Raw genomic sequence first — 57,671 nt, 5'->3', positions numbered from 1 at the left:
GCAGTTGGAAGAGTATGGCAAGCAACGCTTGACTATATTCAAGGGAAAGAGTGTTGCGATGTAGAAATAGAGTTAAGGCAAGAAAGGCTTTTAGGACATTTAAAGATAAAAGATAACAACTCCATAATAAAAAAACCATTGTATAGAGTAATATTCGAAAGATCTAAATTAGTATTAATAGAAAGCTCAGCTATTTGTGAAATAACAGCTGATGCCTATAAAGTTTGGTTGTCTATTGATAATTCTAAAGATATAGACAAAGTTATATCTGACTTAAGTGAAAATGACATTGATTCTAATACAACAAAATTTTATATCGATGAGTTTTCTAAAATAGGTGCAATATTAAGGTAGCAACTATCATGAGGGGTATATGAATAAAATTAAAATAATAAGCCGTAATCATTGTTGGCGAACATTAGAAGGGGTAAAAACAAATGACTATAAAGAATATATTGATTTAGTGGATAATGGATGTCAATTACAAAGCGTTAATTTTATTTTACGTAATGCTGAAGAAATGATCATTGATTTAAGTAATTTATCAGAACATTACTCTTCTCTTTCTAGCGACGATATTATAAATTGCTGGGAAAGTATTCATTCATCTTTGGAAAGTGACACGAAAAGAGAGGGAATTATAAAGGGATATGCCATTGATCCTGAATTGGCTATTTCCGGAGTAAAAAAGAGTGATATTGTAGCGATAAAGTCAAAAATATTAGGTGAGTCATTAATAGAAACGCTTAACCACTATCATGATGCATATAATGCCAGAGGATTAAGCAAAACATATCCACTTGCAGATGCTCCTAAAGAAACAATAGAATTATATTCTGATTTTAGATATTTTTATAGTAAGAAAATTTATTTATCCTCCCTCGAATTATGTCCAACACTGAATATAGAAAAAATATATCAGGATCATATAATCTGAAAGTCAATAAACACTATAGCAAAAAACAAACTCTTTATAGTTTCTGGTGGTGTGCCAATAGCATTGGCATACCATGCAGCAACTAAAGATTCTAATATTTTTTTCTGTGAAGTGCATAGAGAAAATGATAGTGGTCTTCTATATAAAACAAAGTCTTTTGATGATATTTACCCGGAAATCAGAAAAAACAAGAGTGAAACTTGGGCTGTTATAGATAAAGCTTATACCGGAGGAAGTATTCAATTAGCATATAATAAACTTGCCAACATAATAGGACATAATACAAAAATACATAAAGTGTCTCTTTTCCCCAAAACACTGGAAGCATTTTCATCTTCCGATTATTCAATTTATGCAGGGCGTTTTTTCAATGTAAGAAAAACAATTCCTTTTCTTAATTCTAAAGAGTGGCATAAACAGCTAGTTTACATGGGAGATTGTCAAGATGAAGTTTATTTTTAAAAAAGAACTCCCTAATTACTTGGAGTTTTTATTTAGTGGATTAAGAGAAGATATAAGAAAAGCGTGGTTAGCTAAAATTTCTTTATGGCATTTAGATTATCAGGAACAATACAAAGGAGGTCAAACATCTGTAGACATATTTATAGATACACTAATCAAAGAATATTTTGATAATAAAGGATGCGATTGTTTTGTTTTATCAGAGGAAAACCCCAATTGTGAAGTTGATTATAAAAAATTAATTTTTATCATAGATCCAATAGATGGGACTCATAATTTAATAATGGGATATCATTCATTTACAACATCAATAGCAGTATATTACAACAATAAATACATTATGGGATGGGTGTATGATATTTCTAGAGATCTAATATATAAAGCAGCTATAGGCGAAGGTGCTTACATACAAAATATTTATGAAAGTAGAAAGATAAAAACGCAAGATAGAAAAAAACTATCTGATATGAGAGTATCGTTTCACCGAGCTAAAGATGATAGGTTAATAACACTACAAAGAGCTATTGTAGAATCAGCAGGAAAGATTCGAGTCTCATCATGCTCTAGTTTAGATATATGTTTGGTTGCAAGCGGTGTATTACACGCTTTTATCGATCTCTCAATTCATGGGCATGAAAGAGGAATTGACGTTGCTGCCGCAAAAATAATTTTGATAGAGGCTGGTGGTGAGATGATGTATTCAACAGGGACAACGTACGAATTACAGTTCCCAAGTGAAACCCTTATTAAAAAACATGTATCAATAATTGCTTCATCCGGTAAAAATACAAAGCAAGAAATATTGCGTTTATATAATGAGGTAGATATATGAAATCAACAGTATTGAAATTAAAAATTCTTAGCGAAGGGGTTAATTATGACTCTGAATTTTTACATGAATATAATAGAAAAGGTTCTTTCATCCCTAAGCGAAGGGCATATGGGACTGGGGATAGCTCTTTGGATTTTGCTGAGAAAAATACACCGCAAGAAATATTTTTAAACGACAGAACCATCATTGCATGTAATTATAATAAAAATTCAAAATATAGAATTTTCTTTGATTTTGATAAAAATGAGTTTTTTATATCGATTGATGGCCATTTGCAAGAAATAACATTCCCTGATAAACCGGATATATATGGCATCTTACTTAAGGATGGCAGTAGAGTGGAAGAATATGCTACTGTTTATGGTAACTCAACATTGGGATTTTTCTCGCCTGGACATTGTTATTATTTTAATAGTGATAGAGAATGTAAATTTTGCTCATTAGGAGAAGCTAGGAATTCAGTTTCCGATCATAAAACCTCTATACGGCCAGAAAAAGCAATGGAAGTAATGGATTTGCTAGAACTGCACAATATAGCTAGAATAAAGCGTATTCTTGTTAATGGAGGAACAACACGCAATTATGATGTTGGTTTTGAAATGCATAAAGAATTGTTATTAAAATTAAAACCACATTGTCTTCGAAATAATATTAATAGTCATTTGATATCTCTGCCACCAATGAATCTCGAAAAAATAAATGGAATAAAAAATTATGTAAATTCATGGGCAATAAGCATTGAAATATTTAACCCTAAAAAATTTAGTGAAATATGTCCAGGAAAATCTGAAGATTATGGCAGGGATAAATTGCTAGATGCATATAGTGCAGCTGTTCTCGAGCTAGGAAAAGGTAATGTTTATGCTGGTTTTGTTGCGGGACTGGAACCATTAGATGATCTCATTCAAGGGATTAATTTCTTCGCAGAAATGGGCGTTGTTCCAGCCGTTGCCGTATTCCATCCAGATCATGGTTCTAAATACGCCAATTATCCAAGACCATCTTTCGATTATATATATAGCGTATGTTTAGAAATGAGTCATCTCTATAAAAAATATGGTTTCAAACCTTTCATAGAAGGAAGCGGGCGAAACTCTTTAGACACAGAAGCATTTAAAGGAGAATTAATAAATGAATAATAAAGGTTTTTTTATAGCATTTGAGGGTAATGATGGCGCTGGTAAATCGACAGTGTCAAGAGATATTTATGATTCAATTGTTACAATATATCCTAATACTACATTCTTAGACAAAAATCACCCAGTCCTCGAGTCAGGATATGGAATGTACCATATGGGAAAGATACGTGAAATCCTTTGGGATTACGATATATCGGCTCCATTAGATGAGTTAGGAGATAGTCATTGGCTATTATTACTATCATCATGGTTTGCAGCTCTAGATTATGGCATAATAAAACCAGCCTTAAACGAAGGAAAGATAATTATTAGTGATGGATGGTTCTATAAATATATAGCACGTTTTTCATTGAAAAATGACATTATGAGAAATATTGCCAATGAAGTGTTTAATTTAAGTACAGAGCCAGATCTAACTATATACTTAGATGTTACCCCGCGAGTTGCTGCAACAAGGAAAGAAACATTGAAGCCAAGCGAATCAGGTATGCTTGAAAATGATAAAAATTTAAATTTTTCTTCTTATCAACAATTAGTGAGAGAACAATATTCTAAATTTTTTAATGATAAATGGATACATATGAACACCACTGATCTATCTCCAGAGTATTTGAAAGTGCATATAATAGAAATCATAAAATCAAATCTGGAAAAGCAAAAATAGTAACAAAATATTGGAGAGCTATTTTTATGGAGGCAATAAATTCTACACCACGGTTGATATGCGCATCCTTTGGGAACACGTTGTCATTGTATCTTGAATTAACGATATCATTTACATTAATCACATTCTTATGGAATGGTACTGCTTTACATTTAGCTCTGTACACATCATTTTATGCATTTTCAATACTTTTCTTAGGGCCAATAGTTTCTTCCTGGATTGATAAAAACCCAAAACCAAAATTATATTTATCTATATCTTCTATTGTGTGCTTTTTCCTTACATTATTACAATACGTGTATCCTGATATTTTATTCTATCTTTTAATTGTGATTATAAAAAACTGTTTCAGACTTACGATTGACCCTTCAAATATGATTCTCCTAAAGAATAGTTCAGTGAATTTAAGAAAAAACTTGAGCTACTTTCAAATGGTTGCTCAAATATGTAAAATGTCATCACCTCTTCTGATCGGATTTTATGTAATACACCATGATCCATTAAATATCTTGATTTTTATATCAATATCCTATCTGGTTTCATTTTTATCATATTTGATATTTATTAATGAGTTAGTATGTCAGCCTAAAGTGAATAATAACTCAAGAACTAATTATTTTAATGAATATCGGGGGATTATTATGGATAAAAATATTTCCCCTGCATTTATACTGGCATTGATTTCATCTGTATTTTTCTATTTATCAGATAGCCAGATAATACTAAAATTCTATGAAATGGGATTGACAAAATCTGATTATGGATATGCCATGAGTTTGTCGGGCTTATCGGGTGTCGTTGCCGGTTTTTTTATAAGCAAATCAGTTTTAAATGCAAACATAAAAAACATATTGTCATGCTTGATTTTCAGAGGTTTGGGATATTTTCTTATCCCTGCATCCTCTTATGCTGAGGATATATTTCATATCCCGAGGGAATATATAATGTATTTCGCCATGATAGTGATGGGGGGGGCGGTTTCAATAAACAGTATTCTACTGTCTACTTACGTTCAATATTTTTCATCAAAAGATAATACAGCAAAATCAACAAGTATGATTTCTTCATCGATAGGTTTTGCAATGTTTTCAGCTCCGCCTGTAGGTTCATTTATTACATATTACTTAGGGTTGAATGCATGCTTTTTAGCAACCAGTGCGGGTATCTTATTTATGGTCGTGATTTTTTTAATAAAGAAAAAAGATAAAGTAGAACGAGTTTTAATTTAATCATCCTACAAAATGATCTCCCGACAGGAGGTTATCACAGATAATCTATATTGATATTTATTTGTTTACAACGTCCATCAAGTCATATCTGAGTCGTTGAACCCATGACCGCAGGTTTTAATTACCCGGTCGTTATTACTATGAATGTGGCTTTGTTAAATTAAATCGAATTCTGGGCGAGAGTTTCTACAGAAGGCTCATTATCAGGCAATACGTACACTTTCTGGCATGACCTGTTCCCGGTTGATTAACACATTGTGATATCAGAAAAGTCCACTCCTGGCACAAAACCACCAGTCAGTTTAGGCCACTTTGTTGTGCCGTAAGAGCGCCAGATCCAGATCAGGTCTGAGTTAATACACTGATGAACACGGTTTTCTGAATACAGGGTTCTGAACATCCCCTGCGTACTTCACGTTGCCGGTGCGTTGGCCATGTGGCTCGACACGCGGGCCTGTCGCCCTGCAACTCAGCTTACTGGGGTAGGAGGAAAGGACGTCAATTTAACCTATCCGGCAGCCGCATAACGCGATTGAACCGGATAGGTTGAAGGGAAAAGCGGGGGAATGGATGATGCTGCCCCGCGTGCCGCGCCGGGCAGCGAAAGATCACGCATTCAGCGCGTCAAAGGCGCGGCGAATATCCTCTTCCGGCAGCCGGATGCCGATAAATACCATCACGCTCTCGCGCGGTTCATCCTCACGCCAATCGCGATCCCAGTCGGCGCTGTACAGCCGCTGCACCCCTTGAAACAACAGGCGCCGGTCGTCGCCGGCAATCGACAGTACGCCTTTGTAACGCAGCAAGTTGTCGGCGCAGTTCACCAGCAGTTGCTCCATCACCGTCGATACCGCCGCGATATCGAGCGGATGTGCCAGGCGCACCACCAGCGAGGCAATGGCGTTATCCGGCTCAATCAGCGGTCGGAAACGCGGCGGGGAGACCGGCAGCCGGTCGTTGAGCATAAAACCGTCCACCCCGAAGATAGCCCGGTGGTCAATCAGGCCGTTGACCACCCGATGGAGCGTGGCGCGTGCGTTGATGCGCGCCAGCCTCGCTTCCAGCGCCTGCGTATCCCCGGCCAGATCGGTCTTGGTTAATAACAGACGGTCGGCATAGCCCACCTGAGCCTGCGCCACGGTATGTCGGCTCAGCTGTTCGTCGGCATGTACCGCGTCCACCAGCGTGATGACGCCGTCCAGCAAAAAGCGCTGGCTTAAACGTTCGTCGGAAAAAAAGGTCTGAATCACCGGGCCCGGATCGGCCATGCCGGTGCACTCGATCACCAGCCGGTCAAACGTCAGTTCACCGCGATCGATACCGTCCAGCAGGTCGTGCAAGGCATCCGATAGCTCATTGGCGCTGCTGCAACAAATGCAACCGTTGCTGAGGGTAGTAATGCGGGTCGCCCGATCGCCCAGCAAGCCGTCGTCGATGGCGACCGCGCCGAATTCGTTTTCAATCACCGCAATCTTTTCACCGTGGTCGGCATACAACAGATGCCGCAGCAGCGTGGTTTTTCCGGCGCCGAGAAAACCGGTGAGGATGGTCGCGGGCAAGGGTCTGGTCATGGGAAAAACTCCTTTACGCTCAATGCAGTCTTAGCAGCGACATCGCCACTGCCAGGGCCGACGGATAAAAAAATACCGCCCGAAACGGGCGGACACTACAGGATGGCGATAACACGACCGCGGTCACGCCTCAGGATGGGCCGGGCCGTCAGGCATCACATCAGCAGCAACGGAAACCGCCTTTGCCGCTGCCGCCGTAGCGCGCTTGCTGGCGTTCCCGGAAAAACGCCTCATAGGTCATCACATCCTGATCCGGGTGGTTGGTTTTCATATGCTGCACGTAGTTGTCGTAATCCGGGATGCCCACCAGCATTCTGGCGGCCTGCCCCAGATATTTTCCCGCCTGCCCAAGATTTCCGAACATATCGCCCTCTCTTTGCATCAACGCCGGCAGGCCCTTACAGGTGCCTGCCGGCGACATGATCATCCCACGGCCATCAATGATGGGACGACATCTTCACACCACCTTCCGGCACCGGTACATAGGGTGTTTCCCGGTCGGAGCGATCAGACTGGCTGCGCCCCTGCAACGCGGTACGGATACCATAGAAGATTATGCTATAGACCACTACCAGGAACAAAACGCTCAACACGGCATTAGTATAGTTGTTGACGACGATGTGCTGCATATTGGCAATCTGCTGCGCGCTCAGGTCGGTGCCTTCGGCAATACGCTGTTTATAGGCGCGCGCCAGATACAGGAAACCTTCCAGCTGCGGGTCGTTGCTGAACAGCTTCAGCCCCAACGCCCAGGTGGTGCAGATCAGCAGCCATACCGCCGGCAGCATCGTCACCCAAATGTAGCGCGTGCGCTTCATCTTGATCAGCACCACGGTGCCCAGCACCAGCGCCACCGCCGCCAGCATCTGGTTGGAGATACCGAACAGCGGCCACAGGCTCTTGACGCCGCCCAGCGGATCCACCACCCCTTGATACAGCAGGTAGCCCCACAGGCCGACGCAACCGGCAGTGCCGACGATACCGGCGACCAACGAATCGGTTTTCTTGAGGAACGGGACGAAGTTGCCCAACAAATCCTGCAGCATAAAGCGGCCGGAACGGGTGCCTGCGTCCAGCGCGGTCAGGATGAACAGCGCCTCGAACAGAATACCGAAGTGATACCAGAAGCCCATGTTGGCGCTCGGGATGATTTGGTGGAATACATGAGCGATCCCCACCGCCAGCGTCGGTGCGCCACCGGCACGGTTAAGAACCGACGGCTCGCCGATGTCCTTCGCGGTTTGCAGGATTTGATCCGGCGAAATCACAAAGCCCCAGGAGCTGATGGTGGCGGCGGCGTGCGTCGTCACATCCTGCAATTGAGCCATGATAGCCGGCGCGTTGGCGCCGCCCAGCTCGTGCAGGTTAGGCATGGTGATGCCGAGCCCCACCGGCGGGGTGTTCATGGCGAAGTACAGGCCCGGTTCGATGATCGACGCGGCGACCAGCGCCATGATGGCGACAAAGGATTCCATCAGCATCGCGCCGTAGCCGATAAAGCGGGCGTCGGTTTCGTTCGCCAGCAGCTTCGGCGTGGTGCCGGAGGCGATCAGCGCGTGGAAGCCGGATACCGCGCCGCAGGCGATGGTAATAAACAGGTAGGGAAACAGCGCGCCTTTCCACACCGGCCCGGTGCCATTAATGAACTGTGTCATGGACGGCATTTTCAGTTCCGGGTTGATGATCACGATGCCGATCGCCAGGCCGACAATCACCCCGATTTTCAGGAACGTCGCCAGATAATCACGCGGCGCCAGAATCAGCCACACCGGCAGCAGCGCGGAAATAAACGCATAGCCAATCAGCGCAAAGGTGATGGTGGTGTCTTTGAAGGTCAGCGCCGGGCCCCAGTACGGGTCGTGGGCGATGACGCCGCCGAACCAGATCGCCAGCAGCAGCAGCACGATGCCGATCACCGACACTTCCCCCACCCGTCCCGGACGCAAGAAGCGCATATAGATGCCCATAAACAGCGCAATCGGCACGGTGGAGCAGACGGTGAACACGCCCCACGGGCTTTCCGCCAGCGCTTTCACCACAATCAACGCCAGCACCGCCAGGATGATGATCATGATCAGGAAGCAGCCGAACAGTGCAATGGTGCCGGGCACCGGCCCCATTTCCTCTTTGATCATTTCACCGAGCGACACACCGTTGCGACGGGTGGACATGAACAGCACCATAAAGTCCTGCACCGCGCCGGCCAATACCACCCCGGCCAGCAGCCACAGCGTGCCGGGCAGGTAGCCCATCTGGGCCGCCAGCACCGGCCCGACCAACGGCCCCGCGCCGGCGATAGCGGCAAAGTGGTGGCCGAACAACACATTGCGGTTGGTCGGCACATAGTTGAGCCCATCGTTATTGACCACCGCCGGCGTGGCGCGGTTGGCGTCAAGCTGCATCACCTGGCGGGCGATATACAGGCTGTAATAACGGTAAGCGACCAGATAGACGGCCACGGAAGCCACGACGATCCACATCGCGCTGACGTGTTCGCCGCGACGCAGCGCGACAACGCCAAGGCAGCAGGCTCCAATGAAGCCCAACAGTGCCCAGGGGAGATGCTTGAGAAGTTTATCTTTCATCATCTTTCACTCTTTTTATTAGTAACCTGTCGCGACAATAATCAGCCTGACAGTCAGGTAACAGCGGAATTTGGTTTAGCGGTCGGATAGGCCGACGACCGGTCGCATACCGAAATGAGTGGCGATGATAGGGAGGGCAATTGACGAGAAATGTCCGGCGCCCCGCAAGACTGCTGATGGCGCCGCAGGAGAAAAACCGGCCGCCGGGACGGGCCACCGCGGCAGCGGCGCGCATCACGGTGGAACTACGCCGGGGCGTTACCCTTTCAGGCCCAGCAACTGTTTGAGGGTTTTCAGATAGCGACGGCTGACCGGCAGCATCTGCCCGCCCTTCAGCACGATTTCGGCCTGGCCGCTCTCTTCCAGCCGGATTTCACGCAGAAAATCCATATTCACCAGATACTGCCGGTGGCAACGCACCAGCGGCGTGCGGCTTTCCAACGTTTTCAGGGTCAGCTCGGTAAAGCACTCTTCCCCCTGCAAGCCGGTGACGTAAACCCCGCTCTGCCGTGAACTGGCGAACTGCACTTCGCTGGCTTTCATCAGGTAGATACGGCTGTGCCCGGTACAGGGTATGTAATCGAGGTGGCACTGATGCCCGGCCAGTTGGTCAATATTCTGCGTCGGGCGTTCCCGGTGCAGGTTGTTCAGGGTCTTGGCCAGGCGCGGCGGATCGATCGGTTTGAGCAGATAGTCGAACGCCTGCTCCTCAAACGCCTTGATGGCGTACTCGTCATACGCGGTAATAAACACGATATAGGGCATGTTGGCCGGGTCGATCATGCCGACCATCTCCAGCCCGCTGATGCGCGGCATCTGAATATCCAGGAACACCACATCGGGATGCAGCCGGTGGATGGCGCCGATGGCCTCCACCGCGTTGGCGCACTCGCCCACCAGTTCAAGCTCGCTGTCCTGCTCCAGCAAACAGCGCAGGTTATCTCGCGCCAGCGGCTCATCATCCACAATCAGTACACTCAACATGATGGGCTTTCCTTACCAGGCAGGGTCAGATGGATGCGGGTGTAACAGTCGGGCTCGCACTCCACGCTCAGGCCATACTCATTGCCGTAGCGGCTGCGGATGCGTTTATCCACCAGATTCATCCCCAAACCGGTGCAGTTGGTACGCGGCTGATACAGACCGGCATTATCCTCAATGCTCAACAACAGACGATCCCCCTGCTGACTGGCGCTGATGGTGATGATACCCGTGCCCAGCAAATGCGCAGTACCGTGCTTGATGGCGTTTTCCACCAGCGGTTGCAGCGAAAACGCCGGCAACCGCATGCTCATCAGCGCCGATGGCACATCAAAACGAATCTGCAACCGCTCCTGAAAACGCGCCTTTTCAATCTGCAAATAAGCATTCACATGTTCGAGTTCGTCAGCCAGCGTCACCACCTCTGCGGAACGTTTGAGGTTCTTGCGAAAAAAAGTCGAGAGCGACTGCACCAACTGGCCGGCCTGGTCGCTGTCGCGGCGGATCACCGCCAGCAGAGTGTTGAGCGCATTAAACAGGAAATGCGGGTTGACCTGGGCGTGCAGCAGTTTGATTTCGGACTGCGTCAGCAACTGTTTGCTGCGCTCGTACTGCCCCGCCAGAATCTGCGCCGCCAGCAGCCGGGCAATCCCTTCCCCCAGAGTACGGTTGATGGAGCTGAACAGGCGGTTTTTGGCTTCGTACAATTTGATGGTGCCAATCACCTGATGATTCTCGCCGCACAGCGGGATCACCAGCGTCGACCCCAGACGACAGGTCGGCTGCAACGAACACTGATACGGGGTTTCATTACCGTCGGCGTACACCACTTCGTTATTTTCGATGGCGCGCCGGGTATGGTTGGAGGCGATCGGCGTACCCGGCAGATGGTGGTCGTCGCCGATGCCGATAAACGCCAGCAGCTTCTCGCGATCGGTAATCGCCACCGCGCCGATATCCATCTCCTGATAGATCACCTGCGCCACCCGCATACTGTTTTCTTCGTTGAACCCCTGATGCAGGATCCCCTCGGTACAGGCGGCAATTTTCAGCGCCCGGGCGGAAAACGCCGAGGTGTATTTCTCAAACATGGCGCGCCGATCCAACAGGATGCGCATAAACATGGCGGCGCCGATGCTGTTGGTGACGATCATCGGCGCGGCGATATCCTTCACCAGCTTCAACGCGTCATCGTAGGGGCGCGCCAGCGCCAGAATGATCGCCATTTGCAGTATTTCGGCGATGAAGGTCACGCCGGCCACGGTGAACGGGTTAAACAGCCGGTCGATCCGCCCCCGCCGCATCAGTTGGCGGTGCATCATACCGCCCAGCAACCCTTCGACGATGGTCGACACCATGCAACTGAATGCGGTCATCCCGCCTAACGAATAGCGATGCAGCCCGCCGGTCAACCCCACCAGCGCCCCCACGCCCGGCCCGCCGAGCAAGCCGCCCAGTACCGCGCCGATGGCGCGCGTGTTGGCAATAGAGTCTTGAATATGCAGGCCGAAATAGGTGCCCATGATGCAGAACATGGAGAACATCGCATAACACAGCAGCTTGTGCGGCAACCGCACCGTGACCTGCATCAGCGGGATAAACAGCGGGGTTTTACTGAGCAGATAGGCGATAACCAGATAAACGCACATCTGCTGAAGCAACAGTAAAACCAGCTTGAATTCATACATGATAAAAAACCTGGACGGGGCAGCAATCAGGACGCTGAGAATACCTTGGGAACCTACCCTAACACAAAGGGGATGCGTTGCTTTGCGCGGCATCGCGTAATTCACATCGCGGTGTTCCCGTCGGCGCCGGCCGAGTACGCCCGGTCACGATGTTTCACCACTGCTCGGCGTGCCGGGCCGTCATGCGGCAATGCCGCCCTGCTCAATCAGCACCGGCGGAGCACGCGCAACCATCAGGCCATCCGGTATCAACCTTCTCCGCCTAACCCGCTTCACCAAACAGGATGCGGGTTATACCGAAACACCGGCTGGCGCGGCGATCAGCGGATTTCATTGACGTACATGAAGTTCCCGGTAGTGAAACGGTGATGGGCCAGGATCACCGGCATCGCGCTCTGATCGAACGAGATTTCGTCAATCACCATAATCGCCTGCGGCGCTTGCAATTCCAGCAACCGGCAGTCCTCTTCGCTGGCCAGCTCGGCGGTAATCTGCTCTCGCACCGCCGCCACCCGAATGTCGTAGCGATCCATCAAAAAGCGGTACAGCAACGGCGGCACCGCATCCTGCGCCGGGAAATCCGGCAGGCGGGCTTCCGGCAGCACCATGGTTTCATGCATCACGGGCGCGCCGTCGATCTTGCGTAACCGCTTGAGGTAAATCACGCTGTCGCCCGGCTGCAACTTCAGCTTTTCCACTTCCTGCTCGGTTGCCAGCGCCCGGTGATAATCCAGCAGGAAGGTGTGCGAATTGAGCAACCGGCCATCCTTGCCGTGCAGGCGAAAATAGCGGAAGAAATGGCTCAGGTTATGCAGCGGCGCCCACCCAGTCACGACCGTGCCGGTTTTACGGCGGCGCATCAACATCCCTTCGGTGGTCAACGCCGCCAGCGCTTTGCGCACCGTGCCCACCGACACGCCGAAATCGGCCGCCAGCGCGTTCTCGCTGGGCAACACCGTACCGGCGGCCAGTTCGCCCACCAGAATCGATTCGCTGATGTAGCGCTTCACCACCTCATAACGCGGGGCGCCCTCAAACTCCTCAAGACGCCCAAAACTCACGGCATCCTGCTCGTCAGATCGTTTCATTATCATGAATGATTACCTATTGACCGGCTCGCTAACCTGCATTATCTATAAACTATATAGAAATACAACAGAGTGAGCACGACATGAGTGTGACCGCCCCCTTTCAGCAGGCGCTGAGCGCGATTGCTGATGATGCAGCCGCCATTTTACAGGATATGAGCAGCATGCTGGCGGTGGATACCAGCTTCCCGCCCGGCCTGGGCTATGGCGCGTTCGCCGAGTTGATGGAATCGCTGCTGGCGCCGATGGGGTTCCGCTTTCAGCGGGTGTCGGTGCCCGAAGCGCTGTGGCGTTCGCCGGACGGCAGCGCACGCGGCGAGCGCGTCAACCTGCTGGCGACGCTGCCCGGCGACGCAGCGGAAAACTGCAACCTCTATTTTCACGTCGATACCGTGCCGCCGGGTGATGGCTGGCATTATCCGCCGCTGGCGCTGAGCCAGGACGGCGAACGGCTGATCGGCCGCGGCAGCGCCGATATGAAAGGAACGATTGTCGCCACATTGGCCGCGCTGCGTGCAGCGCAAACGTTCGGCCTCAAACTGCGTTTCAACCCGGTGCTGCTGCTGTGCACCGATGAAGAGGGCGGCCTGTATCCCGGCATTCGCTATCTGGCGGAACAGCAGTTGTTTCAAGGCCATATGCTGAGTTTCAACGGCGGCGCCGCGCCGCGCATTTGGGCCGGTTGTTTCGGCAGCCTGGACGTGGTGATCCGCGTGACGGGGCGCTCGGCGCATTCCGGCGACCCGGTGGGCGGCATCAACGCCATTGAGGAAAGCCTGCCGTTGATGAACGCGCTGATGGCGCTGAAACAGCAGGTTGAACAGCGCGCCTCCGCCATGCCGTCGCCGCCGCATTTTGCCGGCAAACCGTTGACCTCCCGTCTGACGCTGGCGGTGGCGCACGGCGGCAGCAAAGGCTCTACCCTGCCGGAGCGTTTTGAATTGCTGGTCAACCGTCGCTACGCCCCCGAAGAGCCGTTCGACGCCGTCTGGCAGGAATTGACTGACTGCATCACGCAATCGATGTCGTCCTCCGCCGCGCTGAGTACGGAATACCATCTGATCGGCCATCTGGCGCCGGTCAGCGACCCGACCGGGCCGCACTGGCCGCGCTGGCAGCACGCGCTCGGCCTGGGGTTCGGTTTCCGCGCCGAGGAATTCGCCGCCTGGGGCTCCTCCACCAGTTCCGATATGGGATGGGTACAACAGGCGGGCATTCAGGAAATTCTTTTAGGGGGTCTGGCGCGGCCGGACAACCACATTCACGCCGCCAATGAGTACACCACCATACCGGACGTCGTCGCCTTATCCCAATCCATTCTGGCCTATCTGGCCGAGGATTTTTCGCCAACCCAGGGTAATTAAGTAACAGAAAACCAACAACAATTGACAGACAACAGACAGAGGAAACCGCGATGTGTGCAATGAAAGGAATAAACCGACGGCAGTTTATTACCAACACCACGCTGATGACCGGCGCAGCCATGCTGCCGTGGTCATTCCATGCCAGCGCGGCCGATGCCAGCGTCATGACGGCGGGAGGCACGCCGCAGAAAGGCGGCATTCTGCGCATCAGCGTCGATCAGGCCATCAATATGCTCAACCCGCAGCAGGCGCGCGTGAACCCCGAATATCTGCTGGCTGAACTGCTCTACAGCGGCCTGACCCGGCTGACGCAAGAGATGAAGGCCGAACCGGATTTGGCCGCCAGCTGGCAGCCCAATGCCGACCTGACGCAGTGGACGTTTACGCTGCGCCCCAACCTGAAATTCAGCGACGGCACGCCGTTGACCGCCGACGACGTCGTCGCCAGCCTTTCCGCTATTCTGGATCCGAAAAACGCCTCGCCGGGGATGCGTAACATCGGCCCGATCAAGGAGCTGCATGCCGACGGCGCCGATAAGGTGGTGATTGTCACCCAAGCGCCTTATGCCGACCTGCCGGTCATGCTGGCCTACCCGGACGCCAAAATCGTCCCCGCCGCCATCGCACAGGGGCAACTGGCCCGGCTGTCCAAAGAAGCGCTGGGCGCCGGCCCGTTCATGTTGGCGTCGTATGAGCCCGAGCGCAAAATCGTGGTAAAACGCAATCCTCATTACTACGACCCGAACCGCCCGTATCTGGATGGCATAGAGATCGTGGTCTACCCCGACGCCATCGCTGAAAGTTCCGCGCTGATCGCCGGCGATACCGACTTGATGATGGCGGCGCAGCCGAGCGAGTTCAAACGCCTGTCCGCCGCCGCCGGCATCCAGCCGCTGCGCGTGCCGTCGGGCCAGTTCCTCAATATCAATATGGGCTGCGACCAGAAACCCTTTAACGACGTGCGGGTACGTCAGGCGCTGGCGCTGTGTATCGACCGCAAAGCGATGGTCGATTTCGTCGCCGACAGCTACGGCACCCCCGGCAACGATACCCCGATCAACGCCTCGTACCCCTGGTATCGCAATATGCCGCTGCGCCAACCTGACTATGCCAAGGCCAAAGCGCTGCTGGCGGAAGCCGGGTACCCGGACGGGCTGGATATCACATTGATCGCCTCCGACAAACCCGCCTCCCGCACCCAGTTGGGGATCGCGGTACGTGAAATGGCGAAGCCCGCCGGTTTTCGCATCAACGTGCAGACCATGGCCCACAGCACCTATCTCGATCAGGTGTGGAAGAAGGGCAACTTTTACGTCGGTTTCTACAACATGCAGCCTTCGCCGGACGCGGTGTTCTCGTTGCTCTATACCTCCGATGCCGCCTGGAACGAAACCCGCTGGAACAATGCCGATTTTGACGCCGCCGTCGCCGGCGCGCGCGGCACCACCGACGACGTCAAGCGCCGGGAGTTCTACGGTAAAGCGCAACAACTGATGCACGAACAGGTACCGTCGGTCATCCCGGCCTTCTTCAACCTGCTCTCCGCCGGCCGTGATTATGTGCACGGTTATGCCCTGCATCCGCGCGCCGCCGTGTTCCGTCTCGACCATGTTTGGTTGACGGCGCAGGCGCCGGTTCGCCGAAGCTAAGCTGAGGAGCCGCCGTGAGCGCGAGTTATCTGTTAAAACGCCTGCTGTTGGTGATCTACACCCTGTTGGTGGTGTCCGTGCTGGTGTTCGGCATTACCCAGTTGCTGCCTGCCGATGCGGCGGTCACGCTGCTCGGCCAGCACGCCACCCCCGAGGCGCTGGCGGCAGTCAGGGAACGCCTCGGGCTGGACGCGCCCGCCTGGGTGCAATACGGGCACTGGCTGGCGGCGGCGTTGCACGGCGATTTCGGTGTCTCCATGCGCACCAATTTGCCGGTCGCGCCCACGTTGCTCACGGCGTTGTCCCGTTCGCTGCTGCTGGCGGCGTGCGCCCTGTCGCTGATGCTGCTGGTGGCGCTGCCGCTCGGCGTCTGGGCGGCGGTCAGAAAAGGCAAACTGGCGGATGTGTTGGTCAGCGTGCTGTCCTACATCGGTATTTCCTTTCCCGAGTTCGTCACCGCCACGCTGATGTTGCTGCTGTTCGCCGATATCTGGCAGTTGTTGCCGGCGACCGGTTACGTCCCGCTCAGCGAGAGCCTGATTGACGGCGTGCGCCATCTGGTGCTGCCGTCGGCGACGGTAGCGATGATTCTGGTGGCGCATGTCTCACGCATGGTGCGCTCGGAAATGGTGGACGTGCTGCATACTGACTATATCCGGGCGGCCTGGCTGAAAGGGCTGTCGCGGCGGCGCATCCTGTGGCGGCACGCGCTGCGCAACGGCCTGTTGCCGGCCATCACCATCGTGGCGCTGGACGTCGGTTATCTGCTGGGCGGCATCGTGGTGGTGGAAGAGATTTTCGCCATTCCCGGCATCGGCCGAGAGCTTATCGTCGCGGTGCAGGCGCGTGACCTGCCCACCCTTCAGGGCGGCGTCATGATCCTGGCCTCCACCTATGCGGTCGTTAATTTTCTGGCCGACCTCGCCTACGCCATGCTAGACAAGCGGATTCACTATGTTTGACGTACTCAAAAAACTGCTGCATACCCCGCAGGGCATCGCCGGGGTCAGCGTCCTGCTGCTGGCGCTGCTTGTCGTTTGTGCCGGCGCTCATCTGGCGCCAGCCGACCCGGAGGCGATCTCGATTCTGGCGCGCTATAAGGCGCCCAACGCCGCGCACTGGTTCGGCACCGATCAGCTTGGGCGCGATATTTTCAGCCGGGTGCTGGTCGGCGCCCGCACCACCATTCTTTATTCGCTGCTCGCCACCACGCTGGCGATGGTAGTCGGCTCGGTCATCGGCACCGCCAGCGCCTATCTGGGCGGCCGGATGGACGAAGGCATCATGCGCACCATGGATGCCGTGATGTCGATCCCCAGCCTGCTGTTCGCGCTGTTGATCGTCAGCACGCTGGGGCAAAGCAGCCTGAATGCGGTGCTGGCCATTACCATCGCCTTTGTGCCGGGCATGGTGCGCATCGCCCGCAGCGTGGCGTTGGCCGTGCGCCAACAGGATTACGTCAATGCCGCCATCGCCCGCGGCGAATCCGCCGGCTATATCATCCTGCGGGAGATGCTGCCCAATATCGTGGCGCCGATCATCGTGGAATCCACCATTCGCGTCTCCTTCGCCATCATGCTGTTCGCCACCCTGAGCTTTCTGGGTCTGGGGGCGCAACCGCCGCAGCCGGAATGGGGGCTGATGGTGTCCGAAGCCCGCGCCTACTTCTTCAACGCACCCTGGATGATGCTGATCCCTGGGCTGGCGATCGCCATCGTGGCGATCGGTTTCAACCTGCTCGGCGACGGGCTGCGCGACGTTCTGAATCCGAGGAGCCACTGATGCACAAGCACGACGCAGCGATACCCGCTGACGCAACGGCGCCGACGAAAACCGCCGCACCGGTGCTGGCGGTCAGGGATTACAGCCTGGACTACACACTGCCGGACGGCTCGCATCTGCCGGTGCTGCGGGATATCACCCTGCATGTGAACCGCGGCGAAGTGATGGGGTTGGTGGGGGAATCCGGCTCCGGCAAAACCACGCTCGGCTGGGCGATTATGCGCTGGCTCGCCGGTAACGCGGTGGAGCGCACCGGCGAGATTCACCTCGGCGCGTTGAACCTGCGCACCCTGGCGATGGACAAACTGCACGCGCTGCGCGGCGGAAAACTGGGGATGATTTTTCAGGATCCCAGCGCCTCGCTCAACCCCACCCTAACGCTGGGGGAACAAGTCACCGAGGTGCTACGCCGCCACCGCCGCCTGAACGCCAGAGAAGCGCAGCAATATGCCGAAACCCTATTACGCGATGTTGACCTAAAACATCCGGCGCAGATGATGCAACGCTACCCACATCAGGTCTCCGGCGGCGAAAAACAGCGCATCCTGATCGCCACCGCCTTCGCCTGCCAGCCCGACTGCCTGATCTTCGACGAGCCCACCACCGCGCTGGACGTGATCAGCTCAGCGCAGATCCTGGCGCTGTTTGAACGGCTGCGGGAAGAAACCGGCGTGGCGGCGTTGTACATTTCCCACGATCTGGCGCTGGTCTCGCGCGTCACCGACCGCATCTGCGTGCTGGAAAAAGGTCGCATCGTTGAGCGGGCGCAATCCGGCCAACTGTTTAGCGCGCCACAACACCAGTACACCCGTCGGCTGATCGCCGCGGTGCCTAATCCGTCGTTACGTTTGTTGGACGAAACCGCGCCCTCGCCGCACCCGCTACTCACCCTGAGCGACATCACTATTCAGTACGGCCATCACCGGCTGCTGGATAAGTTGCTCAGGCGGCAACCGAACCACACCCGGGCCGCCAATGCGGTATCGCTGACCGTACACGAAGGCGAGATTTTGGGGATCGTCGGCGAGTCCGGTTCCGGCAAATCGACGCTGGCCAAAGCCGTCACCGGCCTGGTGCCCTTTACCGGCGAGCTGGATTTTCGCGGTTATAGTCTGTTCGGCCGGGCGCAGATGGATAAAGACTACCGCCGCCGGGTGCAGATGATCTTCCAGCACCCGGACGCCTCGCTCAATCCGCGCAGGCGTATCGGCGACATCATCGCCCGTCCGCTGCGGTTGTACGGCCTGCCCAACGGCGAAACCGAAGCGCAGGCGGTCGCCCGGCTGCTGGAGGAAGTCCGCCTGCCGGCGTCGATGGCGTCGCGCTATCCCCACGAACTGTCCGGCGGCCAAAAACAGCGGGTGGCGATCGCCCGCGCCTTCGCCCATCCGCCGGAGCTGGTGATTTGCGACGAGATCACCGCCGCGCTGGATGTCTCGGTGCAAGCCACCGTGATTGAGCTGTTGCTGGAACTGCGACGCCGCTACGGCACCGCCTACCTGTTCATCACCCACGATCTTAACCTGATCCAGCAACTCGCCCACCGCATCGCGGTGATGTATCGCGGCGATCTGCTGGAAGTTCTGCCGGGCCATGCCATGACAGAGCAGGCGCAGCACCCTTACACCCGTGCGTTACTGTCCGCCATTCCGACGCCCGATGCCTTATCACCGGCTTCACCCTCATACACTGAATGAAACCATCATGACGAAAGAACAGTTACTACAGAGCATCGATACCGAATTTTGTCTGCGTTTTCTGGCAAATATGGTGCAACACAAAAGCTACAGCGCCACCGACGGTGAACGTCAACTGGCGGAATTTATGGCCGAACGGATGCGCGAGCTCGGGCTGGAGACCCAACTCACGCCGGTGCCGGGCGGCCGACTCAACGCTATCGGCACCCTGCGCGGCACCGGCGGCGGCCACAGTTTGCTGTTCAACGGCCATTTGGACACCAACCCGGTGACGGAAGGCTGGACGGTGGATCCCTGGGAAGGAAAAATCGACGACGAATTCATCTATGGCATCGGCGTATCCAATATGAAATCCGGCGATGCCGCCTATTTCTGCGCGCTGAAGACGCTGATCGACGCCGGCATCAAGCTGAAAGGCGACGTGGTGCTGACTTACGTGGTCGGCGAGTTGCAGGGCGGCATCGGCTCCATCGCGGCGATTGAGCAAGGTATCCGCGCCGACTATTTCATCAACGCCGAACCGACCGATATCCAGGCGTTAACCATGCACGCCGGTTCACTGATGTTCACCATCGAACTGACCGGTGATACCCGCCACCTCTCCAAACGCGAACAGGCGGTGGACGCCATCGCCGCCGCCGTAGCGCTGATCCCGCAGTTGAACGCCATGACCTTCAGCGGCGCGCAGAGCGATGAACACCGCAGCATCAACCGTTGCCATGTCGGCACCGTACACGGCGCGCTGGGGCGCGAGCTTGAAGAGTGGCGGCCGCCGCAGGTGGCGGATTTCGCCCGCCTCAAGGGCTCCGCCCGCTTTGCACCGGGACAGACCGTCGCCGGCGTGCTGGCGGATATTCAGGCATTGCTGGATGCGCTTTGCGCCCGCCACCCCGGCCTGAAAGCGGAGCTGTTCGACGACGGCGAACGGGATAAACCCACCATGCTGCCGTTCGAAGTGTCCCGCGCATCGGCGATTGTGCAGGCGGTTAACCGCGCCTATCAGCAGGTGCGCGGCGAGCCGCAGCCCAGCGGCGCCATCACGCCGCCCGCGTTTTACGGCACCGACGCCGCCCACTTTTACCAATTGGCCGGTATGGAAGGCATCGTGTGCGGCCCCGGCGGCAAGTTCAACACCATGCCGGATGAGCGCGTCCACATCAGCGATTTTCTCGACGCGGTGCGTATTTATCTGCTGGCGATATTGGAGATCTGCCAACCGGAGGACAGGCTGTCATGACCGCGCATGCGCCACTCGCGCTGGCGCGCACCCGTGCCGCCATGCAACAGGCGGACGTCGAACTGTTGTTGATCGACCACGGCGAACTGCTGGCCTGGCTGACCGGCTACACGGTATCGGAAACCTGTTACCGCGCCTGTCTGGTGCCGCTGGAGGGCGAACCGTGGATGGTGCTGCGCCAGTTGGACGAAGCGCCCTGCCGCGCATTGAGCAGCCTCAACGCTATTGTGGTCTATGACGACCATCAGGATCCGTTTCAGGCCGTCGCCGACAGCCTGCTGGCGCGCGGTTTCGGCCATGCCCGGCTCGGCGTCGATTTCAACTCCTACGGCATGACGGTGTATAACTGGCGGCAACTGTGCCATCGCCTGCCTGCGGTTCAGTGGCAGGCGATGGATGGGCTGAGCGACCGGCTGCGCAGCGTTAAGTTCGCCGATGAACTGGCGGCGCTGCGTCAGGCGGCGCGCATCGCCGACGATGCCATGCGTGCTATCGCAGACGAAGTCACTACCGGCTGGCGAGTGCGCGATGTGGCCGCGTTGGCGGCGCATACCTTTCTGCGCAACGGCGCCGATAGCGGCGAAACCGGGCCGATCGTCTGCGCCAACGGCGATAACGGGTTTCTGCATGCCAGCAGTCACGATCATCGTCTGAGCGCCGGCGATATGCTGCATGTGGAGTTGATCCCGAAGGTAAACCATTACAGCGCACGGCTGATGCGCCCTTTTCTGATCGGTACGCCAAGCGCCGAGCAGCAACAGATCGCCACGCAGCTGATCCGGTTTCAGGATGCGCAAATCGCCGCCATGAAACCTGGCGTCAACGCCAGCGACGTGGACGCGCTACTGCGCCAGGCGGTGCTGGATGCCGGCCTGCGCGAGCATTACGGCAACGTCACCGGCTACGCGCTTGGCCTCTATACGCGGACACCTCGCCCCAGCGATTTCTCCTGCTGCTTTACCCCCGCAGCCGACTGGCGGCTGGAAGAAAATATGGTGTTTCACATGTACGCATCCGCCCGTTCGTTGGCGTTCAGTGAAAGCGTGGTGGTCACACCGCAAGGCGGGCGGCGGATGAGTTCACTGCCGCGCGCCCTGTCGTCGTTATAGGCTCGCCGCACCGGGATACGTTCACCGGGGGACGCTCACCGCCGTGTTCTCCCACCGTCGTGTTCTGGCCGGGCCGCGGGTTTATAACCCGTCGATCCTGAGACAGGAATCGCGAGACAGGCGAAGGCCCATCCATGGGCCTTTCATCCTCCATCACACCGCACGATCAGGGGCGGGATGCCGTGCCGTCAGGCGTTCTCGCCATCGTCCAGGAAGGAATGCCGCCGTCACAGGGGTATTTCTCCGCCAGGGTTTCATTGATATCAATGCCTAAGCCCGGTTTGTCGTTAACGTAGGCATAGCCTTGATCGATCTCCGGACACCCCGGGAAGACTTCGCGCAGTGCGTCATTCATCGGCGTATATTCCTGAATGCCGAAGTTAGGCGAGCTCATATCCAGGTGCATGTTGGCGCATACGCCCACCGGTGAAATATCGCCCGGGCCGTGCCACGCGGTGCGGACGCCGTTCAGCTCGCTGTACACCGCCAGCTTTTTCGCCGGCGTAATGCCGCCAATCGTGCTGACGTGGCAGCGGATGTAGTCAATCAGCTTGTTATCAATCAATGGCTTCCATTCATTGATATTGACGAAGAGTTCCCCCATGGAAATGGGTGTGGAAGACTGCTGACGCAGCATTCTCAGCCAGTCGATATTTTCCGGTGCGACGGGGTCTTCCAGATAGAAGAGCTGGTAAGGTTCCAGCGTTTTCGCCAATTGGATGGCGGTGACGGGCGTGACGCGCTCGTGGACGTCATGGATAAATTCGATGCCGAAGCCCAGTTTATTGCGCAGATGCTCAAACAGGCGTGGAACGCTCTTCGCATAGGCTTCCGGGTCAAAGTAAATCCCCGGCGTTTTGCTTCTCGGCGAGCGTTTCGGTTGAATATTCTTCGCTCTGGCCAGTTGGGTGGCGATGAGTTTTAAATCATCGGTACCAGCCCCGCCGTACATCCCCATCTGGCAGCGAACGTACTGATACCCTTCCTCCATGCGGGCACGAATATTGTCTTCCACCTCGACCTCGTCGCCGCCATCCGTGTGGCAGTAAAGGGGGATCCCGTCCCGACATTTTCCGCCCAACAGTTCATAAACCGGCATACCGGCCAGCTTCCCTTTGATATCCCACAGCGCCATATCAACGCCGGAAAGGGCATTGTTCATGATCGGGCCATTACGCCAGTAGCCGCTGACCGCAGCAGACTGCCAGATATCTTCGATACGAGTGGGATCCTTTCCGATCAGAAACGGCGCCATGTATTCATCAATCGCGCTTTTGACCGCAAAAATGCGCTGGGTGAACGTTGCGCATCCCAGGCCATACAATCCGGGCTCGTTGGTTTCCACCTTAACCACGGCCAAATCAATACCGCCGGGGGCGGTAAGAATGGTTTTCACATTCGTTATCTTGAGTTTGCTCACGTTAACTCCTTAATTCAGTAAGTTAGCCAGTTCCCGGCCATCCCGACGTAACAGAAATACCGAAAATTTGTAAGTTGTCCTACAACTAAGCTTGTTATATCACGACCAATGATGACGGGAATATCATGCTTAATATTTTGTGATCACCATCACTATTACACACAAAAAATCAATAATTAATTGATAAATAACAATAAAAACCCTGGTTGCTATTTTTTAACACAGGGAAGTGTGATCGTTATTACAAAAATAATTATCACTTATTGCTTTTAAACGCGAGTCGAACCACTCTCCTAAAACGATAGTCGTCATACAAATTAATAAATCAAGGGGGACAACATGACAGCTTTATTCGACTTGACCGGGAAAACCGCGCTGATCACCGGCTCCGCACGGGGTTTGGGGTTTGCCTACGCAGAGGGATTGGCCGCCGAAGGCGCCAGCGTCATTCTCAATGATATCCGCGACACCTTGCTGCAAGAATCCGTCGGCAAGCTGCGTAATAAAGGGTACAACGCACAGGGCATCGCCTTTGACGTCACCGATGAAGACGCCGTGGAGCAAGCCTTCGCCGCGCTGGATGCACAAGGCGTGCAGGTTGATATCGTCATCAACAATGCGGGGATCCAGTATCGTAAACCCATGGTGGAACTGGAGTTGGAAAACTGGCAGAAGGTTATCGACACCAACCTGACCAGCGCCTTCATCGTGTCCCGTACTGCGGCCAGGCGCATGATTGCCCGCGGAACCGGGGGCAAGATCATCAATATCGGTTCACTGACCAGCCAGGCGGCAAGACCCACCGTCGCCCCCTACACGGCGGCCAAAGGCGGAATTAAGATGCTGACCTGCTCTATGGCGGCAGAATGGGCGGCTTTCAATATCCAGACCAACGCGATTGGCCCCGGCTATATTCTGACGGATATGAATACCGCCCTGATTGAAGACGAAAAATTCGATAGCTGGGTTAAAAGCAGTAACCCGTCGCAACGCTGGGGCCACCCGGAAGAATTAATTGGTACGGCGGTATTTTTGTCATCAAAAGCCTCCGATTATATAAACGGCCAGATTATTTATGTCGATGGCGGCTGGCTGGCCGTGTTGTAAATATCCGAACCCAAATACTCTACACCTTGCCTTTAACATGCATGTATATCTGCCGTCGAATGACGACGACAGATATACCCTATACAACACAGGTACAAACATGAAGGCTACAAAAAATCGCTTCTTTATTTTATCGCTGCTTTTTATTGTGACCGCGATAAATTATATGGATCGCGCCAATCTGGCGGTGGCAGGCTCAAATATTCAGAATGATTTTAGTCTGACTCCGACGCAACTGGGTTTGCTGTTCTCTATGTTTACATGGGCATATGCCGCAAGCCAGATCCCTGTCGGCTATGTACTGGATCGTATCGGTTCGCGTATTTTATATGGCGGCGCGATTATTCTATGGAGCGTCTTTACTTTCCTGATGGGGTTTGCTTCTCATCATCTTTTCGCCACGGTAACAGCCTCTTTTATTATGCTGTTGGTGTGTCGCGCACTGATTGGCGTTGCGGAAGCACCTTCATTTCCATCCAATACCAAGATTATTGCTACCTGGTTCCCCGACCATGAACGCGCACGCGCAACGGCAATCTATTCCAGCGCGCAATATATCGGGCTGGCGTTGCTGACCCCGGCGCTCTCTTTTATTGTGGCGCAATATGGCTGGGAAATGTCGTTCTATTTATCCGGCGCCGCCGGGATCCTGTTTGGCATCTACTGGCTGATCTACTATCGCGACCCGCAACACAGCAAGAACATTAACCAGGCCGAACTCGACTATATCAAAGCTGGCGGCGGTTACGGCTCCGTTAATCAATCGACGGTGAGCGAAAAAATCAGCTGGCGGGATATTAAATATTTTTTGAAACGTAAAACCATTTGGGGCCTTTTTATTACCCAATTCGCCTGTTCGTCAACGCTGTATTTTTTCCTGACCTGGTTTATCGTCTATCTGGAAAAAGGGCTGCACCTTTCTATTTCCAAGGCCGGTATGGGAGCCATGCTTCCCTATATTATGGCGATGTTCGGCGTATTATGTGGCGGCACGTTAAGCGACATGTTGCTGAAAAAAGGAAAATCACGAACTCTGGCCAGAAAATTACCCGTACTGATGGGGCTGTGTCTGACATTAATTATTGCCACGGTCAACTTCTTTGAAGATCAACCTATTATTGCCATCATCATTCTGTCCATCGCCTTTTTTGCCAATGCTTTTTCAAATCTGGGCTGGGTGGTATGGAGTGATGTTATTCCCCGTAATTACCTCGGCACCATGGGCGGTTTTTTGAATATCTGCGGCAACCTTTCCGGCATTGTCAGCCCGATAGTCATCGGTGTAATTCTCGAACGTACCCATAATTTTCAATATGCCATGTGGTATATCGCAGGCGTCGCCGGGATGGGAATTTTAGCCTACGTATTCCTGGTTGGAAAAATTGAAGTCATTTTGCCGGAAAAAGATAACACCCCGGCATCAGATGAAAAAATACTGAATACCGCACCGGTTAATAAATAATGAGGTTGATATGAAAAGCACTGAAAAAATTAAATGCAGCGCCTGTTTCGCTCATGGTGAAAAAGATGTCCGTGTAGAACAGCGTGAAATTGAATACAGCGACAGCGATGTGCTGGTGAAAGTGGCCTGTGGCGGGATATGTGGTTCCGATATTCATTACTACCAACACGGCCGCGCAGGAATGTCGATTCTGAAACACCCGATGGTAGTCGGCCATGAGTTTGTGGGCGTAGTGAAAAAAGCGCCGGAGAACAGCGGGTTGCAGGTAGGTCAGGCCGTTGCGGTTAATCCCTCTCAACCCTGTAATCACTGCGATATGTGCCTGTCGGGGCGCCAGAATCACTGCGCCACCATGCGGTTTATGGGCAGCGCGCAATTTAACCCGCATGTGAATGGCGGCTTCTCCGAGTATGTGGCCGTTAAACCGGAACAATGCATTCCTTACGATAAGGGCGTACCGGCTAACGTGATGGCCTTTTCAGAACCGCTTGCGGTTTCAATCCACGCCGTAAAAATGGCCGGGCAATTGACCGGTAAGAAAATCCTGGTGATCGGCGCCGGCCCCATCGGTTGTTTGATTCTGGCGGCGGCCAGAAGCGCGGGAGCCACCGAGCTGGTAGCCTCCGACCTCAGCCCCCGCTGCCGGGAATTGGCGTTGCAGATGGGGGCGACAGCGGTTATTGACCCACAGGATGATGCCGTAATTGCCGCGTACCAGCAGCATAAAGGCTATTTCGACGTCGTGTTTGAAGCCTCCGGCGCACCGGCTGCGATTGCTTCAACCGTCGGCTTCACCCGCCCTTGCGGCACCATTGTGCAGGTTGGCATGGGAACCAGCCCGGTATCCTGGCCGGTCTCAGCCATGCTGGTGAAGGAAATCAACTGGGTTGGCTCATTCCGCTTTATCGACGAGTTCGCCACTGCGGTCAAATGGCTGGAAGACGGGCGCGTCGATCCACGTCCGTTAATCAGCGGCGAATACCCACCTGCCGATATCGAGCAGGCATTGATTACGGCTGCGGATAAAAATGTATCGGCAAAAGTGCTGATCCGGTTTGAGTGATCACTACGATGACAAGCCACCTGCACGCAGGTGGCGTTAACCCGCCCATGCCTTCGCGAGCGCTTTAATCCGGCAAAGTTAAGTGATATATAATGAATTATTGTAGGACATCATATGAAGTGTCGCGGTGAACATTAAATCCATACAAAAACAAAACGTTGTCAATGCGGTTTTCGACCAGATAAAAGAAAAATTGCTTGATGGCAGTTGGACGCCGGGCAGCCGTCTTCCGTCGGAGGCAGAGCTAACGGCCTCCTTCAATGTCAGCCGGGTCAGCGTGCGCAGCGCAGTCCAACGGTTGCGGGATTTGGGGATCGTGGTTACACGTCAGGGCAGCGGCAGCTACGTCAGCGAAAATTTTAATCCGCAGATGCTCAGCCATGAACCCAAACCCATCATGCACCTCAGCCGTGAAGAATTTCACGATATGATGATTTTTCGCCAGACGGTTGAGTTCAAGTGTGTCGAATTGGCCGTCGCCAATGCGACCGAGGAAGATATCCAGTCCCTCGAACAGGCACTGCACAGAATGCTGATAAATAAAGGAGATTATAAAAAATATTCTGAAGCCGATTATGATTTTCACCTCGCCATTGTTAAAGCGTCGCATAACAGCATCTTTTTTAACGTCATGAGCTCAATTAAAGACAGCTATTATTACTATCTTGAAGAGTTGAATCGGGCGTTGGGAATTACGCTTGAAAGCGTTGAGGCGCATATCAAAGTCTATATGTCGATAAAGAAAAGAGATGCGCATACCGCGGTGGAAGTATTGAACGAGGCGATGTCAGACAATGTCTACGCTATTGAAAAACTTAAACAATCTGAGTCCGATGATAACGGCGAACACCCATAACGTTGTTCGGACGCACGCCAACCACGGATCGTCCGGCCTCCTCGCACCGCCGTCAGGCTTGGCGTCCCTCCCCGATTGCAGTATTCCCGCTTGAAGAAACGCCCTCTGCCGGGCCCCATAAATCGGGTTTTGCCTCCCCACACCATCCGGTAGCCTGCCTGACCCTCGAGCCGTTCACGTAACCGCCATCTGAGCCGCCGACCCGCAATCTGTTATGGTACGAAGGCATGTTAATGATGCAGACAACCCTGTGCCGTTTGGTACAGGTCGTTAATGACTATTGGTATTGGGGATAGTGATGATGTCTGAAAATCCAACCGTCGCCCTCGTGGGCCCGGGCGCTATCGGCACGACCATCGCCGCAGCGCTGCATGAGGTTGGCCGCACGCCAACAGTATGTGGCCGTACCGCGCATGATCATCTGGAGCTTCGCTTCGACGGCGGTCAGGTGGTGGTACCTGGGCCCGTACACACGGATCCGGCCGGGATAAAGAGAATGTTCGATCTGGTTTTTATTGCGGTCAAGTCGACGCAGATCGCCGCTGTGGCGCCATGGTTGTCTGCATTATGCAGCGCAAAGACCGTCGTTTGCGTACTGCAAAACGGCGTAGAGCAAAAAGCGCTCTTCGCGCCGTATTTATCCGCAAGTTTGGTTCTGCCCTCCGTGGTGTGGTTCCCTGCCCAACGCGAGCCGGACGCCTCAGTCTGGCTACGCGAAAACGCACGGCTCACGTTACCGGACACGCCGGAAGCCCGTATCGTGCAGACGGCGCTGCACGGCACGCGGTGCGCGGTCGACGTGGCGGCGGATTTCACCACCGTCGCATGGCGAAAACTGCTGCAAAACGCGGTTGGGGGGCTAATGGTTTTGGCCGGTCGCCGCGCCGGCATGTTCTCCCGTGCTGACATCACCGGGCTAGCGCTGAGCTATCTACAGGAATGTCTTGCCGTAGCGCGTGCCGAGGGCGCGGCGCTTAGCGACGATGTGCCGCGGGAAATCGTCGATAGATTTCATCGCGCCCCGGCCGACTTGAGCACATCGATCCTCGCCGACCGACAGGCCGGCCACCCACTCGAATGGGATTGTCGCAACGGGGTGGTTCAAAGATACGGACGCGCTCATGGGATCCCAACGCCGATCAGCGATCTGATCGTACCGCTGCTGGCCGCCGCCAGCGATGGCCCCGGTTGATACTCGTGCCGACGCCCCCCAGACGAACGGTGTAACGAAAGCAGCCACCCCGTGATTCCGTCAGGTTTGTCGCGTACTGACCATGCATAAAAAACGCCCCCGCATGACGACATGCAGGGGCGTTTACGGGTGAGCTGCGGTTCGCCGGTTAGCTGCGATTCTCTTCGATGTAGCGAGCCAGATCCGCCGGAGTCTTCAATACGTTAGCGACTTCAGTCGGCGGGATCATGCAACCGTAAACGTCCTGCACTTCCAGCACCAGATCCACCGCCAGAATAGAATCGAGGATATCGGACTCGATCAACTCATCGTTAAAACCCACTTTGCGGGATAAGACCTTTTCAAACAGGGCGAGTATTTCTTGTTCCATCATTTTTTCCTGGCGTAATTAATTGGTACGAGCATGTGTATCTAATAGTTTACGATCGATTTTGCCGTTAGGATTCAGCGGCAACGCATCTTTGACAATAATTTGGGAAGGCACCATGTAGTGCGGGATCACCTTCGAAAGCGACGTCTTGATCACCTCCGGGGCTAAGTCCGTCACGCAGAAAGCCGCAATACGCAGCACTCCGCCGCCCGATTTCATCAACGGCAGAACCACCGCTTCGCTGATATCCGGCATCGCCAGCAGGCGATTCTCAATCTCGTTGATTTCAATACGATAGCCATTCAGTTTGATCTGGCTGTCATTGCGCCCCTGACAATACAGGATCCCGTCTTCTTCGTACCCCAGATCGCCGGTTTTGTACCCCCGGAACGCTTCACTCTCCCGATGCAGCAATTTTTCCGCGTTCTCCTGCGGCAGCCCAAGGTAGCCGCGCATCACATTTTTGCCCCAGATAATCAACTCGCCCTCAGCCGTAACCTCCATGTGAGAGTCCGGCATCATCGTACCTACCGGCAACAGATCGTTTTCGCTGTGCAGGATATCGTCGGTAATTTCGATGACCGTGGTCGCGATAGTCGCTTCCGTCGGGCCGTAAGAGTTGAGGATTTTGGCGTGCGGGAAGCGGCGGCGTAGCTGTTTTACCAGCGCTTTGTTTAACACTTCGCCAATGAATACGAAAACGCCGAGATCGGGTAAATAGTCACTATTGAATTGCAAAGAGAGCAGTCGCTGGTAGGCAAAAGACGGTGTTGAAACCCATACGGAAACACCGTTGTTTTTCAGGCGTTCAAGCCAGTTTTCTGCGGCGATATCTTCTTTGGCATTCAGGACGATATGCCCTCCGGTTGCCAGATTAGCCAACAAGGGGATCAAGGAGAGATCGAAGCTGAATACCGCATGGTTCATCAGCACCGGCGTTTCCGGCAGCGAAAAGTCCTGACGCACCCATTTCATAAAATGCCACAGGCTTTCACGTCCGATCTGTACCCCTTTCGGCTTACCGGTGCTTCCAGAGGTGAACATGATATACGCGAGATCCTGCTCAACCAGTACCCGGCCAACCTCGCCGGTAGCCACAAACTGCTTTGCCGCGATGTCGTAATAGTAAGGCGCGCCGGCCAACTGGCAGATCTCTTTGAGCCGTTCCTGAGGATAGATGCAATCCACCGGAATGTACGGAATGTTATGCAGCAAGCAGCTATAGATAGCGACGGCAAATTCCGCTTGTTGATGCCCATACAACACGACGGGCACACCGGCAGGTTGCTGGCAATGCTGGTAACGCTGCGCCCAATCCGTAACCGCGACAGAGAGCTGTTGCCAGGTTATGGCTTCGTCGCTACCGCTAATCGCCAGCTGATGTGGATGCGCGGGATCAAGTAATGCCGCACGCAAGAAATCTTGCAGTTCCAGAAGTTCGGAGTGAAGGTTCATAGTGGTGACATTCCGCTAAAGATGTAAAGGGAGACAGCGGCGCTTGCCAGCGTCAGAATTCGTCCCAAAAACACAATAACTGGATAATGTAACCAGTTGCTGAGCGTCGGACTGCGTTTGGCTGACCACTGTAACATGTTGTGAGTAACGGAAATGGCGCCAAACAGCGCGCCGCTTATAATGTAGTGTCGTTCGAGTCCGTTCCATGCGCCCATACAAAACAGGGTGCAAAAAATACCAATATTCTGTGCCAGTGTTTTGTTCTGACGGAAAAAATCCATCTTCATCAAATTCATATAAATCGGCATAAAGACCACATCCCGCAGCCATTCAGACAGACTGATATGGAAGCGTCGCCAAAAATCCTGCGGGTTTTTAGCCAGAATCGGCATATTAAAGTTCGCCGGAATATTCAGGCCAAATAAACGCCCAGCCCCAATAGCCATATTGCTATAACCAGCAAAATCAAAATAAAGATAAGCGCTGTAGGCCAGCGACATCACTACGCCAACGCTTAACGTGAACGGACGATGGCTCCATGACTGAACAACCAGGTTATCGATCAGCGTGGCGAATAAGAACTTTTGGATAATGCCGACAAAGATTTGTTCCATCGCCGGTAAAAACTGCTCACGGGTAATAGTGAAGGTGGGCTTATTAATATCATTCACCCATGTCCGCCAACGATACATCGGCCCGGCGGTGATAATAAAAGGCATAAAGAGATAGCAGAAATACTGTAAAAAACTCCGCCCCTCTTTTTGAGTCCGGTAAAGTAATACATCAATGGCGCGGAAGGTCATAAAGGACAGGCCGAGCATCCCCCAGTGGTTATTAAGGTGTAATTTCACCAGGAACAGCGGGAGCAACGTCAGGCTAACCGCCTGCCAGGTTTTCAACCAGCCCTTCTCTTTCACTGTGACAAGAATATAAAAACTGAAGAACACCGCCACAGGTACAATATAATCACCCTGGAAAATATATCCCCAGCCTAAGGCCACCAGCACGGAAAAAGCGGATAAATAAGTTAGCCGATAATTAAAGACCCGATTAATCAGCGCAAACAGCAGTGCTGATAAAAACAGAAAGAAAAAAATGTTCCGGAGCTATACATCATTCATCCTTCAGAACTTTTGATATTCAAAGTGCACTTTTAAACTCATGCTGTCATCAACAGAGGTCCACGCGATGATCGTTACCGCCAGCAAGAGATAAAGAAAGAAAAGGCGAATAGCGTGTTTCATCATTTAAAACTCTCAGCAATAAAACGATCCATGGCGACCCATGCAGGATCGGTAGGGTGCAGACGATCCCAGTTCCAACCATTCTGATAAGGCTGCGCATACATATCAAAGTAGGGAACCTGATTTTGCTCCAGCATAGCCCGGATTTGGCGATCGACCGGCTGGAATTTCTCGCTATTCTGAATCGCCCACGGATTGACCGCATCGACAATCACCACCAGCTGGACATGGCGCTCTTTGAGCAATGTGATTGTCGCCTGGAAGGCTTCCATTTGCGCAGGGAAAACCGGTGCGTCGTCCCACACATCCTGCGTGGGATCATCGTCAAAAAAAGACTTATCCATCCACATGGTCTCGGCACTTTGTTGACGAGACTGATTCAACACATGGGCGTTAGCCAATTCGCGATCCCAGTCGGGAGCCCTCTCGGCATTTGGCTGATGTGGCCACGGTTTCGCCGGCTGAGGAACAATCCGCAACATCGCCAGCCAGTCGTTTTTTATCATTTCGCAGAAAGTCGCAAACTGATAACTCACTTCCTGCCAGATAATTTTCGGCTGCCAGCCATAGATCTTCATTTGACTGAAAGTTAAATGACTGATCTCTTCTTCATTAATATGTTGTAAATAATCCACCAGCAAAGGACGCGCCTGCGCATCCTCCATCAGGGGGTTAAAAACCGGTGCGGGGAAATTATCGGCAAAAACTGTCGGCGGGATACCATCACCATAAAAACTATCGGGCGCCAGTTGCAAAACGACTTTACTGTTAGCGTTGAGATCATTTTTAAAGCGTAAGAGCAGTAAAAAATGGGTGATATTATCGATATACACATCGCCATAGGCGACAACCGGTCGCTTTAGTTGGTTATTAAAGTAATTATATACCGCGTAATGCTCATCCTCTGAGGTAGAGACCTCTGACGCCCCGATGAAAAAAATCGCATTTCCCTGCAACGCATGCGAAATGGCCGCTATTTTTTCCTTTTGCTCCCGGGGCGTTCCATCAATACTTTTAATCAACGGTTGGAATTTTAACGGCGGATCAAAGCTTGTCACCAGTGGGTGAATGCTAAGAAACAGAATGGCCAGGATAGCCATCAAGATATGTAGGCAGAAAGTATTTTTAATTTTCATCATAAAGTAAAACTACATGACTTTTATTTGTTTAAAATATGTTAATTTTTTATCTTCACAGCAAACCGAACACTGTATTTTTCGACACTATATACCAGGCTAATCTTCGATGATGAGCATTGCTGTGTAACGGTATGTACAGTGTTCAGCGCTGTTCCCAGCAGCAATATTGTACAACCCGTTTAGTCGCGGATAACCGGAACATACACAGAGTGCGACGAGGGTCGATACCCTAAATAATTCGGGTTGCAGGAAGACAGCAAATGAGCGAATCCCAATGGGCTTATTCCAGTACGCGATTCGAGCAGACGCCGTCATCCGAGAGCTTATAGGGCTTGTCTTTAGATTTGACGGTGTCGACCTGCCTGGCATTGAGCTTCATTGAGACCGAACAGAGAATCCCCCCACCGATACCCCCAACTCACCGTAAATTTCTGTGAGCGTGAGTAGACGAGCAGAGACAATAAGGGCCGTGAAACCGCGTATTCTAAAGGTTTAAAGGGTGTCTGAGTAGACTTGAGGAGACGTTAAAATAGGTAGGATGGTGCCGGTAATAGGAGTCGAACCTACGACCTTCGCATTACGAATGCGCTGCTCTACCAACTGAGCTATACCGGCTTTGAGAGAATCATCCTGCGAGTGCATGACGATAACTACGGGGTGACAAACTAGTGAAATCGGTTTTCCAAGTCAATACCTTGATGTTCGTGTGATGATTTTCTAAGCGGTGGGAATACCGCCCGGTACGCGGTGGCGTTGCCGGGCGGTGGTTTTATTCGCGGATCAGATCATTACCGTAGCCAATCCATTTATAGGTGGTCAGCGCTTCCAACCCCATCGGGCCGCGCGCATGCAGTTTCTGGGTACTGACGGCGACTTCCGCACCGAGCCCGAACTGGCCGCCATCGGTGAAACGAGTGCTGGCATTGACATAAACCGCCGATGAATCCACTTCTCGGACGAAGCGCTCCGCGTTCGTCATCGAGTGCGTCAAAATCGCATCGGAATGTTGCGTCCCATGCTGGCGGATATGCGCAATCGCTGCCTCCATGTCGTCCACGATAGTGACGTTAAGGTCATTCGACAGCCATTCGTCATCGTAATCCTGTTCGTTTACCGCCACGACCCGCGCCGGCCCCTCAAACAAATGAGGCATCGCGGAAGCGCTGGCATGCAAAGTGACATTCGCCAGTGCCATTTTCTCACTGAGTTGCGGCAGAAAACGCCCGGCAATCGCCCGATGCACCAGCAGGGTTTCCAGACTATTGCAGGCGCTGGGACGCTGTACCTTCGCGCTTTCGATAACGACCAGCGCCTTTTCAAAATCAATGCTTTCGTCGGCAAAGATATGGCAAACCCCAATTCCACCGGTAATCACCGGGATGGTGGACTGTTCGCGACACAGTTTGTGCAAGCCTGCGCCGCCGCGGGGGATCAGCATATCCACATAACGATCAAGCTTCAGCAACTGGTTTACCAGCTCACGGTCAGGGCTTTCAATCGCCTGAATAGTCTCTGCAGGCAAGCCATGCTGCTCCAGCGCCTGTTGAATGACGTTTACCGTTGCCGCGTTAGTGCGATAGGTTTCCTTACCGCCGCGCAGAATCACGGCATTGCCGGTTTTCAGACACAGACTGGCGACATCCACCGTCACGTTCGGACGGGCTTCATAAATGACGCCAACAACGCCCAGCGGTACCCGGCGGCGCTCCAGTTTCAAGCCATTATCCAGAATGCGGCCATCGATAACTTCGCCAACCGGATCGTTCAGGCGGCAAACCTGACGCACGTCGTCGGCAATCGCCGACAACCGCGCCGGAGTCAGTTGCAGGCGATCCAGCAACGCGGCGCTCATACCGTTTTCTCTGGCATCGGCCACGTCCAGCGCATTCGCGGCCAGAATCACACTGCTCTGCGTTTCCAGCAGCTCGGCGATGGTCATCAGAACCTGATTTTTCTGCGATGAACTCAACGACGCCAATTGATAAGACGCCTGCTTTGCTGCTTTCCCCATGTGCTCCAGCATCGTCTGCTCCTTAATTGATAATCATGTCGTCCCGATGGACTGCCACCGGGCCATATTCATAACCGAGGATATCGGCGATTTGCTGGGAATGATGCCCGGCGATCATCCGCAGCGCATCGCTATTGTAACGAGTGACGGCATGCGCGAGATCCCGGCCCGCCAGGTTACGAATGCGAATCACCTCACCGCGGGAAAAATTGCCGTCCACATGGCGGATGCCTTTCGGCAACAGGGAACTGCCTCGCTCCAGAATCGCCACCGACGCACCGTCGTCCACAGTGATTTCACCGGCCGGCGGCGCACCGAAAATCCAACGCTTGCGGCTTTCCAGCGGCGTTTCCAGCGCATGAAAGCGGGTTCCGACCGACACATCATTGATCACATCGCCGATCACGCCCTGGCGGCTGCCTGCAGCGATAATGACATCGATCCCGGCGCGACAGGCGACATCCGCCGCCTGTAGTTTGGTGGACATGCCGCCAGTCCCCAAACCAGAAACGCTGCCGCCGGCGATTTGTCGCAATTCATCCGTAATGCCCTGCACTTCACGGATCAACTCCGCGTCAGGGTTGGATCGCGGGTCGGCAGTAAACAACCCGGCCTGATCCGTCAACAATAGCAGCTTGTCGGCATCCGCCAACATCGCAGCCAATGCGGACAAATTATCGTTATCGCCGACTTTGATTTCGGCCGTAGCGACCGCGTCATTTTCGTTAATAATGGGAACGATATGGTTATCAAGCAGAGCGCGCATGGTATCGCGGGCATTGAGGAAACGCTCACGATCCTCCAGGTCTGCGCGCGTCAACAGCATCTGCCCAACATGAATGCCGTAGATGGAAAACAGTTGCTCCCACAATTGAATCAGTCGGCTCTGCCCTACCGCCGCCAGCAACTGTTTGGTGGCGATAGTAGGCGGCAACTCCGGATACCCCCAGATGTTCACGCCCAGCCGCAATCGCGCCAGACGTCACAATGACAATACGATGCCCCGCTGCATGCTGCTGGGCGCACTGACGCACCAGTTCAACGATATGGGCACGGTTCAGGCGACGCGACCCCCCTGTCAGCACGCTGGTGCCCAGTTTTACAACCAAAGTCTGGCTGCCACTCATAGTCTTTCTACCGTTGCGTTGTTGATGTATGAAAATAAAATAAACGGATGTTGTAACAGGAGAGACGCGCTATGCCAACAGGCATAACGCGAAACACCACGATCAAGCCGCTAATCGGCAAGCATCACGGTCGTTCTGAAAGGGAAAAGGGAGGTTCGAGTTCCTGTACCAGATTTTTCAGCCGGATGTGGAAATCCTGCTGGGTTGTACGTACTTTTGTTTGCACCTCAGGCTCCTTAATAGGCTCATCAAGCCAGTTGCCCGCCTTGTCAAACAAGCCAAAACGGTATGAATAAAACAGGGTCTGCTCCTGAGCGTCCAGCTCCAGCCACCATCCCCAAAATTCGCGCGTTTCCGGCGCTGGTTTGATACTGACACAGACCGCCAGACAGTCAAAGAAAAACCGGTTATCGCCACATTGATCTTCGCGCAGATAAGGCCCTAGAGAGGCAAAGCGCTTTATGAGTCTGCTTTTTAATCCCATATGATCATCTCCTCAGATTGCGCCTTAATGATTAGTAGAAGATCAATGATTTATCAACCCGCATTGCCGTTATCCCCCGAGTAGCACGACAAAACGTCGCAGCAGACGAAGGGGTTGCTTAGAGTACAGATTCCGATAACCGGCGCATCCGCGTCGTCGCCAATCGAAAATACTGCTTGTCCAGATACATCGCTTTATCGGCCTGCGCCATCAACGCTTCCGGCGTCATCTCCGGCTCCGTCATCGCAATGCCGATACTCAGCGATATGCTTACTTTCAGCGATTCATCTAGCGGAATCGGCTCCTGCATGGCTTGACGGATGCTGTCCGCTACCCGTTCTACGTCACTGACGTCATGGATATCCGCCAGAATCAGGGCGAATTCGTCGCCTCCCAGCCGGGCCGCTAAATCCTGCTTGCGGGAATAACGCGCCAGCCGATTCGCTATCGCTATCAGCACCTGATCGCCTGCGGCATGTCCATAGGTATCGTTGATATGCTTAAAACTGTTGCCGTCCATAAACAGCAATGCCGCACTCGTCTGATGGTGCCGATCCGCCAGAATGTTTCCCAGCGCCCCCAAAAATGCCGTGCGATTCGCCAACCCGGTCAAGGGATCGCGCAACGAACGTTCGAGCAGAGAGTCATTCTCCTTGCGCATCTGCTGCTGCCAGCTTTCGATTTCATCCAGCAAGCTATTGAGATCATGCCCAAAACTGTCGAGCTCGGCGATTTTCACCTTGGGTATACGTCGGGAAAAATGACGATTATTACGAATGTCGTGCACGACTTCGGCAATATTGTGCAGAGCCTGGATCAGACCGCGGTGCAGACGGTGGGAAATAAAAATAGCCAATATTGACGCCAATAAAATGCACAGCGTCAGCGACAACAAAGAGAACGAGACGAACTGTCTTATCGTCGTATCGGTACCGGCAATCTCCAGATACCCCACCAGTTGTCCGCGATGATAGATGGACTGTTTTACCGAACCGCGAAACAGCCAGCGCGAGGTAAACAGGGAAAACCAACCAGGCTCCTCTTGTTCTGCGGCACGCCAGTTAGTCAGCACATTACCCTTGGCATCGCTCAGCACAGCGCGACGGAATTGCTCCTGCTGGCCCAAACTCGCCAGCATTTCGTTCGCCGCCGTACCATCGCGAAAAACGACTGCCGCTTCAACATTACGGCTCAGGGTATAGGCCAGCAGCTGCAGATTTTTATCCGCATACTGTTTAAAGGAAAACAACGAAGCGGCGGTAATCAGCATCCACGAAACCACCATGGTGATAATCACCACCAGCATATTAATGCGGGTCAATGCCTGCCTGAATGTTGCATTCCCGGCGCAATGAGGCGTGTTAGGTTCTGAACTATTCACAATGTTCATCCCGAGTCTTAGCGAGAATCAAAACATCAGGATTTACACGAATTCCAGTCCGAACCAACGCATCCATATTGATGGAAAAACTCACACGTTTATCAGCAAAAATCAGGCAAAAAGAGCTCCCGCCAAGACACCTGGGGGATTGTTCGGAGATCGTCAGTAGCGGCTGGCCCTGGACGCGGTTGATAATCGCCATCTGCTGGGCTTCGTTCTCTTCGCCAAAGTAGACGACATCGCACCCGGACGATAAAAACTCCTCGCTATTTTCCACTTTTATCGCTTCAAATACCGCTTTTTCCTGCAGATAAGGCGGTGTGATCAACGCCGATAAAAAATGGGAGGAGGCAAATACGCACAGTAACGGTTTTTTATTATGGAATATCGGCCATCGGGAATAACTGATGATGCCCGATACCGTCCGTCGGACATCCGATGCGGCCACCTGTGCCAGGTCATCTTGCAGGTCTGGAGTATGCGCCCATGAAAAATTCAGGGTTAACGCCGTGATAAACGCAACAAAGAGCGTCCTCTTTTTGATCATGTCGGTATCAGGCCGTTATCAGAACAAGTAAACATTAGCGATGAGGAAGGACAGCCTCGTCGCGCCATCATATGCCATGACATTCTTTGGAAGCGATGACTAAGAGCGCTCATGCAACCAGGCAGTGACTTGTTGCAAGGCGGAGTCGAAATTTCTGTACACCGGAGAGAAATCCAGCGACAGCAGTTTCCCATTCGCTGACGAATCGGTTATCAACAGGGATTCTTCCTTCGGGCTGATGACATCGCCTCGCCAGAACGCCGATAGCATCGGCGTCGGGCAACGTCGGCCAAGTAATCCCTGAGTTTTCAGCGAATAACGCCCCATTTCCGTCAGCAACGCCGAGTCGGTTGAAAACGGCATGCCCAATCGGCTGGCCATGACATCCATGTACATATCGGGAACCTGACTCTGCCGTTGGGAATCCGCCAGCAAATGGTGAACGATGGGCCCCAGACAGGCCACCCCTTTCAGACGACCTGCCTCAAGATAAGCCAGTCGAACAGCGATATTAGCGCCAAAACGGAAACCGAATGCCGTCACCCGGGAATGATCGACCCAAGGCACGTCCGGCAGGGCTTTAAGCACTTGCTGATGCAGAAAACTTGAATCCTGATCAAGCTTCCAGCGGGAGGAAAACCCAACAGAAGGAACATCCACCGTCAGCATCGCCATCCCCGCCGGCGCCAGATAATCCAGAAACAGGCGATGATAATCGCTTTGCAGCATGTCCAGACTGCCGCACATCAGCACAGTGGGATAAGGTGCGCGCCCCTGCGCCGGTAGATGCAAAAACGCGGTCAAACTGCCGCCCCCTTCCACCGGAAAAGCCAAATTTTTCAGCTCATAGCTCAACAGCCCGGCGGCTTCTTCATAAGCACGGTTAGACAACGTCTGGGCCTGCTCCGCCAACTCATCGCCCTTAAGATGGGGATATGCGGCGATACTGTACAAATTGGCGGCATTCAACCAGTGCTGACCCGCCGCGTTCGGATTTTGCTCATGGGTCGCCTGTTGCTGCTGACACATCCCCTGAGCCACCCATTCATAAATCCAGTTTCCACTACGGTAGCCGATCACGGTATCCAGCAACTGTTGATGGCTGCGCTCGGCCTGGCTGGCGGCGATACGAGACAGAACTTCTTCGATCTCCCAAGGCCCCACGCCGCGCCAAATCCACATCAGCCGGTTAAGCATACGATACCAGTTGCGATTATGCCGGCCTTCCAGCGCGGACAGCATCGGCTTATCCGACACCGCCTCATTACGAGTCCGATGGATAAGCGTGGAGGTCTCCTGATGTTTTACCCTGGGTTTAAACAGCGTTTCGGACAAGTTGGCCTGCACAACAGCCTCCGTGGATAGCGCAAAAGAATATGCTGGGGAGTTTACCTAACAGCCTGGGAAGAAGACAAATGACGCCGCAACAAACGCCACAAAACGCATACGCCCGGCAAATGCCGGGCGTAAACAGGAAATACAGAAAAGAATTGGGAAATCAACGACCAGACAACGGCGGTACAAACACCACACCCATGTCCCACGGCTGTTCAATCCAGGTATCCTGCGGAATATCAACAACGTAATCATCGACTAACGGCCGGCCGGCCGGTTTGGCGAAAATCGTTACAAAATGAGCTTTGGGGTACATCTCGCGAATGGCTTTGGCGGTTCCACCGGTATCCACCAGATCGTCAATCACGATAAAACCTTCACCATCACCTTCAGCGCGTTTCAATACTTTCAGTTCTCGCTGATTGTCATGATCGTAACTGGAAATACACACGGTATCGACATGACGAATACTCAATTCACGGGCCAACAACGACCCTGGCACTAAACCACCGCGGCTGACGGCGATAATGCCTTTCCATTGTTCGGCCGGCAGCAGACGCTGAGCCAGTTTACGGGCATGAATTTGCAACATATCCCAGGTGACGACGTATTTTTCACTCATAAAATCTATCCCGGCCAACGCTGACGTTGGACTTAACTAGAAGTCGGAGGGGGGAAATAAAGTTGCGCGGCATTATAGATATCTGATCGGACAAAAACCAGAGCTTATGCGAGTTTCCCGGCAACCATAACGAATTGGTAATGAAACCTCCGTCATGTATGTAAAAAATTATTAGACCACATGTTACAGCCAGGTTAAAAAGCAACTGAATAAAAAACAGCCAGGAGAACACCTATGAATACATTCGATCAGATGCTCCTCGCACAACTGGACGTGTTAGCCCCTTTATTATGCATTGCGCTGGCCATCTTGCTCTGCGCCGAATTGATAATCAGTTTCCGCATTCTTGCCTATCGACGGCTCGTCCCCATCAGAATACAGCAACGGACGCCAACCCAGACACCAGAACAAACCCCGCCACGCTGAACCTAATGCCCGGGGATACCCCTCCCCGGTTTTATTTCAATCTGCACATAATTGATAATCCATATAGTCACGCCACTCTCCCCCTCTGTTGGAAAGTGTTATCCTCTGACACCTCGCCTGAACATTCAGGCCGTTCCGTATTTCCTGGCGCCCGCCATATGGCGGCAGCCAAACTGGAGAGATTAACTCGTGTCTGCATTATCCCAACTCTCCCCACAGCCGCTGTGGGACATTTTTGCCAGCATCTGCGCGATTCCGCATCCGTCCTATCATGAAGAGCAGATCGCCGCCTATATTCTCGCTCGGGCCCAGGAATGCAGTATCCATGCCGAGCGAGATCAAGTGGGTAATATCCTGCTGAGAAAACCGGCCACCGCCGGAATGGAGAACCGCAAACCGGTTGTTCTGCAGGCACACTTGGATATGGTGCCGCAGAAAAATAACGATACTGTCCACGATTTTACCACTGACCCCATTACCCCCAGGATTGACGGTGAATGGGTCAAAGCCTGCGGCACGACGCTGGGTGCGGACAACGGTATCGGTATGGCATCGGCACTGGCCGTTCTGTTTGACGACAGCGTCGAACACGGCCCATTGGAAGTGCTGTTGACCATGACGGAAGAAGCGGGCATGGACGGCGCTTTCGGCCTGCAACCGGGCTGGCTACAGGGTGAAATGCTGATCAATACCGATTCCGAAGAAGAGGGCGAAGTTTATGTTGGCTGTGCGGGCGGTATCGATTTCAAAACCCGCTTGCCGCTGACGCGCGAAGCGCTCCCGGCCGGTTATCAAACACTGACATTGACCATTAAGGGACTGAAAGGCGGCCATTCCGGCTGCGATATTCACCTTGGGCTCGGCAACGTCAACAAACTGCTGGCGCGTTTTCTCGCCGAACAAGCCATCGCGCTGGATCTGCGCATTGTCGATCTGCACGGCGGAACCCTGCGCAACGCCATTCCACGCGAAGGCGCCGCCACGCTGGCGGTTGCGGCCGACAACGTCGCATCGCTGCAAACGGCGGTTCAGCATTATCTGAGCACGCTGAAACTGGAGCTGGGCGCCGTAGAGAAAAATATCGACATTAAACTGGAGCCGACGGAAAACGGCACGGCCGTGCTGAATATCGACAGCCGCGACCGATTAATCGCGCTGCTCAACAGCATGCCGAACGGCGTTATTCGTATGAGTGATGATTTCAAAGGCGTCGTCGAAACTTCGCTGAATGTGGGTGTCGTTACGCTAAATGATACCCATGCGGAGATTCACTGCCTGATCCGCTCGCTGATCGACAGCGGCAAAGAGTATGTCGTCGGCGTCCTGACGTCGCTGGGCCGTCTGGCTGGTGCGGAAACCGTCACCAAAGGCGGTTATCCGGGCTGGAAGCCGGACGCGACCTCCCCGGCCATGCAACTGGTACGCGAAACATATCAGACGCTGTTCGGCAAAACCCCGAATATCATGGTGATTCATGCCGGGCTGGAATGCGGTCTGTTCAAGAAGCCGTATCCGGAAATGGATATGGTTTCGATCGGCCCGACGATTACCGGCCCGCATTCGCCCGATGAAAAAGTCAACATTGCCAGTGTGGCGCTGTACTGGCAATTGCTCACCGCACTGCTGAAAGCCATCCCGGAACGGCGTTAATCAACGCGCCTCTCGCCTCAATGCAACATCGTGCCTGGCTGATGGGCACGATGTCTCTCCCCTTCGCACTACTCCCATTGAAACACCAACTGGCGTTCCAACTGGGGATCCAGTAACGAAACGTGCAGCCCCACCAACCGAACACCGCGCGATTCCCGACGCTGCTGCCAGGTTTGATGCGCCAGCCGGATCAGATCAGATTTGTTCAGCTTCGGCCAGACGTGCTCCTGCGTCGTCTGCCGGAAATCATCGAATTTCAGCTTTACCCCCTGTCGGGCGATATGCAGATCCGGCCGGACGCGCCGCAGACGGGCCTCAAGTTCAGCGTACAACCGCTCGATCAACGCCTCACAGGCCGGCCAGTCATGAATATCCTGGGCCAGCGTGGTTTCCACGCCGACCGACTTACGTAAACGTTCGGGGGAAACCCGGCGTTCATCAATCCCGTGGCAGCGCTCCCACAGTATCCGGCCAAACTTGCCAAACTCCTTCAGCAACTCCGCCAACGCATAACCCCGCACATCAGCGCAATTGTGCAGCCCCCGCTCGGCCAAACGCCCTGCGGTCACTTTACCCACGCCAGGAATGTTCGCTAACGGCAACGACAGCAGAAACGGCTCCATGTGCGCCGGTGTTATCACGAACAGCCCGTCGGGCTTATTTTGCTCCGACGCCACTTTGGCCAGGAACTTGATGGGCGCAACGCCTGCGGACGCGGTTAACTGCAATTCATTGGCTATCGTTTGACGGATTTCTTCGGCGATCAACGTCGCGGAACCACTGCATTGCGTACTGTCGGTCACATCCAGATAGGCTTCGTCCAGCGACAGGGGTTCGATCAGCGAGGTATAACGGGCGAAGATCTGCCGAATTTGATACGAAACGGCTTTATACACGTCCATCCGACCGGGCAACAGCGTCAGATGAGGGCACAACCGCAGCGCGGTAGCCGTCGCCATCGCGCTGTGAACGCCGTAACGGCGTGCCGGATAGTTGGCGGTGCTAATCACGCCGCGCCGATCGGCTCGACCGCCAATCGCCAGAGGAATATGGCGCAGACGCGGGTTGTCCCGCATCTCTATTGCCGCATAAAAGCAATCCATATCGATATGAATGATTTTGCGCATCGCCCCTCCTGAAAACTGTATAAATATACAGCCTCATTGCTAAGGCGGCAAGGCACAACCAACGCCGGAGAGACGCTATTGCTCGTAGGTAAGTCGTACCGAAAAACCGCCCCAAACCGGCACATACCGTCGGGAAAAAAGCACGTATCGCCTCCCGCTCCATCGATGGCTAAACAGACCGGCTTTTTATGCTTTTTACGCTTTGAATCAGACAAGAGGCAATGTTAATGTGGCAACGCTACACACCCGGAGCGGCGTCCGCCGGATAAAACCGACACAGTTTCCACTGAAAATACGGCTCTTTCGGGTAGGTAAGGGAAATACGGACCATACCGTATATAACAACAGCTCCAGCCATCCAGGATTCATAATGCAAAAAGTCGCACTATCGCTTGCGATGTTGTTTTTTTTGCCTTCCGTTGCCATCAACAGCCATGCCGCTCAAACCGCGCCGGTAACGACCAATACGACACAACAGCCCCTGCAACAGCCGCAGCAGTCCGCCATCGGTTCACCCGTGTATATCCAGATTTTCAAGGAAGAGCGGGTATTGGAACTGTATAGCAAATCAGGGAATGACTATCGTCTGGTGCAGAGTTACCCCATCTGCAAATTTTCCGGCGGGTTGGGGCCGAAGAAGACCGAAGGCGATTTCAAAAGCCCGGAAGGGTTTTATCAGGTGGATTTACGTCAGTTGAAACCCGACAGCCGCTACTATCGCGCCATCAATGTCGGCTTTCCCAACGAATACGATCGCGCTCAGGGGTATTCCGGCCGTTATCTGATGATCCACGGCGAATGCGTGTCCATCGGTTGCTACGCGATGACCAACAAGTCTATCGACGAAATCTATACCTATGTCGAAAAGGCGCTGCGCAACGGTCAACAGAAAGTGGATATCGCTATTTATCCGTTCCGGATGACGGAGCAAAACATGAAGCGTCACAGCCGTTCGGTGGATTACAAATTCTGGTCGCAGTTACAGCCGGGTTATGCCTTTTTCAACCTAACCCATCAACCGCCCGCAGTATCGGTGGCGAACGGCCAGTATGTGATCAACAACAAAACCATACCGGCCAGTCCGCCCGCATCACACTATGCGTTCGCCCAAGCGAAATAAGACAAACTCACCTGGCATGAGCGCATGCCAGGTTTCATTGCCGGTGAGCGGTAATGTCGCCAGCACAGTGACCACGTCGTCAGGCGTGGTTTGTTGCTGAAAGTCGATTTCCACATCGTCATCAAGCAGCGTTGCCTTGCCGAACGGCGCCCGCCGGGTAATCCAGTGCAAACGGGTCGAACAGTACCCCATCACGAAATCACCGTCCGACAGCAGCATGTTGAATACCCCTTTCTCCCTGAGCTGATCCGCCAGCGAAGCAATGTAACGGAACACTGACGGCCAGTACGTCGGCTTACGCGGATAACGCTGAGACAATTGATGCAGCAGCCAGCAGAAGGCATATTCGCTATCCGTTTGACCTACCGGCCGGAAATTGCCGGTTTTCAGACTACGGTAGCCCTTCAACTGGCCGTTGTGGGCGAACGTCCAGTTACGTCCCCACAGTTCACGGGTAAACGGATGGGTATTCTCCAGCGTGACTTCGCCGCGATTCGCCTGCCGGATATGAGAAACCACAGCGCGGGACTTGATAGGATAATTTTGCACCAATTGGGCGATGGGAGAGTCGCAACCAGGCAGAGGATCCTTGAACGTTCGACAGCCGTTCCCCTCGTAAAACGTAATCCCCCAGCCGTCACGGTGCGGCCCGGTACGACCGCCTCGCTGCATCAACCCGGTAAAGCTGAAACAGATATCCGTTGGAACATTGGCGCTCATCCCCAGCAGTTCACACATCGTTAATTCCTTGCCCCCTCTCCGGCGGCGATCAGTGGCCCGCCATTTCTTTCTCAACCAGTTGAATCAGAATGTGAATCGCCTTGATATGCACTTCCTGAATACGGTCGGCATAGCCAAAATGCGGAACGCGAATCTCGACATCCGCCATTCCCGCCATCTTGCCGCCGTCCTTGCCGGTCAGGGTAATCACTTTCATGCGCTTAGCGCGAGCGGCGTTGATCGCTTTAATGATGTTGCCGGAATTGCCCGACGTAGAAATACCCAGTAAAACATCGCCTTCACGCCCCAGGGATTCCACATAACGGGAAAAGACGAAGTCATAACCGAAGTCATTGCTGACGCAAGAGAGATGGCTCGGATCGGAAATCGCAATGGCCGGATACCCCGGGCGATTCTCGCGGTAGCGGCCGGTCAGCTCCTCGGCAAAATGCATGGCGTCACAGTGAGAGCCGCCATTGCCACAAGAAATAACCTTACCGCCGGCTTTGAACGCATCGGCCAGCAATACCGCGGCATTCTGTATAGATTGAATATTGGCGTCGTCACTTAAAAATGCGTTCAGCGTGGCAGCCGCTTCATTCAACTCATTACGGATTAAGTCCTGATACATGGAAACCCTCTTATTCAGTGAAATCATGAATTTTTCGACCAGAAGTGTAGCGGATCACCCATACTGCGAGAAGCAAACAATCGTCAAACGGTAGCATTGTACACAGCGGGCATGCCCCGCGATCGCTTTGTGAGTTGAGTTGTAATTACGATGTAAATGAATTGATCGAAAACATACCCTGGACTACAACGACACTATAGCGGCAAGTCGGACCTCTTTGCCAGGCTGACCCATAGATACGGGAGAATGCGCATATGGTTACGGTCAGTATTCTACTTCTGCTCATCATTACAGCTGTTCTGTTCTACCATCAGGTTCCTTTGTGGCTCAGTGGGATATTGCTGGTCGCCTGGTTCGGCGGTCTGGCATGGCTTGGTGTTTGGTCTTACTGGTTGCTGGCGCCGTTAATCCTTCTGTTATTGCCGCTCACCCTACCGCCGTTGCGCAAGCGGCTGTTTTCCGCCACGGCGCTGAAACTGTTCCGACGCGCGATGCCCGCAATGTCCAGCACCGAGAAAGAAGCTATCGACGCAGGCACCACCTGGTGGGAAGGCGAATTGTTTCGCGGCGCGCCGGACTGGCGTCAGTTGCACGCCTACCCGCGCCCGACGCTGACGCTGGAGGAGCAGGCGTTCCTGGAAGGGCCGGTGGAAGAGGCCTGCCGTATGGCCGACGATTTTGAAATCACCCATGAACAGGCAGACCTGCCGCCGGAGCTCTGGCATTTTCTGAAACAGCACCGCTTCTTCGCGCTGATCATCCGCAAAGAGTATGGCGGCCTTGAATTTTCCGCCTACGCCCAGGCGATGGTGCTGCAAAAACTGGCGAGCGTATCCAGCATTCTTGCCATCACCGTCGGCGTGCCGAACTCGCTCGGGCCGGGCGAACTGTTGCAACACTACGGAACCGAGCAACAGAAAGATCACTACCTACCCCGGCTGGCGCGCGGCGATGAAATTCCCTGTTTCGCGCTCACCAGCCCGGAGGCCGGCTCCGATGCCGGCGCGATCCCGGATTTCGGCGTAGTCTGTTATGGACAGTGGCAAGGCCAGCAAGTGCTAGGAATGCGGCTAACCTGGAACAAACGCTACATCACGCTGGCGCCGGTCGCCACCGTACTGGGGCTGGCGTTCCGTCTGTATGATCCCGACCACCTGCTGGGGGACAAAGATGATATCGGCATCACCTGCGCGCTGATTCCAGCGCACATGGAAGGCGTCAGCATCGGTCGCCGTCACTTTCCGCTCAATGTGCCGTTCCAGAACGGCCCGACCCAGGGCAACAACCTGTTTGTCCCGCTGGATTGCATCATCGGCGGGCCGTCGATGGCAGGCCATGGCTGGCGCATGTTGATGGAATGCCTGTCGGTCGGGCGCGGGATCACCCTGCCGTCAAATTCGACCGGCAGCCTGAAAGGCATCGCGCTGGCGACCGGGGCCTACGCCCGCATTCGCCGCCAGTTCCGGCTGCCTATCGGCCAGATGGAAGGGATCGAGGAACCGCTGGCTCGCATGGCGGGCAATGCCTACGTCATGGACGCCGCCGCAACGCTCATCACCGCCGGGATCATGCAAGGCGCACGCCCCGCCGTGCTGTCCGCCATCGTGAAATACCACTGCACCCATCGGGGTCAGCGCGCCATCATCGACGCCATGGACATCGCCGGTGGCAAAGGCATCTGCCTTGGCCCCTCGAATTTCATTGCTCGTAATTATCAGGGCGCCCCCATCGCGATTACGGTAGAGGGCGCCAATATTCTTACTCGCAGCATGATTATCTTCGGGCAGGGCGCCATCCGCTGCCATCCTTATATTCTGAAGGAAATGCAGGCGGCGCAGGAAAACAACCTGAAGGATTTCGACCAGGCGCTGTTCGGGCATCTCGGCCATGTCGCCAGCCGCTTGCTTCGTAGCCTGTGGCTTGGCGTCACCAACGGCAGAACCAGCGCGTCCCCGGTCAACGACGCCACCCGCCGTTATTACCAACGGCTGAACCGGCTCAGCGCTAATCTGGCGCTGTTGGCGGATGTCTCCATGGCTGTACTCGGCGGCGGGCTGAAACGCCGCGAACGCCTGTCGGCGCGGCTTGGCGATATTCTCAGCCAACTGTACCTGGCCTCCGCTACGCTCAAACGCTACGACGAAGAAGGCCGTCAGAGTGCGGATTTACCGCTGGTACGTTGGGGCGTGCAGGATGCGCTGCATCAGGCCGACCAGGCCATCGACGCACTACTGGCCAACTACCCCAACCGGCTGCTTGCTCGCGTGCTGCGCGTGATGGTCTTCCCCTTCGGCGCCGTCAACCCGCCGCCGTCCGATGCGCTGGATCATCAGCTGGCGCGGTTGCTGCAAACGCCGTCCGTATCCCGTAGCCGTCTGGGGAGAGGTCTGTATCTGAAATCCGGCGCCCGCCACGCGGCAGCGCAGATCGAACATGCGTTGCAGGATGTACTGGCCGCAGAGCCCATCCACCAACGGCTGTGTCAGGCTGCTGGCCGCAGCTTGCCGTTTATGCAGTTGGATCGATTAGCGGAGCACGGCCTGGCGGAGGGAACAATCACGTTGGAAGAAGCTGAAATCCTTCAAAAAGCGGAATCCAGTCGGCTAAGAACCATCAATGTGGATGATTTCGCGCCGGACAGGCTGGCCAGCCGTAAACCGACGCAACGTCAGACGCAAAACGAAACAGCGTAAACGCCCCGCGAAGCCGGTTGCAGCCGGCTTCAATGCGTTCCCCAGATGTCACGCTGTACTCTCAGGCGCCGCTCTGGCGTACCCGCGCCAGCAACGCTTCCGGGCTGTCGATATGCGGTGCGGCCAACACCAGCGTTTTTCCTAATACGATTGCGTGGCGTTGGCAGGCCAGGCGGGCTTCCACATCCGCAATCGTCTCCAAATCCGCCACATGCGCCAGGCCGACGGTACGACGAATCAGTTCGGTACCGCAGTAGCCGACGGTATCCCGCCAGACCTGCTGCAGGAATTGCTCCGCATACCCTTCGACGGCCAACGCCGAATCCCGGCTGTTTTCCCGGGCGAGCACCGTAAAACGGCGGGCAAAGGTATGCCATAGCATCACGATATCCTCCAGCCGCCGTTCCCGCGCCGCAGCCGCTTCACGCGGTGCCTGCAACCCCGGCAAGCCGCAGTAATTGAGCAAAAGATTGCCCAGCGCCGAGCCGATATCAAAGCCCATCGGGCCATAGAAACCGAACTCCGCATCGATCACTTTGAGGCTCCCTTCCTTCACGAAGATGGAGCCGCTGTGCACGTCGCCGTGCAGCAGCGCTTCCGCCCGGGTCAGAAATGCATGTTTCAGTCCGGCTACCGCGCATTTCAGCGCCGCATCTCGCCACAGCGCTTCGACCTCGGAACGCAAAGCCGGATCGAACTGATTACGCTCATGGTCGGTATAAGGATCGGTAAAAAACAGATCTTCCGTAATTTGGCATAACTCAGGATTGGTGAAACGGCTCACCGCCGCTTTCTTCTCATGAGGATGCTGATAGAAATCGGAATAGTGAAATAACGTCTGGGCCAGATATTCACCCAGCTGTGCTGCCGCCAGTGGATAATCGCGCCCCTGTACCAGACCGCGACGCCAGATCTCATGATCGGACAAATCTTCCTGCACCATCACCGCCAGTTGCGGATCATGGTGCAGCACTGTCACGGTATGTTGCGGGCAGTAACGCGCGTGCGACAACAGGGTTTCCGCTTCGATGCGGGCGCGATCCAGCGTCAACGGCCAAGACTCACCGACGCAGCGCACATAAGGCAACGCTTGTTTGACGATCACCCGACTAATACCCTGAGAATCACGGATCTTAAAAACCAGGTTCAGATTGCCATCGCCGACTTCCTCGGCGTCAATCAACGACTGCGGATCCGCCACACCGCCGAACTGGCGGGCGTACTGCACGGCATCCTGTGCAGTAAAGGTACGGTAAAGCGACATAACCAACCTCTTTTGTCTCGGTGTGTTTGCGTTACTCGGTTTATCTGTGCTTTTAGACATAAAAGCATTTAGACGTCTATACTTCCGCAAGGCATATTGGCAGAATAGGTTCCCCGACGCAATAACGCAACATGGATTTAACCACTCATGCAGACCTTTAACACCACCAGTCTGAAAGTCGTTGATAACCAACTGTGGATCCTCGACCAACAGGCGCTGCCGCAGCAAAAAATCTGGTGCCCCTGCCCCGATGTCGCCACGCTGGTCGACCACATCCGCACGCTGCGGGTGCGAGGCGCGCCCCTGATCGGGCTGTCCGCCAGCCTGCTGCTGGCGCTGTTGGCGGAACAGGGGATGCCGCCGGATGCATTAGCACAGGCGCTGGAAACGCTGCGGGCATCGCGCCCGACCGCCGTCAACCTGATGAACAACCTCGATCGCATGAAACAGGCGCTGGCAGCGGCGGATTTCACCGGCGCCATGACGCAGGAGGCATTGCGGCTGATTGATGAAGACAAAACCTTGTGCGATCGCATCGCCGGGCACGGCGTCGGGCTGGTCAAACCCGGCAGTCGGCTGCTGACCCACTGCAATACCGGCGGATTGGCGACGGCGGGCATCGGCACCGCCATCGGGGTGATCCTGCGCGCTCACCAGCAAGGCAAGGTGGAAAGCGTCTGGGTGGATGAAACTCGCCCATTGCTGCAAGGCGGCAGGCTCACCGCCTGGGAGCTGGGTGAGTTGGGCATTCCTTATCGCCTGATTTGCGATTCTATGGCCGCCAGCCTGATGGCGCAGGGCCAGGTCGACGCGGTGTGGGTAGGCGCCGACCGCATTGCCGCCAACGGCGACGTCGCCAACAAGATAGGCACCTATAGCCTGGCGGTGCTGGCGCACTATCACGGCATTCCGTTCTATGTCGCCGCGCCGCACACCACGCATGACCCGCATTGCCCCAATGGGCAGGCTATCCCCATCGAGCAACGCGCCGCCAGTGAAGTCACCGGCGTCGCCGGCAGTTTCGGTCAGTGCCAATGGGCCCCAACGGATGCCGCGGTATACAACCCGGCGTTCGACGTCACGCCGGCGGCGCTCATCAGCGGTTGGGTGCTTGATAACGGCGTGGTGACGCCGCAACAGGTGCACGACGGCATTTTTCAACCCACACAGGGATAAGCGAGAGAGTGCGTGCCCGCCCACGGGCACGCGACTGCCAGCGGATTACGCCAGCTTCGGGTAAGTATCGGCGATGGTGTCGCCGGTGAAGTGAGCAATCCAGCCGTCGGGATTGTTGAACAGGCGGATGGCGGTGAAATGCGGCGCCGATCCCATATCGAACCAGTGTGGAGTGCCGGCCGGAACCGACAGCAGATCGTTCTTCTCGCACAGGATCTGGAAAATCCGGCCGTCCACATGCAGGCAGAACAGCCCGGCGCCCGCCACGAAAAAACGCACTTCGTCTTCCGCGTGAGTATGCTCGGACAGGAACTTGGCGCGCAGCGCCTCCTTCTGCGGACTATCCGCCCGCATGCTGATCACATCCCAACTCTGATAGCCCTTCTCCGCCACCAGTTTGTCGATCTCATGTTGATACGCCGCCAGCACCTCGTCGGCGGAAGGGGCATCGCTGAGTGGGCGATCCGCCTGCCAGCGCTCGAAATGCACGCCGATGGCGGCGAGCTGCGGTTGGATCGCCGCGGCGTCGTTACTCTGCCACAGCGGCTGTTGGGCATCGGCGTCACTGAAAATGGTTAACGCGCTCATGGGCGGTTCTCCTGTTAGTTGGCCTGATAGGCATTCAGATCGATCTGATCAAAACGGTTTACCTGACGATGACGGCTGTCGGTATCCGCGTCGTCACGGATCAACTGGCAGGTATGCCAGCCCGCCTGTTCGGCGGCATCCAGCTCCTGCCGGATATCGGACAGGAACAGCAATGCATCGGGCGATGTCCCTATCGACCGGGCGATATGCTGATAGGACGCCACATCGCGTTTGGCGCCGACGCGGGTATCAAAGTAATCGCTGAACCACGGCCGCAGGTCGCCCGCTTCGCTATGGCCGAACAGCAAATGCTGCGCCTCCACCGAGCCGGAAGAGTAGACATACAGCGCCAGTCCCTGTGCGTGCCAGGCGCGCAATTGCGGCGCCACATCGTCATACACATGGCCGCGAAAATCGCCGTTACGGTAGCCGGTACGCCAGATAATGCCCTGCAACACCTTCAGCGCCGGCGACTTGCGATCCTGATCCATAAACTGGTTCAGCACGACCAGCAGTCGCGCGGCGTCGGCCTGCGGCTCGCCCATCTCCTGACGCAGCACATCCAGCGCCCCGGCGATTTCCGGCACCTCATCCGCTTGCGCCAGCGTCGCCGCCAGCCGTTCGCGGGCATAGGGAAACAGAACATGATGCACAAAACGGATATCGCTGGTTGTGCCTTCGATATCGGTGACAATCGCTTTGATCATTTGGCCTCCAGTAATCGTCGTTGCAATTCGCACTGGAACAGAAACTCCAGCCCTTCGAGGTGGCGGCGGGCTTCCCCCACATCCCGCCCCCAACAATACAGGCCATGGCCGCGCACCAGAAAACCGTAGCGCAAAGGCGCAGTCTCGTGCAGAGCCGCAACGCGGGCCGCCAGCGCCGGAATGTCCTGATCGTTGTCGAAAATGGGGATCGTCACCCGATCGAGATGCGTCCGCTGGCCGCTCAGGGATTTCTGCATTTCATATCCTTCCAACACCAACGCCGCACGTTTCTCCACCCGAGACAACACGGTCGCGTTCACCGAATGCGTATGCAGCACCGCGCCGGCCTGCTGCGGCAACAGACGATACAGCAGGGTGTGCAGGCCGGTCTCCGCCGAAGGGGTGCGCCCGCTGGGGATATGATTGGAAGCAATATCCACTTGCAGAAAATCCTGCGCCTGCACGTTGCCTTTATCCTTACCGGACTCGCTGATCAGACACCATTGTTCATCGAGCCGAACCGACATGTTGCCGCCGGTCGCCGGGCACCAGCCTTTCTGACCGATCCAGCGACAGGCGGCCACCAGCTCGCTCAATTGCGGGTTGTTACTCATAAATCATCCTGTACAGGTGAAAAGGCAGCGCTTGAGTCACAAAGAATTAGGCTGCTTAGTCTATTTAGTTATGGCTTAGTGGGTTATGGAATTTAGCCGTTTAAACGTCCAAGCGTCTTGATTGCCAAATACTAGCATCGTGTTATATTGGCAGCAATACAGGCTTGCAGGAGTCCTTCTTCCGTCATGAGCGCCGCACTAATTCCCGACAGTAAGCTACCTTCCCTCGGCACCACGATCTTCACGCAGATGAGCACACTGGCGCAGCAGCATCAGGCCATCAATCTGTCGCAGGGGTTCCCGGATTTCGACGGCCCGTCGTACCTGAAAGAACGGCTGAACCACCATGTCAGCCAGGGCGCCAACCAGTACGCCCCCATGACCGGCGTCACCCCGCTGCGCCAGGTGATAGCGGAAAAGACGGCGGAACTCTACGGCTGGCAACCGGATGCGGAGACTGAAATCACCGTTACGGCAGGCGCCACCGAGGCGTTGTTCGCCGCCATCAGCGCACTGGTGCGCCCCGGCGATGAAGTCATCTGCTTCGATCCCAGTTACGACAGCTATGCGCCGGCGGTGCAGCTAGCGGGCGGCGTGCTGAAACGGCTGGCGCTGCAACCGCCCGCCTTCCGCGTCGACTGGGCAACCTTCGACACACTGCTCAGCGACCGTACCCGGCTGGTCATCGTCAATACGCCGCACAATCCGTCCGCCACGGTCTGGCAACGGCAGGATTTCCAGCAACTGTGGCAGGCGATCGCCGCACGGGAAATCTACGTGCTGAGTGATGAAGTGTACGAACACATCTGCTTCGCCGCCGAGGGCCATGCCAGCGTGCTGGCGCATCCGGAACTGCGACAGCGCGCAATCGCCGTGTCTTCGTTCGGTAAAACCTTTCATATGACCGGCTGGAAAGTGGGCTACTGCGTGGCGCCGGCGCCGCTGAGCGCCGAAGTACGTAAGGTTCATCAGTACCTGACGTTTTCCGTCAATACGCCGGCTCAGTTAGCCATCGCCGATATGCTGCGACAGCAGCCGCAGCACTGGCGCGAGCTGCCCGACTTCTACCGCGCTAAACGCGACCGCTTCGTCAACGCGCTGTCCGGCAGCCGGCTGGACATCCTGCCCTGCGAAGGCACCTACTTTCTGCTGGCGGACTACCGCGCCATCTCGACGCAGGACGACGTCAGCTTCTGCCGCTGGCTGACCGAGCAAGTCGGCGTCGCCGCCATTCCGCTGTCGGTTTTCTGTGACGCGCCCTTCCCTCATACGCTGATTCGGTTATGCTTTGCCAAACAGGAATCCACACTTGACGCCGCCGCGGAGCGCTTATGTCGACTTTAAAAATCACGTTGTTGCAACAACCGTTGGCCTGGATGGACGGCCCGGCCAACCTCAACCATTTCGACACCCTATTGGGTGACATCACCGGCCGCGATCTGATCGTGCTGCCGGAAATGTTCACCACCGGTTTTGCCATGGAAGCGGCTCAAAGCAGCCTGGAACAGAGCGTGGTGGAAAGCTGGTTGCGTCAGTGGGCGCAGCGCAACAACGCGCTGGTCGGCGGCAGCGTGGCGGTACAGACCAACAACGGCGCAGCGAACCGTTTCCTGCTGGCGGATCCGCAGGGTAACGTCTACCAGTACGACAAACGCCACCTGTTCCGCATGGCGGACGAACATGAATATTATCAATCCGGTGAAAGCCGGCAGGTTGTGGAATGGCGCGGCTGGCGCATTCTGCCGTTAATCTGTTACGACCTGCGCTTCCCGGTCTGGTCGCGCAACCGGCAGGATTACGATCTGGCGCTGTACGTCGCCAACTGGCCGACGCCGCGGGCGCCGCACTGGAAAACCTTGCTGACTGCCCGCGCGATTGAGAATCAAGCTTACGTCGCCGGTTGCAACCGCGTCGGCACCGACGGCAACGGCCACAGCTATCAGGGCGACAGCCGGATCATCGACGCGCAGGGCAACCTGCTGGCCAGCGCGCCGGACAATCAGGCGGCGCGCATCGACGCCGAACTGTCGCTGGAAGCATTGCAAAGCTACCGCGAAACCTTCCCCGCCTGGCGCGACGCAGATAAGTTTAGTTTGTGAATTATTCCGCCCTACTCCTACTTAACGCTGCCAGCGATGCAACCACGCAGCGCATTATCCTGTAGGGCGGTTTTCACCACGGAGCAGACTAGCGCCTCTCTGGCGCACCTTCCTCCACCGTGTTATCTCCCTTAATACCAGCAGCCTTACTGTTGGTTCTGACGCCATCAGCTCTGATGATCAGAATTCAGCGAACATCGGTGATATAAACAACGGGTTATCCCCTTAATTACAGCGAGTCTGCCTGTAGCCCAATCACGTTCCTCTAGTCAAAAGCGATTAACTGATAGTGTGAGTCTCCTCATGCGGGGAAATACGAGGCCAGTAATGCACATGGTGTGTTGGAATAACGTGAGTGTGACAGAGGTCAAAAAAAATTAATTCTTAACAATTGATAAAAATTTATGCTCGATCCTTTTATTAACACCATTGTAACATTCACACCCGGTACGTATTGAACGGCTATAAAGGAGTGACTGTCGGTCAATTGATTACAAGGAAGCTGTCATAAATGAAAGATCGCGTGAATTTGGTAGCAATACGCCTCAATAAAACAGGCAAGTATCCCAATCGCCCCGAACAATAACCCCAGTTAGAACAGCAATTAAGGAAGAGGCTATGAAGAGTATTGGCATTATAGGATGTGGCCCCAGAGGATTGAGTGTTATTGAACGGATAATTCGCCTTATGGAAGCAGCTACTCGCGAAAGGGTATGCTCGACTTTGCTACAACGGCGATTACCCCCCTGGCGGCATTGATGTGACGACGACAATGCAAGTGCTGAATAAAAATGGCGAAATACACAAAAATATGTGGGCGCTCGGATTACCTACAGAAGGAAACAAATTCTACACTTTTATTGTTCCCAGACCTGGAGTCAATTCAACAGCGATTGTTGACGCGGGGAAAGCGGTCAATCAATTGTTGGCACGTCTGATAGAGACAGCAAAGGTATCCGTTTATGTTGAATAACCGAATCATTAATCGAGACAGTTTAGCGGGTATGGGAGCGACGCTGATAGGAAATGGAATAGGTCGATTTGCCTATATTGCCTTGATGCCCGCATTAATTCAAAGTGACTGGTTTAGCAAAAGTGAAGCCTCATATTTAGGGGTGGCAACACTTCTAGGCTATATATTAGGCGCACCGGCAGCCAATGTTTTATTACGTTACTTTAGTGCAGGCCAATTAATTCGTGCAGCTATGTTGGTTAGCAGTTTTAGTTATTTTGGATGTGCGCTAAAAGAAGCGCCACTGAACTGGTTTTATGTTTGCCGCACGTTGGCCGGAATAGCGGGTGCGTTGTTAATGGTTGTTGCCCCCCCGGTCATTGTTCGTAAATACAAACCCAGTGTAAAAGCCAGAGTAAGTGGCGTTGTTTTCTCAGGCATCGGACTCGGTGCAATGCTATCAGGCACGCTAATCCCATTACTTATTTATTTCAGTATCATGTCTGCTTGGTTAGGTATGGGCGCGATTGCATTCGCAACAACAGTATTGACATGGAGTGCATGGAAAAACACTGACAAAACCTCACAACCTATTGATGCTAACGTCTCTTTTTTTCAGCTTTCTAAATTTCAAATAAGGAGCGTAGCACTTATTTTATTGGCTTATACCTGCAATGCGATTGGATATCTACCACATACTTTATTCTGGGTTGATTACATCGTAAGAGAATTAGGTATGTCATTATCTGCATTAGTCGCGACCAGATCTGACATATCAGCTTGAAAGAGTGAGAGTTACCGGTTTTGATATGGGTGTCGAATCCTTATACAAAACACTAGAGGTAACTCTCATGTTGCATACTAACAATCCTGTCATCAAACACAAAGCGGGTTTACTGAATCTGGCCGAAGAACTTGGTAATGTTTCGAAAGCCTGTAAAGTCATGGGCGTATCGCGCGATACTTTCTATCGTTATCGGGAGTTGGCTGAACAAGGCGGTGTTGATGCGTTAATCAACCGAAGTCGCCGTAGTCCGAACTTGAAAAACAGAACCGATGCAGCAACGGAACAGGC

At 54.0% G+C, this 57,671-nt stretch carries 52 protein-coding genes, 1 tRNA gene and 3 pseudogenes (1 of these 56 only partly in view); 29 read left to right on the top strand and 27 right to left on the bottom strand.

Annotation, left to right across the window (positions count from 1 at the left end):
• From DPA2511_RS04950 to DPA2511_RS23345, 7 genes are all read left to right on the top strand, one after another.
• A protein-coding gene (locus DPA2511_RS04950; protein ID WP_012764591.1) for a hypothetical protein crosses the window boundary here: on the top strand, positions 1-354 show its end. The gene continues 684 nt to the left of window position 1, outside the view; the window shows 354 of its 1,038 coding nt (coding positions 685-1,038); the start codon falls outside the window, past its left edge; its stop codon occupies positions 352-354.
• A gap of 19 nt (positions 355-373) precedes the next feature.
• Positions 374-937, top strand: coding sequence for a hypothetical protein (locus tag DPA2511_RS23355; RefSeq protein ID WP_012764590.1), 564 nt, complete (start codon positions 374-376; stop codon positions 935-937).
• A gap of 51 nt (positions 938-988) precedes the next feature.
• Positions 989-1,399 carry a hypothetical protein gene (locus DPA2511_RS23350; RefSeq protein ID WP_153247076.1) on the top strand — a complete coding sequence of 137 codons (411 nt, stop codon included), beginning with the start codon at positions 989-991 and terminating at the stop codon, positions 1,397-1,399.
• The gene (locus DPA2511_RS04945; RefSeq protein WP_012764589.1) at positions 1,383-2,231 is read left to right on the top strand and encodes an inositol monophosphatase family protein; all 849 of its coding nucleotides are present in this window, start codon (positions 1,383-1,385) and stop codon (positions 2,229-2,231) included. Before DPA2511_RS23350 ends, DPA2511_RS04945 begins: the two co-directional genes overlap by 17 nt.
• Complete coding sequence (locus tag DPA2511_RS04940) at positions 2,228-3,370, top strand: radical SAM protein (protein ID WP_012764588.1); 1,143 nt, start codon at positions 2,228-2,230, stop codon at positions 3,368-3,370. The genes DPA2511_RS04945 and DPA2511_RS04940 overlap by 4 nt, the downstream gene beginning before the upstream one ends.
• Positions 3,363-4,034 (top strand): dTMP kinase, encoded by a 672-nt coding sequence (locus DPA2511_RS04935; protein WP_012764587.1) that lies wholly within the window; start codon positions 3,363-3,365, stop codon positions 4,032-4,034. The genes DPA2511_RS04940 and DPA2511_RS04935 overlap by 8 nt, the downstream gene beginning before the upstream one ends.
• A 641-nt stretch (positions 4,035-4,675) precedes the next feature.
• On the top strand, positions 4,676-5,263 hold the full coding sequence (locus DPA2511_RS23345) for an MFS transporter (RefSeq protein ID WP_153247075.1): 588 nt from the start codon (positions 4,676-4,678) through the stop codon (positions 5,261-5,263).
• Between the two features lie 608 nt (positions 5,264-5,871).
• On the opposite strand, the gene yjiA is transcribed toward DPA2511_RS23345, so the two are convergent.
• From yjiA to DPA2511_RS04900, 6 genes are all read right to left on the bottom strand, one after another.
• Positions 5,872-6,834, bottom strand: coding sequence for a GTPase (yjiA, locus tag DPA2511_RS04925; protein ID WP_012764585.1), 963 nt, complete (start codon positions 6,832-6,834; stop codon positions 5,872-5,874).
• 160 nt (positions 6,835-6,994) lie between these two features.
• Positions 6,995-7,198: a YbdD/YjiX family protein gene (locus tag DPA2511_RS04920; RefSeq protein ID WP_012764584.1), complete on the bottom strand. Its 204-nt coding sequence runs from the start codon at positions 7,196-7,198 to the stop codon at positions 6,995-6,997.
• 73 nt (positions 7,199-7,271) lie between these two features.
• A complete protein-coding gene (locus DPA2511_RS04915) occupies positions 7,272-9,422 on the bottom strand; it encodes a carbon starvation CstA family protein (protein ID WP_012764583.1) in 2,151 nt (716 codons plus the stop codon).
• Positions 9,423-9,677: 255 nt separating this feature from the next.
• Entirely contained in the window at positions 9,678-10,403 is a 726-nt protein-coding gene (gene btsR / locus DPA2511_RS04910; RefSeq protein WP_012764582.1) for a two-component system response regulator BtsR, read from the bottom strand.
• Positions 10,397-12,088 carry a sensor histidine kinase gene (locus DPA2511_RS04905; RefSeq protein ID WP_012764581.1) on the bottom strand — a complete coding sequence of 564 codons (1,692 nt, stop codon included), beginning with the start codon at positions 12,086-12,088 and terminating at the stop codon, positions 10,397-10,399. Before DPA2511_RS04905 ends, btsR begins: the two co-directional genes overlap by 7 nt.
• 320 nt (positions 12,089-12,408) lie before the next feature.
• Positions 12,409-13,182 (bottom strand): GntR family transcriptional regulator, encoded by a 774-nt coding sequence (locus tag DPA2511_RS04900; protein WP_012764580.1) that lies wholly within the window; start codon positions 13,180-13,182, stop codon positions 12,409-12,411.
• A 77-nt stretch (positions 13,183-13,259) separates the two neighbouring features.
• On the opposite strand from DPA2511_RS04900, the gene DPA2511_RS04895 reads away from it, so the two are divergent.
• From DPA2511_RS04895 to DPA2511_RS04865, 7 genes are read left to right on the top strand one after another with little or no spacing between them, the layout of a single operon-like run.
• A complete protein-coding gene (locus DPA2511_RS04895) occupies positions 13,260-14,540 on the top strand; it encodes a M20 family metallopeptidase (RefSeq protein ID WP_012764579.1) in 1,281 nt (426 codons plus the stop codon).
• Positions 14,541-14,590: 50 nt separating this feature from the next.
• On the top strand, positions 14,591-16,189 hold the full coding sequence (locus DPA2511_RS04890; RefSeq protein ID WP_012764578.1) for an ABC transporter substrate-binding protein: 1,599 nt from the start codon (positions 14,591-14,593) through the stop codon (positions 16,187-16,189).
• Positions 16,190-16,203: 14 nt separating this feature from the next.
• Complete coding sequence (locus DPA2511_RS04885) at positions 16,204-17,151, top strand: ABC transporter permease (protein ID WP_012764577.1); 948 nt, start codon at positions 16,204-16,206, stop codon at positions 17,149-17,151.
• Entirely contained in the window at positions 17,144-17,971 is an 828-nt protein-coding gene (locus DPA2511_RS04880) for an ABC transporter permease (RefSeq protein WP_012764576.1), read from the top strand. Before DPA2511_RS04885 ends, DPA2511_RS04880 begins: the two co-directional genes overlap by 8 nt.
• Positions 17,971-19,668 (top strand): dipeptide ABC transporter ATP-binding protein, encoded by a 1,698-nt coding sequence (locus DPA2511_RS04875; RefSeq protein WP_012764575.1) that lies wholly within the window; start codon positions 17,971-17,973, stop codon positions 19,666-19,668. The genes DPA2511_RS04880 and DPA2511_RS04875 overlap by 1 nt, the downstream gene beginning before the upstream one ends.
• A gap of 7 nt (positions 19,669-19,675) precedes the next feature.
• On the top strand, positions 19,676-20,905 hold the full coding sequence (locus tag DPA2511_RS04870) for a M20 family metallopeptidase (protein ID WP_023638180.1): 1,230 nt from the start codon (positions 19,676-19,678) through the stop codon (positions 20,903-20,905).
• Positions 20,902-22,014, top strand: a complete 1,113-nt coding sequence (locus DPA2511_RS04865) for a M24 family metallopeptidase (RefSeq protein ID WP_012764573.1) — start codon at positions 20,902-20,904, stop codon at positions 22,012-22,014. The genes DPA2511_RS04870 and DPA2511_RS04865 overlap by 4 nt, the downstream gene beginning before the upstream one ends.
• A 166-nt stretch (positions 22,015-22,180) precedes the next feature.
• On the opposite strand, the gene DPA2511_RS04860 is transcribed toward DPA2511_RS04865, so the two are convergent.
• Complete coding sequence (locus tag DPA2511_RS04860) at positions 22,181-23,434, bottom strand: D-galactonate dehydratase (protein ID WP_012764572.1); 1,254 nt, start codon at positions 23,432-23,434, stop codon at positions 22,181-22,183.
• A 339-nt stretch (positions 23,435-23,773) separates the two neighbouring features.
• On the opposite strand from DPA2511_RS04860, the gene DPA2511_RS04855 reads away from it, so the two are divergent.
• From DPA2511_RS04855 to DPA2511_RS04835, 5 genes are all read left to right on the top strand, one after another.
• Positions 23,774-24,541, top strand: a complete 768-nt coding sequence (locus DPA2511_RS04855) for an SDR family oxidoreductase (RefSeq protein WP_012764571.1) — start codon at positions 23,774-23,776, stop codon at positions 24,539-24,541.
• 100 nt (positions 24,542-24,641) lie between these two features.
• The gene (locus tag DPA2511_RS04850) at positions 24,642-26,003 is read left to right on the top strand and encodes an MFS transporter (RefSeq protein ID WP_012764570.1); all 1,362 of its coding nucleotides are present in this window, start codon (positions 24,642-24,644) and stop codon (positions 26,001-26,003) included.
• Between the two features lie 10 nt (positions 26,004-26,013).
• Positions 26,014-27,066, top strand: coding sequence for an L-idonate 5-dehydrogenase (idnD, locus tag DPA2511_RS04845; protein ID WP_012764569.1), 1,053 nt, complete (start codon positions 26,014-26,016; stop codon positions 27,064-27,066).
• Positions 27,067-27,193: 127 nt separating this feature from the next.
• On the top strand, positions 27,194-27,922 hold the full coding sequence (locus DPA2511_RS04840) for a FadR/GntR family transcriptional regulator (protein WP_012764568.1): 729 nt from the start codon (positions 27,194-27,196) through the stop codon (positions 27,920-27,922).
• Between the two features lie 301 nt (positions 27,923-28,223).
• On the top strand, positions 28,224-29,114 hold the full coding sequence (locus DPA2511_RS04835) for an oxidoreductase (RefSeq protein ID WP_035049446.1): 891 nt from the start codon (positions 28,224-28,226) through the stop codon (positions 29,112-29,114).
• 148 nt (positions 29,115-29,262) lie between these two features.
• Here the strand turns inward: DPA2511_RS04835 and DPA2511_RS04830 are convergent, their stop codons facing one another.
• From DPA2511_RS04830 to gpt, 13 genes and pseudogenes are all read right to left on the bottom strand, one after another.
• Positions 29,263-29,484 (bottom strand): acyl carrier protein, encoded by a 222-nt coding sequence (locus DPA2511_RS04830; RefSeq protein WP_012764566.1) that lies wholly within the window; start codon positions 29,482-29,484, stop codon positions 29,263-29,265.
• Positions 29,485-29,502: 18 nt separating this feature from the next.
• Positions 29,503-30,939, bottom strand: a complete 1,437-nt coding sequence (locus DPA2511_RS04825) for an AMP-binding protein (protein WP_012764565.1) — start codon at positions 30,937-30,939, stop codon at positions 29,503-29,505.
• Positions 30,936-32,053, bottom strand: a pseudogene (locus tag DPA2511_RS21080) (membrane-bound O-acyltransferase). Before DPA2511_RS21080 ends, DPA2511_RS04825 begins: the two are co-directional and overlap by 4 nt.
• Before the next feature lie 129 nt (positions 32,054-32,182).
• Positions 32,183-33,319, bottom strand: coding sequence for a D-alanyl-lipoteichoic acid biosynthesis protein DltD (locus DPA2511_RS04810; RefSeq protein WP_023638178.1), 1,137 nt, complete (start codon positions 33,317-33,319; stop codon positions 32,183-32,185).
• Between the two features lie 310 nt (positions 33,320-33,629).
• A pseudogene (locus DPA2511_RS24145) lies at positions 33,630-33,701 on the bottom strand (DUF4102 domain-containing protein); the annotation flags it as partial.
• A gap of 160 nt (positions 33,702-33,861) precedes the next feature.
• A tRNA-Thr gene (locus DPA2511_RS04800) sits at positions 33,862-33,937 on the bottom strand.
• Between the two features lie 154 nt (positions 33,938-34,091).
• A complete protein-coding gene (gene proA, locus DPA2511_RS04795; RefSeq protein WP_012764561.1) occupies positions 34,092-35,345 on the bottom strand; it encodes a glutamate-5-semialdehyde dehydrogenase in 1,254 nt (417 codons plus the stop codon).
• Positions 35,346-35,355: 10 nt separating this feature from the next.
• Positions 35,356-36,460 (bottom strand): annotated as a pseudogene (gene proB, locus DPA2511_RS21075) (glutamate 5-kinase).
• Positions 36,461-36,584: 124 nt separating this feature from the next.
• Positions 36,585-36,944 carry a sigma factor-binding protein Crl gene (crl, locus tag DPA2511_RS04785; protein WP_012764559.1) on the bottom strand — a complete coding sequence of 120 codons (360 nt, stop codon included), beginning with the start codon at positions 36,942-36,944 and terminating at the stop codon, positions 36,585-36,587.
• Between the two features lie 118 nt (positions 36,945-37,062).
• Positions 37,063-38,334, bottom strand: a complete 1,272-nt coding sequence (locus DPA2511_RS04780; protein ID WP_012764558.1) for a diguanylate cyclase domain-containing protein — start codon at positions 38,332-38,334, stop codon at positions 37,063-37,065.
• Complete coding sequence (locus tag DPA2511_RS04775; RefSeq protein WP_012764557.1) at positions 38,318-38,872, bottom strand: YfiR family protein; 555 nt, start codon at positions 38,870-38,872, stop codon at positions 38,318-38,320. Before DPA2511_RS04775 ends, DPA2511_RS04780 begins: the two co-directional genes overlap by 17 nt.
• Before the next feature lie 99 nt (positions 38,873-38,971).
• Positions 38,972-40,219, bottom strand: coding sequence for an esterase FrsA (gene frsA, locus DPA2511_RS04770; protein ID WP_012764556.1), 1,248 nt, complete (start codon positions 40,217-40,219; stop codon positions 38,972-38,974).
• Between the two features lie 151 nt (positions 40,220-40,370).
• Positions 40,371-40,829 (bottom strand): xanthine phosphoribosyltransferase, encoded by a 459-nt coding sequence (gene gpt / locus DPA2511_RS04765; protein WP_012764555.1) that lies wholly within the window; start codon positions 40,827-40,829, stop codon positions 40,371-40,373.
• A gap of 234 nt (positions 40,830-41,063) precedes the next feature.
• Between gpt and DPA2511_RS04760 the strand changes: the two genes are divergently transcribed.
• Positions 41,064-41,255, top strand: coding sequence for a hypothetical protein (locus DPA2511_RS04760; protein WP_012764554.1), 192 nt, complete (start codon positions 41,064-41,066; stop codon positions 41,253-41,255).
• Between the two features lie 189 nt (positions 41,256-41,444).
• Positions 41,445-42,905 carry a beta-Ala-His dipeptidase gene (gene pepD / locus DPA2511_RS04755; protein ID WP_012764553.1) on the top strand — a complete coding sequence of 487 codons (1,461 nt, stop codon included), beginning with the start codon at positions 41,445-41,447 and terminating at the stop codon, positions 42,903-42,905.
• A 68-nt stretch (positions 42,906-42,973) separates the two neighbouring features.
• Here pepD and dinB read toward each other — a convergent pair whose 3' ends face one another.
• A complete protein-coding gene (dinB, locus tag DPA2511_RS04750; protein ID WP_012764552.1) occupies positions 42,974-44,032 on the bottom strand; it encodes a DNA polymerase IV in 1,059 nt (352 codons plus the stop codon).
• Positions 44,033-44,402: 370 nt separating this feature from the next.
• Between dinB and dpaA the strand changes: the two genes are divergently transcribed.
• On the top strand, positions 44,403-45,152 hold the full coding sequence (gene dpaA / locus DPA2511_RS04745) for a peptidoglycan meso-diaminopimelic acid protein amidase (protein WP_012764551.1): 750 nt from the start codon (positions 44,403-44,405) through the stop codon (positions 45,150-45,152).
• Here the strand turns inward: dpaA and DPA2511_RS04740 are convergent.
• A complete protein-coding gene (locus DPA2511_RS04740) occupies positions 45,123-45,890 on the bottom strand; it encodes a class II glutamine amidotransferase (RefSeq protein ID WP_012764550.1) in 768 nt (255 codons plus the stop codon). The two genes, dpaA and DPA2511_RS04740, sit on opposite strands and share 30 nt — an antisense overlap.
• Before the next feature lie 31 nt (positions 45,891-45,921).
• Positions 45,922-46,503, bottom strand: coding sequence for a D-sedoheptulose 7-phosphate isomerase (lpcA, locus tag DPA2511_RS04735; RefSeq protein WP_012764549.1), 582 nt, complete (start codon positions 46,501-46,503; stop codon positions 45,922-45,924).
• Between the two features lie 254 nt (positions 46,504-46,757).
• On the opposite strand from lpcA, the gene fadE reads away from it, so the two are divergent.
• A complete protein-coding gene (gene fadE / locus DPA2511_RS04730) occupies positions 46,758-49,196 on the top strand; it encodes an acyl-CoA dehydrogenase FadE (RefSeq protein ID WP_012764548.1) in 2,439 nt (812 codons plus the stop codon).
• Positions 49,197-49,257: 61 nt separating this feature from the next.
• Here the strand turns inward: fadE and mtnK are convergent, their stop codons facing one another.
• Positions 49,258-50,460 (bottom strand): S-methyl-5-thioribose kinase, encoded by a 1,203-nt coding sequence (gene mtnK / locus DPA2511_RS04725; protein ID WP_012764547.1) that lies wholly within the window; start codon positions 50,458-50,460, stop codon positions 49,258-49,260.
• A gap of 147 nt (positions 50,461-50,607) precedes the next feature.
• Between mtnK and mtnA the strand changes: the two genes are divergently transcribed.
• Positions 50,608-51,636, top strand: coding sequence for an S-methyl-5-thioribose-1-phosphate isomerase (mtnA, locus tag DPA2511_RS04720; RefSeq protein WP_012764546.1), 1,029 nt, complete (start codon positions 50,608-50,610; stop codon positions 51,634-51,636).
• Between the two features lie 45 nt (positions 51,637-51,681).
• Here the strand turns inward: mtnA and DPA2511_RS04715 are convergent, their stop codons facing one another.
• The 3 genes from DPA2511_RS04715 to DPA2511_RS04705 are packed head-to-tail and all read right to left on the bottom strand — an operon-like array spanning position 51,682 to position 53,545.
• Entirely contained in the window at positions 51,682-52,224 is a 543-nt protein-coding gene (locus tag DPA2511_RS04715) for a 1,2-dihydroxy-3-keto-5-methylthiopentene dioxygenase (protein WP_012764545.1), read from the bottom strand.
• A 14-nt stretch (positions 52,225-52,238) separates the two neighbouring features.
• Positions 52,239-52,931: an acireductone synthase gene (mtnC, locus tag DPA2511_RS04710; RefSeq protein ID WP_012764544.1), complete on the bottom strand. Its 693-nt coding sequence runs from the start codon at positions 52,929-52,931 to the stop codon at positions 52,239-52,241.
• Entirely contained in the window at positions 52,928-53,545 is a 618-nt protein-coding gene (locus tag DPA2511_RS04705) for a methylthioribulose 1-phosphate dehydratase (protein ID WP_012764543.1), read from the bottom strand. The genes mtnC and DPA2511_RS04705 overlap by 4 nt, the downstream gene beginning before the upstream one ends.
• Before the next feature lie 186 nt (positions 53,546-53,731).
• On the opposite strand from DPA2511_RS04705, the gene DPA2511_RS04700 reads away from it, so the two are divergent.
• The 5 genes from DPA2511_RS04700 to DPA2511_RS23830 form a co-directional block, all read left to right on the top strand.
• Positions 53,732-54,889 (top strand): pyridoxal phosphate-dependent aminotransferase, encoded by a 1,158-nt coding sequence (locus DPA2511_RS04700; RefSeq protein ID WP_012764542.1) that lies wholly within the window; start codon positions 53,732-53,734, stop codon positions 54,887-54,889.
• Complete coding sequence (locus tag DPA2511_RS04695) at positions 54,877-55,644, top strand: amidohydrolase (RefSeq protein ID WP_012764541.1); 768 nt, start codon at positions 54,877-54,879, stop codon at positions 55,642-55,644. Before DPA2511_RS04700 ends, DPA2511_RS04695 begins: the two co-directional genes overlap by 13 nt.
• A gap of 772 nt (positions 55,645-56,416) precedes the next feature.
• The gene (locus tag DPA2511_RS23340) at positions 56,417-56,617 is read left to right on the top strand and encodes a hypothetical protein (RefSeq protein WP_153247074.1); all 201 of its coding nucleotides are present in this window, start codon (positions 56,417-56,419) and stop codon (positions 56,615-56,617) included.
• A complete protein-coding gene (locus DPA2511_RS21065) occupies positions 56,607-57,380 on the top strand; it encodes a YbfB/YjiJ family MFS transporter (RefSeq protein ID WP_023638175.1) in 774 nt (257 codons plus the stop codon). Before DPA2511_RS23340 ends, DPA2511_RS21065 begins: the two co-directional genes overlap by 11 nt.
• Positions 57,381-57,447: 67 nt before the next feature.
• On the top strand, positions 57,448-57,671 hold a 224-nt coding region (locus DPA2511_RS23830; protein WP_023638174.1), incomplete at its 3' end, for an IS481 family transposase.

The organism is Musicola paradisiaca NCPPB 2511 (genome assembly GCF_000400505.1).
Classification (GTDB): Bacteria; Pseudomonadota; Gammaproteobacteria; order Enterobacterales; family Enterobacteriaceae; genus Musicola; species Musicola paradisiaca.
Note: the sequence above shows the minus strand (reverse complement) of the source record. Positions and strands in the feature narration are given on the sequence as shown.

Bases quoted from the DNA above. Each gene is read 5' to 3' on its own strand.
- DPA2511_RS23355 (WP_012764590.1), top strand. From the start codon at position 374: ATGAATAAAATTAAAATAATAAGCCGTAATCATTGTTGGCGAACATTA.
- DPA2511_RS04945 (WP_012764589.1), top strand. From the start codon at position 1,383: ATGAAGTTTATTTTTAAAAAAGAACTCCCTAATTACTTGGAGTTTTTA.
- DPA2511_RS04940 (WP_012764588.1), top strand. From the start codon at position 2,228: ATGAAATCAACAGTATTGAAATTAAAAATTCTTAGCGAAGGGGTTAAT.
- DPA2511_RS04935 (WP_012764587.1), top strand. From the start codon at position 3,363: ATGAATAATAAAGGTTTTTTTATAGCATTTGAGGGTAATGATGGCGCT.
- DPA2511_RS23345 (WP_153247075.1), top strand. From the start codon at position 4,676: ATGGATAAAAATATTTCCCCTGCATTTATACTGGCATTGATTTCATCT.
- yjiA (WP_012764585.1), bottom strand. From the start codon at position 6,834: ATGACCAGACCCTTGCCCGCGACCATCCTCACCGGTTTTCTCGGCGCC.
- DPA2511_RS04920 (WP_012764584.1), bottom strand. From the start codon at position 7,198: ATGTTCGGAAATCTTGGGCAGGCGGGAAAATATCTGGGGCAGGCCGCC.
- DPA2511_RS04915 (WP_012764583.1), bottom strand. From the start codon at position 9,422: ATGATGAAAGATAAACTTCTCAAGCATCTCCCCTGGGCACTGTTGGGC.
- btsR (WP_012764582.1), bottom strand. From the start codon at position 10,403: ATGTTGAGTGTACTGATTGTGGATGATGAGCCGCTGGCGCGAGATAAC.
- DPA2511_RS04905 (WP_012764581.1), bottom strand. From the start codon at position 12,088: ATGTATGAATTCAAGCTGGTTTTACTGTTGCTTCAGCAGATGTGCGTT.
- DPA2511_RS04900 (WP_012764580.1), bottom strand. From the start codon at position 13,182: ATGATAATGAAACGATCTGACGAGCAGGATGCCGTGAGTTTTGGGCGT.
- DPA2511_RS04895 (WP_012764579.1), top strand. From the start codon at position 13,260: ATGAGTGTGACCGCCCCCTTTCAGCAGGCGCTGAGCGCGATTGCTGAT.
- DPA2511_RS04890 (WP_012764578.1), top strand. From the start codon at position 14,591: ATGTGTGCAATGAAAGGAATAAACCGACGGCAGTTTATTACCAACACC.
- DPA2511_RS04880 (WP_012764576.1), top strand. From the start codon at position 17,144: ATGTTTGACGTACTCAAAAAACTGCTGCATACCCCGCAGGGCATCGCC.
- DPA2511_RS04875 (WP_012764575.1), top strand. From the start codon at position 17,971: ATGCACAAGCACGACGCAGCGATACCCGCTGACGCAACGGCGCCGACG.
- DPA2511_RS04870 (WP_023638180.1), top strand. From the start codon at position 19,676: ATGACGAAAGAACAGTTACTACAGAGCATCGATACCGAATTTTGTCTG.
- DPA2511_RS04865 (WP_012764573.1), top strand. From the start codon at position 20,902: ATGACCGCGCATGCGCCACTCGCGCTGGCGCGCACCCGTGCCGCCATG.
- DPA2511_RS04855 (WP_012764571.1), top strand. From the start codon at position 23,774: ATGACAGCTTTATTCGACTTGACCGGGAAAACCGCGCTGATCACCGGC.
- DPA2511_RS04850 (WP_012764570.1), top strand. From the start codon at position 24,642: ATGAAGGCTACAAAAAATCGCTTCTTTATTTTATCGCTGCTTTTTATT.
- idnD (WP_012764569.1), top strand. From the start codon at position 26,014: ATGAAAAGCACTGAAAAAATTAAATGCAGCGCCTGTTTCGCTCATGGT.
- DPA2511_RS04835 (WP_035049446.1), top strand. From the start codon at position 28,224: ATGTCTGAAAATCCAACCGTCGCCCTCGTGGGCCCGGGCGCTATCGGC.
- DPA2511_RS04830 (WP_012764566.1), bottom strand. From the start codon at position 29,484: ATGGAACAAGAAATACTCGCCCTGTTTGAAAAGGTCTTATCCCGCAAA.
- DPA2511_RS04825 (WP_012764565.1), bottom strand. From the start codon at position 30,939: ATGAACCTTCACTCCGAACTTCTGGAACTGCAAGATTTCTTGCGTGCG.
- DPA2511_RS04810 (WP_023638178.1), bottom strand. From the start codon at position 33,319: ATGAAAATTAAAAATACTTTCTGCCTACATATCTTGATGGCTATCCTG.
- proA (WP_012764561.1), bottom strand. From the start codon at position 35,345: ATGCTGGAGCACATGGGGAAAGCAGCAAAGCAGGCGTCTTATCAATTG.
- crl (WP_012764559.1), bottom strand. From the start codon at position 36,944: ATGGGATTAAAAAGCAGACTCATAAAGCGCTTTGCCTCTCTAGGGCCT.
- DPA2511_RS04780 (WP_012764558.1), bottom strand. From the start codon at position 38,334: ATGAACATTGTGAATAGTTCAGAACCTAACACGCCTCATTGCGCCGGG.
- DPA2511_RS04775 (WP_012764557.1), bottom strand. From the start codon at position 38,872: ATGATCAAAAAGAGGACGCTCTTTGTTGCGTTTATCACGGCGTTAACC.
- gpt (WP_012764555.1), bottom strand. From the start codon at position 40,829: ATGAGTGAAAAATACGTCGTCACCTGGGATATGTTGCAAATTCATGCC.
- DPA2511_RS04760 (WP_012764554.1), top strand. From the start codon at position 41,064: ATGAATACATTCGATCAGATGCTCCTCGCACAACTGGACGTGTTAGCC.
- dinB (WP_012764552.1), bottom strand. From the start codon at position 44,032: ATGCGCAAAATCATTCATATCGATATGGATTGCTTTTATGCGGCAATA.
- dpaA (WP_012764551.1), top strand. From the start codon at position 44,403: ATGCAAAAAGTCGCACTATCGCTTGCGATGTTGTTTTTTTTGCCTTCC.
- DPA2511_RS04740 (WP_012764550.1), bottom strand. From the start codon at position 45,890: ATGTGTGAACTGCTGGGGATGAGCGCCAATGTTCCAACGGATATCTGT.
- lpcA (WP_012764549.1), bottom strand. From the start codon at position 46,503: ATGTATCAGGACTTAATCCGTAATGAGTTGAATGAAGCGGCTGCCACG.
- fadE (WP_012764548.1), top strand. From the start codon at position 46,758: ATGGTTACGGTCAGTATTCTACTTCTGCTCATCATTACAGCTGTTCTG.
- mtnK (WP_012764547.1), bottom strand. From the start codon at position 50,460: ATGTCGCTTTACCGTACCTTTACTGCACAGGATGCCGTGCAGTACGCC.
- mtnA (WP_012764546.1), top strand. From the start codon at position 50,608: ATGCAGACCTTTAACACCACCAGTCTGAAAGTCGTTGATAACCAACTG.
- DPA2511_RS04715 (WP_012764545.1), bottom strand. From the start codon at position 52,224: ATGAGCGCGTTAACCATTTTCAGTGACGCCGATGCCCAACAGCCGCTG.
- mtnC (WP_012764544.1), bottom strand. From the start codon at position 52,931: ATGATCAAAGCGATTGTCACCGATATCGAAGGCACAACCAGCGATATC.
- DPA2511_RS04705 (WP_012764543.1), bottom strand. From the start codon at position 53,545: ATGAGTAACAACCCGCAATTGAGCGAGCTGGTGGCCGCCTGTCGCTGG.
- DPA2511_RS04700 (WP_012764542.1), top strand. From the start codon at position 53,732: ATGAGCGCCGCACTAATTCCCGACAGTAAGCTACCTTCCCTCGGCACC.
- DPA2511_RS04695 (WP_012764541.1), top strand. From the start codon at position 54,877: ATGTCGACTTTAAAAATCACGTTGTTGCAACAACCGTTGGCCTGGATG.
- DPA2511_RS23340 (WP_153247074.1), top strand. From the start codon at position 56,417: ATGCAAGTGCTGAATAAAAATGGCGAAATACACAAAAATATGTGGGCG.
- DPA2511_RS21065 (WP_023638175.1), top strand. From the start codon at position 56,607: ATGTTGAATAACCGAATCATTAATCGAGACAGTTTAGCGGGTATGGGA.